Source organism: Caenimonas koreensis DSM 17982 (genome assembly GCF_009646335.1).
GTDB classification, from domain to species: Bacteria; Pseudomonadota; Gammaproteobacteria; order Burkholderiales; family Burkholderiaceae_C; genus Ramlibacter; species Ramlibacter koreensis.
Map to the genome: position 1 here is coordinate 169,363 of NZ_WJBU01000010.1, position 55,656 is coordinate 225,018.

Consider the following 55,656-nt stretch of genomic DNA (forward strand, 5'->3'; position numbering starts at 1 on the left):
AGAGCTGGAGCAGCGCATCGCAGCGCTGGAAACCGCAGGCAAGACCGTCGTGATGCTGGTAAGCGCAAAAGGGGTACATGGCTTATTCGCCGTGGCGGACACCATCAAGGACAGCAGCAAGAGAGCCATCGCCGAGCTGCATGCTCTGGGCATCAACACCGTGATGCTGACCGGCGATAACCCCCACACGGCACAGGCCATTGCCGCACAAGCCGGCATTGACCGTGCGCAAGGCAACCAACTGCCCGACGACAAACTGCGCGAAGTGGAGCAATTGTCCAGAAACGGCAAGGTTGGCATGGTCGGTGATGGGATCAACGACGCACCGGCCTTGGCGCGTGCGGACATTGGCTTTGCAATGGGAGCGGCGGGCACAGATACCGCCATTGAAACCGCCGACGTGGCCCTGATGGACGATGACCTGCGCAAGATTCCGACCTTCGTGCGCCTGTCGCGTGCGACAGCACAGGTGCTGATGCAAAACATTGTGCTGGCCCTTGGCATTAAGGCGGTATTTTTGGTGCTCACCTTCACGGGTCACGCGACCATGTGGATGGCTGTGTTCGCCGATATGGGTGCCAGCTTGCTTGTTGTCGGCAACGGCTTGAGGCTGTTGCGCCGATGAGCTGGAAACTCTTTCTCTATGACTGGGGTGGCCTGAACATCGCGTTGTTTCAAGCCATCAACACAGGCACGCCCGCCACGCTGGAACCACTGGCATGGTTCTTTAGCCTCGTGGGAAGTTACTGGACAGCGCCGCTGATGCTGTTGGGTCTATGGCGGTGGTCGAAATCGGCTACTAACCCGGAGCGTGGCACGGCCGTTCGGCATCGCCTTATTGGTTTTAGCGCGGCCTTCTTGCTGGCGTTATTGGTCGCCACCGCCTTGAAGCTATGGTTCGACTTTCCACGCCCGCCTGCCGTCCTTGGCGACCTGGCGCGCGTCATCGGGGACAAAGAGCTTCACTACAGCCTGCCCAGCGGGCATGCCACCTATGCCGCACTGGTGGTCGTTGCACTCTGGCCGTTGATGGGCCGCCATGGTCGCGTCGGCTTGGTGCTATATGCCACGTTGGTCGGCTGGTCGCGCATCGCTGCGGGAATGCACTTCCCGGCGGATGTGTTGGCGGGGTGGGCGCTGGGATGGAGCTGCACGGCACTCGCCGGGTGGCTGCTGCCGCTGGCCGCCTCTGTATGGCAATCGGCTCGTCGCACGTCGGCCTGGATCTGGTTCGCCGTGGCCGCCACTATTGTCATGACCGATCAGCTCACCAAGTTCGCCATCATTCGCACGTTTGCCTACGGTGAGCAAGTCGAAATCACTCCGTTTTTCAACCTGGTTCACGTCCTGAATCCGGGTGCGGCGTTCAGCTTTTTGGCGAACGCTGGCGGCTGGCAACGTTACTTTTTCATGGCGCTGGGTCTGGTCGTTTCTGCTTGGCTGGGACGCATGCTGTGCCAGCAGCGGCCACGCCTCGAAGCGGTGGGCTACAGCCTGATCCTTGGTGGTGCGCTCGGCAATGTCGCGGATCGTGTGCTGCGTGGATCGGTTGTCGATTTCCTCGACTTCCATTGGCAGCTTGTGCACTGGCCCGCCTTCAACCTCGCAGATGTGGCGATCACATCGGGTGCTGCTTTGCTCATCATGCAGATGCTGACCCAAGGCAAGGCGGTGGACACCGGCGCAAATGAGAATTATAATCATTCACAATGATATAATCCGAGAGTTTCCATGACTTGCCGAGCAACCTATCGCTGGCTGATGACTTTGCTGTTGGCGACTTGTGCGTTGATTGGCGGGCCAAACTACGCAGCCGAAACCACCGAACTCAAAGCCAAACAGATTTGGCAACTTCTGGACTACGTCGCCGTCGATTACGGCGGCGCGGTCGCCAACGGTGCCGTGCTGAAAGCGTCGGAGTACGCTGAAATGCAGGAATTTGCCGCTACAGCCGAGCGTCAACTGGGAGAACTGCCTGACCAGACCGACAAGGGTAGCTTATTGCAACAAGCGACCGCTTTGCGTGCTGCGGTAGCTGCCAAGGCCGATCCGGTCAGCGTGGCGAAACTGGCGCATGCGCTGTCCAGTGCGGTGCAAAAGACATATCCGTTTCCAGTCGCGCCGACTGCCATGCCGGTCTTGGCGAAGGGCGGACAGTTGTTTCAGGCGCAATGTGCGGCCTGTCACGGTCAGCAAGGGCGCGGTGACGGCCCTCTGGCGGCATCCCTGAACCCCAAGCCGACCGCGCTGGCCGATCACACGCGGGCGCGTGAGCGCAGCTTGTTCGCGCTGCACCAGATTATCAGCAACGGTGTCCAAGGCACCGCCATGCAGGGCTTTGGCGCGTTGTCGGATGAAGATCGTTGGGCACTGGCGTTCTTTGTCGGCACACTGCCCTATGCGCAAAGCGACAAGGACGAAGGGGCCAAGCTCTGGCAAGCCAATGCGCAGGTTCGCCAGACGGTCGCCAGTCTGGATGCGCTGACGCAAACCTCCGAGCATGTCTTGGCGGACAAGCTGGATGTGCCATCCGCCAAAGCCCTGACCGCCTATTTACGCACCAACCCGAACGCGCTGAACGTCAACAGCCCGAAGGGCACCGCGATTGCCAAGGCCAAACTCAGCGAGAGTGTGACGGCATTGCTGGCTGGCGACCGCGCAGGCGCGACCAAGCTGGCCTTGTCTGCTTATCTCGATGGCTTCGAGCCAGTCGAACCCGCGCTGGCCACCCGCAATCGGCCGCTGTTCGAGAAGATCGAAGCCGCGATGGTGTCCTACCGGGCATTGATAGCCAATGGTTCGCCTGCCGATGTGCAGACAGCGGAGCTGCATTTGCGCGGCTTGCTGGATGAAGCGGACAAGGTGCTTGCCCCCTCCGACGACGATGCCGTGGCGGCCTTCATCGGCGCGTTAACCATCTTGCTCCGTGAAGGATTGGAAGCCCTGCTGGTAGTCGTTGCCATGCTTGCGTTTCTCAAGAAAGCCGAACGGAAAGACGTATTGATCTACGTGCATGCAGGCTGGGCATCCGCGCTGGCCGCAGGCGGCATTACATGGGCAGTGGCAACTTACTTGGTCGGCGTCAGTGGGGCAAGCCGGGAGCTAACGGAAGGCTTTTCGTCACTCTTTGCCGCCGTGGTCTTGCTGGGTGTGGGCATGTGGATGCACCAGAAGAGCGTTGCCGGTCGCTGGCAGGTCTACCTCAAGGAAAAGCTGTCTTCGGCGCTCAACAAGCGCACGGCATGGTTCTTGTTCTCGCTGGCCTTCGTCGCCGTCTACCGCGAGGTGTTCGAGACCGTGCTGTTCTTTGCCGCGCTCTGGACAGAAGGAAATGGCTGGCCCCTGCTGGCGGGCTTGGGCACCGGCATGGGAATCCTGGCCCTGCTGGCAGTCGTACTGCTGCGCACCAGTGCGCGCCTGCCGATTGGCCAGTTCTTCGCTGCCAGCTCACTGCTGGTGGCCATACTTGCCGTGGTCTTGGCAGGCAAGGGCATCGCAGGTCTGCAAGAAGCAGGGTTATTGCAGACCAGCCCAATATCGATCCCACGCATTGATCTGCTGGGCATCTATCCGTCGTGGCAAACACTCTCAGCGCAATTCGCTGTGTTATTCATCGTTGTGGTGGCCTTTACAATCAATTTGCGGTCATCGCGTCAAATGGCAGTACAAAAAAGCTGATTTGACGGCGTGAATTGATGCCGCGACGAGCGCCATCATCCTCGAATCCGTGCTGACCATGTAAAGGCCAGTTTTTCTTTTACACCTTGGACAGCAGTCGTATTCCATCCGCGCGCAATTCCCCTTTGGGAGAAATATGCCGGTACAAGGTCTGTCGCGTGATGCCGAACTCTTGGCACAGGTCGCCGACCTTGGTTTCAGTCTGCCCCATTGCCGCCATCGCCAGCCGTAGCTTGGCGGCGGTCATCTTGAAAGGCCGACCGCCTTTCCTACCGCGCGCCCGCGCCGAGGCCAAGCCCGCTACTGTGCGCTCTGCGATCAGCTCGCGCTCGAATTCGGCCAGTGCGGCGAAGATGCCGAAAACCAGTTTGCCAGCAGCGGTCGTCGTGTCGATGGCGGCTCCGTGGCCGGTCAGAACCTTGAGGCCAACGCCGCGCCCGGTCAGATCGTGCACGGTATTGATCAGATGGCGCAGGTCGCGCCCGAGCCGGTCGAGCTTCCATACGACCAAGGTATCCCCTGAACGCAACGCCTTCAAACAGCTCGCCAAGCCGGGACGATCTTCGCGCTTGCCGGAAGCCTGGTCTTCGTAGAGCTGGGCCGGATCGACGCCGGCAGCGATCAGTGCATCACGCTGCAAGTCGGTGGCCTGTGAGCCGTCTGCTTTCGATACCCGCATGTAGCCAATCAGCATCTTGCACCTGTCACATATACGTTCGATTATGTGACAGTGTGGGCCAGAACGTGCCTGGCGTCAAAATTTGTCACTTAACCCGTCATTTTTACTAAGACATGCAAAGGGTGTGCATGGCTCGTAATGTGACAGAAATTCCAGAGGAATCCCCTCATTGGCGAAGGTGAGCCGCAGGCGTTCCTGCGATTCGGGGTCTCGCCGCCCGTAGGATGCCAGCGCGAACAGCGAGCGAGCCGTCTCCGGGTTGTGCCGCGCCTCAATGATTGCCTCGCCGATAGCCTGCGCCGCCCGCTGCCAGTGGTTGACGGGTTCCGACTTCGGCTTCTTCTCGGGCAGTCCGTTGGTGAAGCCCGTTGGCGGCTCGGTCAGGAACAGCGCGGTGTGTTCCCCGCGCGGGAGCAGCGCCCTCGACTCGATTAGCACGATGGCCGTGGCCGCCGCTTCCAGCATCTGCACCTGTACGGCCGGGGCCAGCACCTCGAACGGCCGCCACAGGCTCTGCCCGGCGCGCAGCGGATGGCCGCACTGCTCCCAGACTTGGCGGATGCAGCCCGCGCTGCTGCCACAGTGCGACAGCGGGGTGTTCAGCTCATCGAGCAGGGTGCGCAGCAACCGGAACCACAGGCCCGCATGGACACGTCGGCGCGACAGCTCCACAAAGCCGGTCGTCAGGGCCTGCCAAGTGCGCCGGTCCATGCTGGCAATCGCCGCATTGGCGGGACGCGGGACCGCCTCGGCGTTGTCCCACTGGAGATACCGGCCGGGCAAGCCACAATAGGACGCCAGCCAACAGCCGTGCAGCGGGCAGCTCAACATCAATGGAAGCTGCCAAACGAGCAGTACGGCTTGGTTGGCCGGGTCGTTCAGGCACAGCGGGCAGGCCCGGCGCATCGGCTGGCTCGGCAGCCAGGCGCGCCAGCGCGTGATGGATCGCGCCTTGCGCTTGGGCAGCAGCATCGAGCATTGGAATGCATAGGTTTCCAGGGCAGCAGGCACCGAATCGTCGAGGCTATCCAGCAGCCACGGCACCCAGCCGGCCAGGCTCATCACGCGCAAGCGCTCGACCTCAACGCCGCTGCGCTGGGCAAGCGCCGTCAACAGCGACGTGGGCGGCGCGGTGTCCAGGTCATCGAGTTGGCTGTGACCAATATCGTGTACCAGCAGCTCGTGCACGTCCATCTGGTAGCAAGCAGCGACCCGGTTGAGCCATGAGGACAGCGCCTCGCCTTCTTTCGGGGCCGGATGCAGCGGCCAGCGCGGCGCAGGCTTCACATCAGCTCTCGCTCGAACTGGCGTCGCCGCTCGCTGGGGCCGGTGTAGTCGGCCATGCTGAGCGTGCGATGGTTGATCGCTTCTTCACCGCTTTCCACGGCCGCGACCGCCGCCTCCATCAACAGGTGCGCCAGCTCGCCGATGGTGCCCTCGCTGCGCGTGAGCAGGTAGCGGGCCATGTCCAGCGTGGAAATCGACGAGGATCGCCGCAGCGGGAGCGAAGCCGCGAAGCTGGCCAGCAGTGAGCAGCAATCGTCGTTGGCCTCCCACACCGGCAGCATCATCGGCTCGAAGCGGTTTTCCAACTGATCGTCCGAGCGGATTGCAAGGTAGGCATCGCGCGTGCCGACCCCGACCAACGGGATGCGCAGCTCGTTACCGAGGAAGCGCAGCAGATTGAGGAATTCCCGGCGGTTGACGCTGTTGCCGGCCAGGACGTTGTGCAACTCGTCGATCACCAACATGCGCACGCCGACCTTGCGCAGCAGTGCCAGCGCCAGTTGCTCTATTTCCGGCAATCGGGGACGCGGGCGCAGTGGTGCGCCCATCGCGGCCAGCAGCGCGACATAGAAGCGGATCACCGATGGTTCGGACGGCATCTGCACCACCAGCACGGGGATGTGCTCCTGGTCGGTGTCGGTGCTGGCCGGGTGTGTCCGCCGGAACTTCTCAACGATCATCGACTTGCCGTTGTTGGTCGGGCCGATCAGCAGCAGGTTGGGCATGCGTTGCTTGTTTGGCCACGCATACAGGGCTTCCAGTCGGTTCAGCGCCTCGACTGCTCGCGGATAGCCGATCCAGCGGTCGGCGCGAAGGCGATGGATGCGTTCGTCCTCCGGGAGACGGGCCAAGCCCTGGGCCGGCGGCAGCAGGTGGGACAGGTCAATGATGGGATATTCTTCCACGGCTACCACTCCTCAATCTGGTCAAACGGTTTGGCAGGTGGCTGGTTGTCTGCCTGCGGGTCGGCCATGTCCGCGTCCGGTGGTGGCGTAGTTTTGACAGGCGGTGCCGTTGCCTTGAGATGCTGGCGTCGATCCGCGTCGCGCCGCGCCTTGCGCGTAGCTTTCTGCGCGGTGGTCACGATTTCGCGCATCTGGCCGATCATGCGGAACAGCGCCGACTCATCCACCTGTTCGCGCCCCTGCTGCCGCAATTTCGACAGCGCTTGTCGTTGTTCCCAGAGGGTGACAGCCGGGTGCGACAAGGTACGGTATGGAATTTCCAGATAGTGCTGCCCCTCCGGCTCCAGCACCCAAATGCGGCTGATGTCGCGCGGGTCGCGCCGGATCAGGAACGCAGGCAAGCGGTCGCGCCGAGCTATCCACGGCTTGAGCACATCGGCGTAGTAGTGAATGTGGTCGATGACGAAGCCGGTGCGGGTCAGCGTGCGGCGGATGATGGGCAGAAAATCGACCAGAAATGCGGTGGGCCGCGTGACCACCGGCGGCACGCCGATCCGCGCCACGGCCTCGGCCCAGCGCGCTGCGGGTGGCTGGAGCAGGCCGTTGTGCACCGAGGCGTGATAAGTGCCCACGGCCAGCGTGAGCCAGCGCTCTAGCTCGCGCAGGGTCAGTGCGGCCATCTTGTCGGCGTCGTACTCGCCGCGCTGGCCGGGGTTAGAGAAGGTCGTACCCGGCAGGTCATCGTGGATCATCTGCATCGCGGTGCCGATGATCCTTTCCACGATACCGCCGTAGTGCGGCTGCCCCGGTGGCCGGTAGTCCAGGCGGATGCCATGCTGCTCGCAGCCCCGGCGCAGCGCCTCGCTCTTGAACTCGGCCGCGTTGTCCAGGTAGAGCAGCCTGGGCTTGCCGCTCATCGGCCAGTCCATGTCCACATCCAGCCCTTCCAGCCAGGGACGCTTGTCGCAGGCGACATGCGCCAGGCACAGGCCGACCGAGACGGCGGACGGCGCTTCGAGCGTCACCACCATGCCGAGCACGCAGCGGGTGAAAACGTCGATGGCCAGCGTGAGATAGGGACGGCCAATCGGCTGCCGGTCGTGTGCATCCACCACGATCAGGTCGATGACCGTGTGGTCGATCTGCACCTGCTCCAGCGGTTCGGAGACGGCCGGCGGGATGCCGCCGACGCCTTGCAGCTCGCGGGAGGCATCTTGACCTTCCCGGCGGCGCACCGTTTTGAGCGGATCAAGGCTGCCGACACGCAACGCCACGGTGTTGCGTGTCGGCACCCGCAGCTTTTGCGCCTTGCAGGCTTGCGCGACTTCACGATGGAAGGCCGCCAGGCTGCGCTTCTGCTTGGTCAGGAAGCGTTTTTGCAGCAGCTCGCGGATGATGCGCTCGACCGGCTCCGGCAAGCGGCCCTTGCCTTTACCACCGCTTGACTGCCCTGGAGCGAAGTCAGTGACCAGCCCCGAACCTTGCCGGGCACGGCGGATCAGGACGTAGACCTGCCGCCGAGACAGACCCAGTGCATGGGCTGCCGCGTCGGCCGCTTCATGCCCGACCGTCTCCGACTGCGCCAACGGCCCAATGATCTCCGCGCGACGACGCGCACGCTCCCAAGCCTGCTCTGGCAGAGTTGCAACGCCTTGCTCGGCAATCAGTGGGGTATCGGTCGCCATGCTCACCTCGCTTTGGTGCACACGAGTATTGAGCATAGACGAGTTTCGTGCAGATGTGTCCTGACATTGGGTTGTCAGGAGCCGACTGCACAACAGCCTTCAAACCGTGTTGTCTGGTGCAGTCACCTTCTGAAAATGACACAGGTAATCCGCACCGTCCATCTGCACCGGCGGCTTGAGCACCATGTCGTTCGGCCTGCCAATGTCACCCGAAAACAGCACCGAGCGGCTGCCGTTGTCGACCTGCACAAAGGCAGAACCAGGCATGTGCCCCGAAGGCGACATCCGTACATTGAAAGCAGGGACGGGCCGGAACGCCTTGCCGTGCGGCACCGCGTGAAACTGCTTGAGGCACTGGATGGCATCGGCACGTGTGTAGAGCGGCAGTGCGGGCTTGTGCTTCGATGTGCTAAAGCGGTTGGCGTAGTTGGCTTCTTCTTCCTGCAGGTGCCCCGAGTCGGGCAGCAGGATGCGGCACAGGTCGAGCGTGGCGGGTGTGCACAGGATGCGGCCGCGAAAACCGTTGCGCACAAGCAGTGGCAGCCAGCCGCTGTGGTCGATGTGTGCGTGCGTGAGGATCACGGCGTCGATCGCGGCGGGCCGCACCGGCAGGGGCGACCAGTTGCGAAGGCGCAGCTGCTTGTAGCCCTGGAACAGGCCGCAATCCACCAGCACGGCAGACTCGTCCTGCCATAGCAGGTACTTGGAGCCGGTAACGGTGTCGGTCGCGCCGAGGAACTGCAGGTTCATGGGATGCGGCATGACGCAGCATATCGACAAGCGCACGTGCAGCAACTTGATACGCATCAAGGCAAATAGGGATTCACAGGAACGCCCCGTTCACTGCAAAATACGCCGATGGCAACTTATGACATACAGGCCTACAAGGGATACTTCATTGCGGGCCACGCTTACCTGCAACCCACCGGCACGTGGCAGGGCTGCGCCGAGATCTGTATCGAGCGGCCCGAAGACGGCGCCTATGCGCGCCCGCTTGAGCGGGTGATGAGCACCTCGTTCTACGACAACGAGCTGCGTGCCGTGCAGGCAGCGCACCACCAGGCGCGACAGGTGATCGACGGGCTGGGCATGAACTGGGCTCCTTTCACCGCACCAGGCGGCTTGCCCAGCCGCTGACGGCTGCGGCCCGCAGGCCGTCACAACTTCAGGCGTTTCGAGTAGCCCGTCATTTCCAGATAGCCGCGCCCCACGCGCTTGCCATTGCTGTCGAACAGTTCACTCAGGCCTTCCCAATAAATCGCGCCGGTGGACGCACGGCTGTCGAGTTCCTGGTTGTCGACCAGGGCCTTCACGGTGTAGAAGTCGGCCGGTGTGCGCACCATCCATTCCACCGGGTACGTCGCACCCGACGCAGGGCTTGTCCATTTGCGCTGCGGGCTGAACACCACCTCACCCTGGCTGAACACATAAGTGCTGCCCCCCCTGGCGCGAAACGAACCGCCGTCCCACAGCGTCGATCCGTCCTGCCTTCGAAGGCGAAACGCCGTGAGCGCACTGCCGTCGTCCAGGTTCATGCCGATCCAGTCCCAGCCCACGGCATCAGAGTGCAGCAGCTGGTCGCTCCACTCGTGGTCGAGCCAGGCCCGGCCCTCGATGCTCAATCGCTTGCCGCGCAGCACGATGCTGCCAGCAACGGCAAGCTGCGGCTCGCTGTAGTAGTAGCTGGCCTGCGATTCGAGCGGGCCTTTGCGCGAGAGCCCGGCTTTGCCTTGCAGCAGCAATGGCTGCGTGGGTGCGCAGCGCAGGTCGAGAGAGAAATCGCCCGAGGCGACCTTTGCCAGGTAAGCGTCGGCAGTGCGCACGAGCGACCAGTCGCGCAGGCGCACGCGGGCGTCGCCCTCGGCTGCGGTCGCAATGTCGAAGCCTTCACGCGCGATACGCTGGTCATGCAGGAGCGTGCGGCCCTGCACATCGGTGAGCGCGGCATGTGCGAACACGAGCTGTTTGGCTGCGAAGCGCGATGCCATCGTTTGCGCCGCTTCAACCCGTGTGCGAAAGAACGTCACCTGAAAGCCGAATTCACGCTCGCCCGATTTGGCGGAGCCCGTGATGTACCACCACTCGGTGCGCTGCGCCGGGTGCGAGCCGTGGTCGCGCGGGAAGGCGAGCTGGATAGCAGGCAGTGCAAAGCCGGGTACAGCCCATGCCAGCGCGGGCAGGGCCAGCGCGAATTCGCGGCGGCGCATCAATGGACCTTCATGCAAACAACTGCTCCTGCAGACGATGGCACTCATCATGGCCCAAGCGTGACTGGCTGAGCAAGCAAGGCGTCTTGGCGTCTTTACACTCGGCGTCACCCCGGCTGGGACTTGATCAAACCCGGTCAAGCCGCATATGAGGCCGGCACACAAACCACAAGGAATCAAAAATGAAAGCAGCGATTGTTAGAGCGTACGGAACCAAGGTTGAGGTGGCAGACATTGCGCAGCCCGCCTTGCTGGACGACAGCCTGATGATTGAAGTTCATGCCGCCAGCGTGAACCCGGTGGACAACCTGATTCGCGCCGGTTACCTCAAGGCCATGATGCCGTTGCCGCTGCCCTACGTTGTGGGCAACGACGTCTCCGGCGTGGTCACGGCGGTGGGCAAGGACGTGAGCGGCTTCAAGGTGGGCGACGCGGTGTTCGCGCGGCCCCAGGGCATGCAGTCAGGCACGTTTGCCGAGTTCGCGATGATCAAGGCGACTGACGCCGCACTCAAGCCTGCCAACCTGAGCCACGAGCAGGCGGCTTCGTTGCCCCTGGTGGCGCTCACGGCCTGGCAGGCACTGGTCACCAAGGGCCACCTGCAAAGCGGGCAGAAGGTGCTGATTCATGCGGGCTCTGGCGGTGTGGGCTCCATCGCCATTCAACTGGCCAAACACCTGGGCGCGACCGTTGCAACGACAACGAGCAGCGACAACGTTGCCATGGTTCGCGCACTGGGCGCTGACGTAGTGATCGACTACAAGAGCCAGAAGTTCGAAGACGTCGTGGCCGACTACGACCTGGTGTTCGACACATTGGGCGGTGCCACGCGCGAGCGCTCGTACGCCGTGCTGAAGAAGGGCGGCTCGCTCATCTCGATCATCCTGCCCGCAGACACGAGCGGCGCGGCAGAGAAGGCCGGCGTGAAGTCAGAGGCATTTTTCATGTGGCCGAGCGGCGAGCAGCTGGCACAGATTGCCAGGCTGGCCGAACAGGGCGCCATCAAACCGCAGATCGACAAGGTGTTCACGCTGGAGCAGTCGCAGGAAGCGTTCGACTACAGCCAGTCGGGCCGGGCCAAGGGCAAGATTGTGGTGAAGGTCAGGTAAGTAAGGTGGCTGGCATGGCGGCGCGAGGCTAAACACAGCGAACTCGACAGAGTCAGCGCACCAATGCGCTGACTCTGTCGAGTCGCCATACGCATCTTCCGGGCACAGGCGCAACGTTCGCAAGCTCGTGGTATGCACAGCAGGGCATCGCTGTGAAGTAGGACGTCAGCGCCGATGGAAGCGAGCCGATGAAGCATCCCAAGAGGTGTTCGATAGTTCCGCCATGGGCGACGATCACCAGCGTTCGCGAATCCTGTCGCCTTGGATTGATCACCTCATCAAAGAATTGGCTGACACGGGCTTTGTGATCGACGACACTTTCTGATGAATGAACTGACGACTCGGGTGCCATGTAGGCTTCAATCTGCTCGGCCCGCACCTGCGCCATGGTTCGCATCGGGACCATATTCAGACGCAGTTCGGCCAGTCGCGAATCGATACACGCGATTCGGCCTCTGTCTTTCGTCGCAATGAGAAAGGTGTCCTGTGCGCGTCGAATGGGGCTGCAGTGAAACTCGGCGCGGTCAAAGTCGCCAGCCTCCAGCATGCGGCCGAGCGCCTGACTTTGACGTTGTCCCTCGTCGCTGAGCGCATTCTCCTCATCGGAAGGTGCAAGCTCATGGTCGAGGCGGCCGGCGGATAGCGGTTCCGCGTGACGCACCAGGAGCACCCTCATTTCAGGTTCACCTGTGGAGCGATCAAATACGACAGCCGTTCAAGTGATGCGAGAAATTCCTGGAAAGAGCGTGAAGGAGCGCAAACCTCCTGTCTTGCATCAAAGTAGGCTTTGGTCATTTGTTCCGCGTCGTCATTGCGGCTCGGCAGCTGCAGAAGGGCGATCAGGTCAAGCTCACTCGGCTGACCCATCGCAAAGGTCTCCAAATCGCAGAAACGGATCCTTTGCCCGCTGTCCAGAATGTGGCCCGGGCCTAGGTCTCCGAGTGCCACGTGCTCGCTTGCCAGACGCGCGCTTTGTGCGAGATGCTGGTAGTACTGCGCCAGCTCCGGCGTGCTCCGCCACCAACGATGCGCTTCACCGAGTGTGATCTCGCGGCATGCAAGGTGTGACAGTCTCGATTCCCGAACACGTGCGGACGCTCTCCCGTGGACACGGCCAAGCGCCTGGAAAACGCGATAGCGTGATCCGGAATCATTGAACGCACAAGGGTCGTACTTGCTCAATACCATCACCTGCGCCGACTCGTCGATGTAGTGGACCCTTGGGATATGAATGCTACCCTCGAGCAAACGATACGCCAGCAGTTCGCTCGCGAACCCACGGCGCTGCGAGTGGCGCTTGACGATCAACGGCTTTGCCTTGTCATCTTGTGCAGAGAACACCTGACTCTTTTCGGTAGCGCGAAGTGCTTCGCCCATATGGAGCGAAAACCCGCCCTTGGCGACTTGAGCTGTGGTCGCAGCTCGAATAGCCTCGATGGTATCGTCGCACAGGCGCGCCACTACAACGTTTTCGGGGCGCGAATTAAGAGTCATGCGGCCGCCATGGTCTGCGCGCCAAGGAGTCGATCGATCTCCGCGTTAAAAAGAGCGGTGTGGAGTTCGGGGCGGACTTGTTCGCCGAGATCCCCCAGTAGCACGGCCTCGATGCCCTGGTACGAGTCCCCCAGATTCCAGCTGTAGGTGGACCTTCCAGCAATGTCCCACACTTGAATTTCTCCGCGCAGTATGGCGGCGAAGTCACGCAGGAACGCCTCGAAACCGCACGGGAACACTTGCGTCAGCCTCGCAGTAGGCGTCGTGTCGCGTTCAAATTTGGCTGTCACCACATTGAGGCCGTACTGCGCGACACGGCCGTCACCGACGAGGAATCGAACCACCACACGTCGATCGCCCAGATTCGGCCACTCACGCTCCGTTGCGGCGAGCACGTTGCGTCCCGGCGGCAACTGCAGGAGAAGACGCGCCAACTGAACCAGATAGCCCTCCACGATGTCGATGTCGCGCGCGACCTGCGCATCCTCGACGTAGGGCGCCACGACCCCAGTGAGTCGTCCCTGAACGGGCGATTTCAGGAAGGTCAGGAGCTTGTGCTTTTGCTCTTCATGGCGGCTGCCGTCATAGTCGATCCATGAGACCCGGTCATCGACGAACTTGTTACCTCCAAAAATCGAAATTCTTTCGCCTGGATACGGTCCGTGCACTACGGGCTGATAGCCCATGCCATTCGCCAGTTCGGCCAGTCTCTTGTTGTCTGAATGCAGAAACGGGCCAAAGTCCTGCACGTGGTCGATGTGACCGTCGCCGCAAATCGCAATGTGAGTGTGCGGGCCTGCAATCCGTCCGGCCGCTCCGACGAGATCGTCGAGTATCGACAGTCCTGTGCCGGGGCTCAGCAGGGAGGTCTTCCCTTTGGAAAACGGGCTTGCAGCGCGTGCACCCGGTGGCGTCACCATCGAATTGTTGGAGACGATGATCAAGTCGGGAACGGGCATACGGCCGGCAACGACGTCCTTCTCAAGCCGGTCCGATGTCAGCGCATCCACCGCAATGAAGCATGAGACCTCCCCGTGCGTGATGAAGTATTGGCTGACGCGCTTTTCCCAAAATACGGTACCTGCGGCCGGCGCGTGCATGGAGACGCGCGTGTCACCGAACTCTATCGGCTGTTCAAACGGCTGGACGCGCACTTCGAAGCCGAGCTTCCTTATCGCGTCCCGCACGCACATTGGCATGTTCTTGCCGACGATCACGGGCACTTGCCGTGAAAGCCTGTTCAGCGAAGAGAGATGGAAGTGATCGAGATGTTCGTGGCTCAGAAGAATGGCGTCGAGTTCCGGCATCCGCTCAATGTCGACAGACCGCGGGGGATAGATCTCGAAGTTGATGTGCTTGCTGTTGCCGAATGAGCGCTCCAGCACAGGGTCAAGCAAGATGTTCGCATCCGGGGATGAGAGCAGCCAAGTCTGATGACCGATGAACGTAAACGATAGCTGGGCGTTGGATGGTTTAGAGCGACTGTTCATATTCAATTTCGGTAGTTTCGACTGAGCGCGTGTCCGATACGATTTCGCCGTGCTCGATCCGAACCACCCGATCCGCGAGACTGATCGTTTCCTGGCGGTGCGCGACCGTCACGCGCGTAATGTTCATCGAACGAATGTTTTCCATGATGCGGCGCTCACTGGCTTGGTCCAGCTGACTTGTCGCTTCGTCGAGAATAAGAATCGAGGGTCCGTGGTAGAGGGCGCGGGCGATCAGGATGCGCTGCTTCTGGCCGCCCGAAAGTCCGCTTCCCACTGTGCCTGCGAACGTGAAGTAGCCCATCGGCATGCGACAGATGTCGTCGTGTATGGCCGCAGCTCTTGCGCATCTCTCGATTTCCTCCATGTCAGGGTCGAGGTCGAAGAAGCTGATGTTGTCGAGAATACTGCCCGCGAACAGATGATCTTCCTGCAACACTGATGCCACCTCGCGCCGGTACGCTTCCACGCCGTACGACTTGAGCGTTTTGCCGTCGACACGCATCGCGCCTTCCTGCGGTGTCGATAGGCCCACGAGCACTTTGACCAGCGTCGATTTGCCGGAACCCGACGGTCCTGTGAGCACGATGCTTTCACCGCGGTCGATCTGCAAAGACAGGCCCTTCAGGATCCATGGTTCGTCGAACCCGGCTCGCACGCTGATGTTTTCTAGGTGGATGGTCGGCGGTAATTCGGAGCGTGGCCTCGCTTCGGCCGCAATCTCGTCACGCGGCTCCCTCACTTCGTGGACTACATCCGCTATGCGTTCGAAGTGGACGCTCAAGAGCTTGTAGTCGAAGGCCCTTTCGATGGCGAGCAGGACCCGTTGGAAGAGTTGCTCGCGGTAGCTGATGTACGCGACCAGCATGCCGGCGGTGAACTTCCTGTCGACGACCGCCATACCAGCGAGTACGACCACGATCACGCGCTCGATCCCGCTCGAAAGAAAGATCAGAGTCTGCTGCAGCGTCAAAAGCCGAGCCGCTCGGGTTTCCGCATTGACCATGTCGACGAGCTTGTTTTCCCAAGCGATATGGCGCTGCGCTTCCCTGCCGAAAAGCTTGACACTTTGGATCCCGCGGGCAGTCTCGATAAGGTAGCTGCGTTGCTGAGATTCAGCAAGTAGCTGCTCGGCCCCCAATTCCCGCAGACGCCTCAGAAACGCGGCCTTGATGGCGATGCACAGGGCCACACCGGCGAGGCTGATCGCCGCCAGGGCGGGGCTGTAGAGAAACATAGTCGCCAGAATGACGACTGCGAAGACCCCGTCGAGGGCTGCGTCCGTGAATTGCTGCGACAAGATGCGCCTGACCGCCGAGATCGACTCGAAGCGCGCGACGATATCTGCGGGATTTCGCGTCTCGAAGTACGAGGTCGGCAGTCTGACAAGGTGCGCGAACGTGTTGCTCAACCATTGCATCATCAGCTGCATCGTGCTGTTGGTGCTCACCCAGCTTCGCGCGCAAAAGATTGCGGCGTGCAGCGCGACCAGCAGGGAGAAGCCGATGCCGATCGTGATCAGGAGATCGGAATTGGTAGTCGATACTGCTTCGTCGACGACCCATTGAATCATGATGGGGCCGGTGAGCGACAGCAGTTGCGCGACAAGGCCCACTCCCAGCAGAAGGGCGATGGCCGGTGCCGCACCGCGGACAGTACCAACCACATCGGTGAAGCCGATGGGCACTCTCTTTGACGGCAAGATCTCGGTGGGAAGGGGTGAAACTTCGAGGGCAATGCCCGTGAAGTGGCGAGATGCCTCGTCAAAGGAGATTTTCCTGCGACCCGCAGCGGGATCATGAACGACAAGGGTGTCGCCTCGCACAGACTTGAGGACTACGAAATGCTTCATGTCCCAGTGCAACACGCATGGCATGACTAGCTCAGCGAGCTTCGACATCGGCACTTTTAATGGCCGACTGGAGAAGCCCATTCGTGATGCCATCGCAATCATGCTGCGCAGTGTCAAACCGCGCGTGGAGATTGGAAAGCTGCGCCTCAGCTCGGCGATGTCGATGGGGCGCCCATGGAAGGAGGCGACCATTGCGAGGCAAGTGAGGCCGCATTCTGCGGTGGCTCCTTGCAGCAGTAGCGGTAGCTGCTTTCGCCCAAAGAACGAAAGGCTGCCCAAAAAATCTTGTGCGCGGTGGCTGAGTGTCATCGGGCGTGCGTCTACGAATTCGGGAACCAGCGCCGCACAGGGTCGATCAGCGTGAAGATGATTCGACGTTTCTCGAGCGGAACGACGACATCGATCGGCATGTCGCTGCGCAGGGGAAGTTTGCCGCCGTTGAATTCCACGAATTGGTTCTTCAGTCGCGCGGTCGCAAGGAATCGGACCTGGGCTGGCAGCGGTCGGGCGTCGGCTGGCGCCTTCGCATCAAAAGATGCGAGAGAGACATCCTTGATGATCGCTGGCTGCTGGCCGAATTTTCTGTACGGGTAAGCGGCGAATCGGATCATCACCTCGTCACCCGATTTCACGAAGCCAACGGCTTCTGGCGGTACCAACACCTCCGCCTCAAATTCCCCATTTGCCGGAATGATCTGCGCGACCTGGTCATTGGCGGCGACGCTTTGACCCGCGCGATAGGCGAGGCCAGTGGCAATGCCGTCCATGGGCGCGACCAGCACGTATTCGGTCTTCATGGCGGCATCGCGTCGTTCGTGGTCCAGCTGGGCAATAGAACGATCGGTATTGGACCTCTGTCTGCGTTCATCTGAAACAAGGGTCAGTCGCTCGGCGTGAAGGGCTTCTAGATCGCGCGTTTGTTGGAGGATGGCCCGGTCGAGCGTCGACAGTTTTTGTAGTTGTTCGACGCGGTCTGCCTCTTTTTCTTCAACGCGAGCCTCGCTGTAGAACCCCTCCTTGACCAGCCCCCGCGCTCGGGCAAGAGCTCTTTCGGCCAAGGCCACACGAGCCCCTTGCAGCTTTAGCTGCTCGTGAAGGTGGCCCAATTCGGCGTTCAGAATTGTTTGCCGGGCATCGAGCGACTTCAGGCGGTGCGCGGTTTCATTCTGAATCTGGGGCAGCTCCTCGACCATGCTCTTGCGGATCGAGCGGAACAGTTCGGGCGAGTCGGCTCCACCGTAAGAGCCTTGCGACGCTTGCGCTGCGACGCGAAGCGTGAATAGAACGTCTCCCTGCTTGACGCTCTGGCCCTCCGATACGTGCGACAGCGCAATAACTGCAGCAGTGGGTGCCACGATCCGGGATGAACCCAGTATCGGTCGCAGGCGCCCGATGGCCACCGTGTGTTGTTCATATTGAAAGGTCGCCGCGAAGACGACCAGCAACACTGCGATCAGTGCGACGACAAGGCCGAAGATGAAGTAGTGCTTCTCAAGGCGAATCTGCACTTCCCCAAAAAAAGTGTCGGTAGACGATCCGACCGCCTCAATTCGAAAGGGTGGTTGTCCGGAAGGGCGTGATTGCAAGCAGACCTCAAATCGTTGGTTGCCCACGCCTTTTTTTCCGCAGAGGAAGGCGTGGGCGTGAGTACGACTCCCCGTCAGTTCGGCCCTTGCTGGTAGTGGTAGGTCAGTCCACCACCAACGTTTTCCGCGGTCTCCAGCGACAGCTCCTCGATGCGATCGATCGCTGCTTTGTCGAGCGGCTTGACCGTATCAGCAAGCGGAGCGTCTTGGACCAGGTCTAGTTTCTTGTCGTTCATGTTTCCCTTTCGGCAATTGCCCAAAATCGGGCCATGCAATTCTATTGGACTAAATCGTGCTGTTTGTGCTTTCTTTATTACTACAAATGAGCTGCATTTTTTGCCGAGATGGGTGCATGCCCAATGCTTTCGCAGGAGGCCGGATCCAAGCAGTACCCGCTCGCACGGGTTCGACCAGTTCGACTTCGTGCCAGGCCCGCTTGAGCAGGGGGCAAATACGAAACCATTAGAGTAGAGGCGACACGCAGCCGTCGTGAATGACAGCTGCCATAGATGCACCACCAAGTTGACATCGCCGCCGCCCCCGGCGTTAGCACGCCTGTCAAAGTACTTGGGCCTATCGACCAGCCGTTACCAGTTCGCTCTGGCTCCTTGAACGTGAGCTCGCATCGTTCTTATGCTCTCGAACAAATTGAGGTCGCCTTACCAGTCTTCCTTCACCGCCAGCACGGCGTCCTTGCCGGCCGCAGCACGACCCGCGAGCCACGCGGTGATCGTGCCTGCCACGACCACCGCCGCGCACAGCGCCAGCAGGCGCAGCCACGGCACGAGCAGGTCCATCGTCCAGTGAAAGCTCTGCGGGTTGACCACATGCACGAGCACGACTGACACGGCCAGCCCGAGCGCGAGGCCCGCGAGTGATCCGATGAATGTCCACGCCGCGCCTTCCCCCGCCACCACGCCAAGAATCTGCGTGCGCGTGAGCCCCAGGTGCGCAAGCAGGCCGAACTCCTTGCGGCGCGCGAGCACTTGCGCGCTGAAGCTCGCCGCCACACCAAAGAGCCCGATGCCGATCGCCACGGCCTGCAGCCAGTAGGTCACGGCAAAGCTCCTGTCGAAGATGCGCAGCGAGATCGCGCGCAACTCGCGTGACGAAGCGAAGTCGATGGCGCCTGCTGCGCTGCCGTCGCGCTGCGCGATATCGCGAATGGCCTGCTCGACCTGCGCGGGTTGCGCTGCGGCATCCAGCCACAGCACGAACTCGTTCACGCGCCTGTCATTCGTCAGGCGAATGAATTCGATACGGTCGATGGCGATGGCGCCGCTTTGGCGAACGTAGTCGCGCCACACGCCTGCGACGAAGAACACGGGCGGATTATCGGGGAAGGCTTTGCTCAGCGGCGCGAAGGTGCCACCCAGGCGCGCGCCATAGAGATCGACCATTGCCTCGCTCACATAGATGGGCACCTGGCCAGCTGGCGCAGCGAGCGGCCCGCTGACGAGCGGCAACGAGTCCCCCTTGCCGACGTCGCGCGCGAGCAAGCCGACCGGTGGCAACGACGGATCGAGCAGCAGCGACCTTGATCGTTGCCCTGCCACCCGCTTGACGCCCGTCACACGCGCCACGCCGTCGATGAACTCGGGCGAGAACCATGCGGTGTCGGATGCTGATGTCGACGTGCGCACGTACAGATCGGCGGGCAGCACCACATCGAGCCAGTTCGACACCGAGTCGCGAAAACTCGCCACCATCACCGTGAGCGCGACGGCGAGGCTGAGCGATGCGACAACGCCGCTCACAGCCACCGCTGCACTTTCACGAACCCGGCGCGCGCGCTCGACAGCGAGCAAGGGCAGCACGCTGGCACTCACGAGTGGCGCGAGCCGGTCGTAGAGCAGCGCAATCGCCCACGGCAATGCGGTGATGCCGCCCACGAGCAGCAGCCCCACGGAGAAATAAGCGCCCAGCGGAAGGCCGAACACCGGCGGCAACATGGCCAACAGAACACTGGCGGCGATCATCGTCAGGCTCACGATGTGCCTGCGCGCTTTCGGCACGCCCGCGCCGAGCCCCTTGAGTGTTTGCGCCAGTGGCAACTGCTGCGCGGCGCGCGCCGGCAGCCAGCCGCCTGCGGCCGCTGCGACAACGCCCAACGCGCCGTACATCAGTGCAGCGGCAGAACTCCAGTGCAGTTGTGGCGCCACGCCGGAGAAGTAGCCGCCACCCAGGTCCCCGCCCAGCACTTGCAAGCCGATATCGGCAAGCACGGCGCCTGCTGCGATTCCTGCGACGCTGCCGATCACACCCAGCATCACTGATTCGAGCAGCACGAGCTGGCCGCACTGCGTGGTCGTGACGCCGAGCACACCGAGCAAGGCAAACTGCTGCGCCCGCCGCGCGACGCTCAAGGCGAGCACTGAATAGACAAGGAAGGCGCCCGTGAAGAGCGCCACGAGCGCCAGCACGGTGAGGTTGACGCGATACGCGCGCGAGAGGCTGTTCACGCGCTGCGCTGCGTCGCCCGGCTCGGCTGCCACCACGTTTGCTGGCAGCGCCAGCGACTTGATGAAAGCAGCGGTGTCGGTGCCTGGGCGCAGGCGCAGGTCGATGCGCGTGAGCTGGCCGCTGCGGCCGAAAAAGTCCTGCGCAGCGCCGATGTCCATCACAGCCATTGGCGTGCCGCCTGCGGCAATCGTGCCGGCGATGGTGGCTTCGCGCAGACGCAGGCCGTCGTGCAATTGCAGGGTCCTGGTGGCGGCGCCGAATGCCTGTTTCGCGGCCGGATTGAGAAAGACTTGCCCCGGCGCAAATAGCGCGAACTGGTCGGTGTCTTCCATCGGCAGAGGCATGAGCGAAGGCGCGACAGCCGCAACCACCAGCGCATCAACGGCAACGATTCGCACGGGCTTGCGCTCACCTGCAGCATTCAAGGCCAGTGTGGCGATCTCCAGCACGGGGCTTGCCATCGCCACCTGCGCATGCGCTGCGACGCGTGCGTAGAGCGACTCGTCAAATGAGCCCTGCACGGCGCGCAGCTCCAGGTCGGGCTGGCCACCCGTCGAGCGCACGGCGCTGGAAAATTCGCTCAGCGCCGACGCATTGATCAGATGCACAGAAAACGCGAGCGCCACGCCCAGCATGACGGCCACGATGGCGGCGGCGTTGCGCCACGGGTGGTGTCGCAGCTCTTGCCATGAGAAGGTGCGCAGCAGTGCGAGCATGAAGAGATTGTGCTTTCTTCTTTGCTACAGTGTTTCACATGCCCCAGCTACCCACATTCGACGATGTCGCTGCTGCTGCGCGCCGGCTCGCCGGCCACGCGCACCGCACACCCGTCATGCGATCGCACACTGCAGACACGGCGCTCGGCGCGCAACTATTTTTCAAGTGCGAGAACCTGCAGCGCATGGGCGCGTTCAAGTTTCGCGGTGGCTATAACGCCCTGTCGAAGTTCAGCGCCGAACAAAAGAAGAACGGCGTGCTCGCTTTTTCGTCCGGCAACCATGCGCAGGCCATTGCGTTGTCTGCGCGGCTGCATGGCATGCCGGCCGTGATCCTGATGCCGATTGACGCGCCGCAATCGAAGATCGAGGCCACACGCGGTTACGGCGCGGAAGTCATTTTGTTCGACCGGTACAAGCAGGATCGCGAGGCGCTCGCGACGGCGCTTGCGCAGGAGCGCGGCATGACGCTGATCCCGCCGTTCGACCATCCTGATGTGCTGTCGGGCCAGGGCACCGCGGCCATGGAGCTGATCGAAGAGGCCGGCGAGCTCGATGTGCTGTTTGTTCCGTTAGGCGGTGGCGGTTTGCTCAGCGGCTGCCTGCTGGCGGCCAAGGCGCTGTCGCCGCGCTGCCAGGTGTATGGCGTGGAGCCGGAGGCTGGCAACGACGGCCAGCAGTCGCTCGCCAAGGGCGAGATCGTGAACATCGCCACGCCCGTGACGCTGGCCGATGGCGCGCAGACGCAGCACCTGGGGCGTTACACCTTCGAGATCATCAGGCGCGACGTGGCCGGCATCGTCACGGCGAGCGACAGTGAACTTGTTGATGCGATGAAGTTCTTTGCGTCGCGCATGAAGATCTTCACGGAGCCCACCGGCTGCCTGGGTTTTGCTGCGGCACGCAACGGCAGTGTCGACATCAGGGGCAAGCGCGTCGGCGTGATCATCAGCGGCGGCAATGTGGACCTTGACCGCTTTGCTTCGCTGGTGGGGTCGCACTGATGCAGGCCAGGACCATGCCTTTCGAAGGCGCGCAGTTCCCGGTGATCTGTGCGCCGCTCGTGGCACGCACGAAGGCGGCGCTGGTTGAAGAGACGCGTATCGTCGCCGCGAAGAAGCCTGGCTTGCTGGAGTGGCGTGTTGATTTCTTTGATGACATTGCGAACACAGCGGCCGTTGTCGATACGCTCGCCGCAATCCGCGAGGCGTGTGGTGGCATCCCGGTTCTTTTCACGCGCCGCTCGTCAAACGAGGGTGGTGAGCCCATTGCCATCGACGAGCCGCGGGTGCTCGTGATGTACCGCGCGGTGTGCGAGAGCAAGCTCGCCGCGCTGGTCGACTACGAGATGAGCAACGCAGCCGCTGACGTGTCGCAAGTGCGTGACATGTCGGCCATGCATGGCGTCAAGCTCGTGTTGTCGTTCCATGATTTCATGAAGACACCGGGCGCGCCGTTTATCGCGAGCCGGTTTGCGCTGGCCCAGCAACTCGGCGCCGATGTAGCCAAGGTTGCCGTGATGCCCAGGAACATGGGCGATGTGCTGGTCTTGCTCGGCGCGACGCTGCAGGCGAATGAGTCGCTGCCGATTCCTGTGGTGAGTATGGCGATGGGTGGATTCGGCGCGCTCACGCGTGTGTGCGGCTGGACGTTCGGCTCAGCGATGACGTTCGCTGTGGGGCAGAGCAGTTCCGCGCCGGGCCAGATGCCGATCGAGGAGATCGAAGCGGGCGTTGCGATGTTGAGGCGTGCGTTGGGGCGGTAGGCGCTGGTTCGCTGGTTCGTTCGTTCGTTCGTTCGCAGCCTTACTCTCAACGGCGGGGCTGATTGCCCCCACACACCTACCGCAACGCAACCCCGCCACTGGTCAACGTCAACACCCGATCAGCCCTCGTCGCTGCAGCTTCCGAATGCGTCACGAGCACCAGCGATGCACCATGCTCGCGTGTCTGCGCGATGAGGATATCGAGCACTTTCGCAGCGGTGGCGGGGTCGAGATTGCCGGTGGGCTCGTCAGCGAGCAACAACGCCGGGTTGTGGATCAACGCACGCGCAATCGCCACACGCTGCAGCTGGCCGCCCGACAGCTGCTGCGGCAGCCGCGCACCCAAACCGTCCAGGCCGACGGCTGCGAGCATCCGCTCGACACGGCCCTCGTCGGGCTGCTTCAACAGCATCAACGGCAAGCCGATGTTCTGCGCGACATCGAGATGCGGCAGCACATGGAACGCCTGGAACACAAAGCCCGTGAGCTTGCGGCGAAGCAGGGCGCGCGCATCGCCGTCGAGCGGCCCCAAGTCCTGGCCGGCGAGCATGACGGTGCCTTCGTCCCAGCTGTCCAGGCCCGCCATGCAATTGAGCAATGTCGATTTGCCAACGCCGGATTCGCCGACGATGGCGACGAACTCGCCGGGTGCAACGTCAAGGTTGACGTGCTCGAAGACGGCCACATCGCCGTAGCGCTTGGCCAGGTTGCGAATGCTGACCGTCATAGTGCCTCCCGCACGAGTTGCAGCAACTGCTGCTGCGCATCCGGCGCATCGCATGCAATCACACGGCGCTGCGGCATGCTGCGCAGCCACGTGAGCTGGCGCTTGGCGAGCTGGCGCGTCGCAGCGATGCCGCGTTCGCGCAGCGTGTTCATTGCAAATGACGCACCCGTGCGCTCCTGTTCGTCCAGCAGCTCCCATGCCTGCCGGTAACCCACGCACCGCATGCTGGGCAGGTCGGCATTCAAGTCGCCACGCGCTCGAAGGGCGATCACTTCCTGCACGAAGCCCGCGGCCAGCATCGCATCAAAGCGTTGCGCGATGCGCTGGTGCAGCCACGCGCGATTCACCGGCTCCAGCGAGAACAACGGCATGGACTTGAACGGCATCTCGCGCGACGCGTTGCTCGTATGGAAAGCCGACAGCGGCTGCCCACTGATGCGATACACCTCCAGCGCCCGCTGCACGCGCTGCGAATCGTTGGGTGCGAGGCGCGCTGCCGTGACTGGATCGACCTCTTGCAGCATCGCGTGCATGGCGGGCCAGCCTTTCGTGGCTGCGAGCGCATCGAGCTCGCCGCGCACGGCAGTATCTGCAGGCGGCATTGCATCGAGCCCGCCGAACAGCGCCTTGAAATACAGCATGGTTCCGCCGGCTAGCAAGGCCAGCTTGCCGCGCGCGTTGATCTCGCCAATCAGGCGCGTGGCATCAGTGGCGAACTCTGCCGCGCTGTAGGCCTGCAGCGGGTCACGGATGTCGAGCAGGTGATGCGGTGCGATGGCGCGCTCGGCAGCAGTGGGCTTGGCGGTGCCGATGTCCATGCCGCGATAGACCAGCGCTGAATCAACGCTGATGATCTCTGCATCGTGCTGCGCTGCGATTGCGAGCGCGCAGGCGGTCTTGCCCGACGCCGTGGGGCCGGCCAGCGCAATGGCGCGGAACGTGCGCGATTCAGGCTTGCCGTGGATCGCCATAGCGCTGCACAAGAGTGAATGCGGTGACGGCGATGCAGGCGCTCCAGAACCACACGCCGTTGGCCAGCGGGAACACCGTGCCGTCCAGCCGCGTGCCCATCCACGCGCCAACGCCAAAAGCCGCGACCATCATGATGAAACCGTTCAACGCCGACGCTGCGCCCGCTGCCTGAGGGAAGGGCGCGACGGCGCCGCTTTGCCCGCACGGCTGGTGCACGCCGTGCGCAAACATATACAGCAGAAACGGCCCCAGCACTGACCACGTCGTGTGGATGCCGGCGAGCGCCAGCACACCCAGCAACGTGCCGCCAGTGAGCGTGAGCACTGCCGCTAACGCGACCGAGCGGCGCACGCCGAAGCGCGGCAGCAGCCGGCGGCACCAGAACGTGCCCAGGATGTAGATGAACGCGCTGGCAAACATCACCAGGCCGTACTGCGTGCGCGAGAGGCCCAGCATCTTGATGAAGATGAACGACGACGAAGACAGGAAGGTGAACAGGCCTGCGTACGACGCCGTCGAGAGGGCCGAGTACGTGATGAAGCCCGGATGCCGCACGATCATCAGCCAAGTGTTGACGAGTGTGGCAGCGCGCAAGGCATCGGGGTTCTTGCGCGGCACCGATTCCTTGAAGCGCAGCGCCACGAGCGTGAATGCGAACGCACCAAATGTGGCGGGCGCTGCCAGCGCGAAGCGCCAGCCGAATACATCGGAGATGAGGCCACCCATCGGCGCGCACGTGCAGGCAATGACGCCCAGGCCCGTGAGCCCTTTCGACATGGCGCGCGCACCAGCCTCGGGCGTGTACAGGTCGCGCACGATGGCGCGTGCACCCATCACGGCAGCGCCCATCGCAGCGCCTTGCACGATGCGCAGCGCGATCAGCACGGCGATGGAAGGCGCGAGCGCGCAGCCCAACGAGGCGACGGTGTAGGCGCCCAGGCCAATGAGCAGGATGGGCCTGCGCCCAAAGCGGTCTGACAGCGGCCCCCACACGAGCTGCGAGGTGCCGAAGGCCAGCAGCAGCGTCGTCAACGTGAGCTGGGCTTGCGCAACGCTCGCGCCAAAAGCGTCCGTCAGTGCAGGCAGCGCAGGCAGGTAGAGGTCAGTCGTGACGGGCTGGATGCCCAGCAGCAATGCCAGCACCAGCACCACCAGTGTGGCCGGCATGCTGTTGGTAGCGGCAGAAGGAGCAGCGCCTGCGGCGGGCGCCACGGCAGGTTGCGGGATGGGCATCGCGTCGAGGTTAGCATTTACCGCATGGACAAACCGGCCGCACCCTGGATGACCGTTGCCTTTGCCGAGCGGGGCGTGCGCACCTTCGCGCCCGGCCAGAGCAACCCCCGCGTGACGGAGTATCACGCGCTCACCAATATTCGCGGCTACGACGACAAGGCGTCCTGGTGCTCGTCATTCGTCAACTGGTCGCTGGCGCAGGTCGGCATCGCGGGCACGAACTCGGCACTTGCGCGCTCATGGCTGGAATGGGGCACGCCGTTGAGCGAGCCGGTGCACGGCTGCATTGCCGTGCTCACGCGCGACGACCCTGCCAGCTGGAAGGGGCACGTGGGCTTTTTCCTGCGCGCTGACCAAGAGCGGGTGTACCTGTGGGGCGGCAACCAGCTCGATGAAGTGCGCGAGCATTCGTATCCGGTCAGCACCGTGTTGGGGTACCGATGGCCGTAACGATCATGCCGATCACGCTCGCCGATGTGGAGTCGTTTCGCGAGTGCCTGGACTCGGTCGCTCGTGAGGCGCGCTTTCTTGCGTTGCTCGAAGCACCGCCGCTGGCGAACATGCAGCAGTTTGTCGCGGAGAACATCGCGAAGGGCGTCGCGCAACTGGTTGCGAAAGACGGCGATGGGGTCGTCGGCTGGTGCGACATCATGCCCGGCTGGCATCACACCTTGCAGCATTGCGGCTCGCTCGGCATGGGCCTGCTGCCTGCTTATCGCGGCCAGGGGCTCGGCGCGCGAATGCTCGACCAGTGCATCGAGCAGGCCATGCGCGCGGGCATCACAAGGGTCGAGCTGGAAGTGCGCGCGGACAACCACGCCGCACGCCGGCTGTATGGTCGCTTCGGGTTTGAGGAAGAGGGCACCAAGCGCCGCGGCATGCGGGTGAATGGCGAGTATTTTGATACGGTTGCGATGGCGTTGTTGACGTGAAGCGGCCCGTGATCCGCTCGATAGGACGCCTGGCGGTCCTGATCGTCGTCATCGTGCCGGTGGTTGCGTGGTTCATCGTCAAGCCGGTGCGCGTGATTGCACCGCAGTGGGTCCATGTGACCTGCAATGCGAGCCGGACGCTTTGCGTGGACGATGCGTTGAAGTTGGCGGAAGCACTTGCGCTACGTGACGAGGCCATCGCGTTTGTTTCTGCCAAGGTCGGAACTATCGAGGGTCAACCGCGGGTTGTGTTCTGTGCGAGCCAGGCGTGTGCCGATTCTTTCGGCCTTGGCGCTCGGTCCGCAGTCACACTGGGCCAGTTCGGCACAGTGATTGGGCCGCGCGCCTGGAAGCCGTATTACGTGCGGCATGAACTGATTCACTACCTGCAGTCGGAGCGAGTCGGCGTACTGCCCCTGTTGTTCAAGCCGCAATGGTGGGTCGAGGGCATGGCCTATGCGCTGAGCGAAGATCCCAGGGAAAAGCTGGTTGAGCCTTGGGAGGGTGACAGGGCTGTGTTCAGGAAGTGGCTTGCGCAGGTGGGGTTGGCAAAGATCTGGCTGCGCTAAAACAGCTCACTATGCGAACCGGTGCGAATGAGCTTGAGGCTGCCGCCTTCGAGCGGGCCGTCCTTGTCGTAAATGAGGAGCCAATCTCCCTCGATATGGGATTCGCGTACACCTGCGTACTCGCCAGATAGTTCGTGGTCTCGATACTTTGCGGGCAGAACTCGGTCGTTCATCAATTCCTTGACGACCGTGCGCATCTTCTCCCAGTCGTAGCGACCGGATCCCTTGATTCGCTTCTTGTCTCGCTTGAACTGCCCGGTCTCTTCAAGATGTCGCGGCACGCTCAGAAGTCCGCGAGCGTCGTACGGCTTGTCTTGCCTGCCTTGGCGTCGCGGATGGCCGCTAGCGTGGTCGGGTTGGGGCGGGGCATGGTCATCGGCATGCCGCCGGTATCCACGACGCTGCGCAAGAACAGGCGTATGGCGGTGCTCACATCCAGCCCCGAGGCCTTGAGAATGGCGGTCGCCTCTTCTTTCAGCTCAGGTTCGACACGGCAGCGAACGTCAACAGTCAACATGATGGGCACCTTCAGGGTTTGACACGCATAGTGTAGCTACGTTGTAGCCCTTATGTGTCGCAGGGCTATGACGCGCCAATGACGCCAAGCGTCACTCCTTGGTCTGCAATTTGCGCACTGGCACGGTGGGCTTGGTGGCAGCCGCTTTCGTCTTCGACTTCGCAGAAAAGGGACGCAACACCGATTTCTTTGCGCCTCGCCGTAGCTGGAGACTGTCAATGTCCACCTCGACTGCCTTGGACTTGTCGGCCATGCGTCGCAGGACTTTGCGGTACAGCTCCTGGTCGGACAGCTCTTGCATGAGCGCCTCGAACAAAGGTGGCTCGACCATGTAGAACGCGGCCCGGTTGTGATTCAGCACAGCGACAGGCCGGTGATTTGCCTCGCGCAGCACAGCCGCCGGATTTCTTTTGAACTCGGACATGCTGACTGAGAGGTCCGCAAAAATGGCTTCCATATTGGCTCCGTAATTGGCGCTGAATATAGCTACAAATACCGTGCCCGTCCATCGTGGAGCACTTAAGTTGGCAGGTAATCTGGTCGTACCCACTTGGCACAATAGCTGTATGCTTGTACAGTGCATGCTGCAGTCACCCTCCTCTATATCGAAGGCCGTAAGGCGCAGCGGCGGCGCTCTCCGTTGGTCGGGCAGGTCGTCACGCGATGGCACCGCGAGGTGCACACGCTGGTGCTGTGGCCGATGGAGTGGACGGCCAGTGCAGGGGTGGCGCGCGCGCCTTTGGCCACGCTCTATCGCCCGGCGCTGGTTCGCATGGGGCATGACGATTTGATGATTCGCGGGATGGAGCGGTGCCACGACCGCTGGTGCGCGCAAAGCTGGCTGGTCGATGTGCTCGACCGCGCGCGGGCCGAGGCGCTGTTGCTGCCCGACAGGCGCGTCGGTGTCGTCATGCCGAGCCGCTAGACTTTTTGTTTTTGTCTTTGTTTTGTTCTGTCGTTCTTGTTTTGTCCAACCGGAGCTTCCTCATGGTCTTTGATCACATCGGCTTCAATGTTTCCGACTTCGCGCAGACCAAAGCGTTTCTGGTCGCGTCGCTTGCGCCACTGAACATCGGCATCACCATGGAAGGCGAGGGCTGGGCGATGGTGGGCCGTCAGGGCGAGGGCAACTTCTGGTTCGGCTCGTTCGGCAGCAGCCCCGGCCCCATCCACATGGCATTTGCGGCCACCAACCGTGAGCAAGTGCGGCAGTTCTACGCGGCAGCGCTGGCGGCAGGCGGCAAAGACAATGGCGCGCCCGGCCTGCGTCCGCAGTACCACCCCAATTACTACGGCGCTTTCGTCATCGGCCCGGACGGGCACAACTTTGAAGCCGTGTGCCACGCCCCAGAGGCAAGCTAAGGAGCAATGACATGGCAACAGTTCGCCAGGGCAGCCAGCCCGTGATGGTGGTGGTTGATGTGCAAGTCGGCGTTGTCGACGGCGCGTGGGAAGCGCCACGCGTGGTGGGCAATGTTGCGCTGGCGGTGCAGCGGGCACGCGAGCAGGGCGTGCCGGTCATCTGGGTGCAGCACAACGACAATGAACTCGTTCGCGACAGCAATGAGTGGCAGTGGGTGCCCGAGCTGGTTCCCGCTGAGGGCGATGTGCGCATCCACAAAAATTTCAATTCGTCGTTCGAAGCGACGGGCCTTGACGCCGAGCTGGCGCGCCTCGGTGCCACGCACATCACGCTGGCCGGCTGCGCGACCAACTGGTGCATTCGCGCGACGGCCTATGGCGCGCTCGAGCGCGGCTACGACCTGACGCTCGTGAACGATGCACACACCACCAAGTCGATGAACCTGGGCAACGGCAACACGCTGGAAGCCGCGCGCGTGATCGACGACCTGAATATCGCCATGACGTGGCTGGAATATCCGGGGCGCATCACCGGCACGGCGAAGGCGAGCGAGCTCGATTTCTCGAAGCCGGTGAATGCGCGGTAGCCCGCAGACACGCCAATTTGCGCCCTGCACACATGACGACATCGACCATGACGCAAACCCTCGACCCTGAACAAACCTACGTGCATCTCACCGCTGAAGGTGAGGCTGCCATTGTGCCGGGCGGCGCGGCTTTCTGGCAGCAGGGCGAGGAGGCGGTTGATGCATTCGGCCGCGGCTGGCTCATCACCGAATCGGGGGGCGCGAGCGACTGGCCGCATTGGGAGATGCACCCCGAAGCCGATGAATTCGTGTACCTGCTGTCTGGCGCGGCGGACTTTGTGTTGCAACTGCCCGAAGGCGTGAAGACGCTGCATTTGCGAGACCGCGCCGCTGTGGTCGTTCCACGCGGCGTGTGGCACACAGCGAAGTTGCACGGCCCCACGCGCCTGTTTTTCGTGACCATGGGCGCTGGCACACAACACCGGCCCATTGAACAAAACGAATGACCATTGCCTTCCACCAGATCGAGCTTCAGACCGATCGCCTGCTGCTGCGGCCCCACCGCGAGAGCGATGCGCCAGCGCTCTTTGCCCTGTACACCGACGCGGATGTGTGCCGCTACCTCTCGCATGGCCCGTGGACGGACATCGCCCAGGCGCATCAGTTCGTCGCGCGCAACGTAGCCGGCACCACTGCCAATGAGCACATCTCGCTGGCGATCGTGCGCAAGTCAGACGACGTGTACATCGGCGGCTGCAGCCTGTTCAACTTCATGCCGCAGTGCAAGCGTGCGGAGCTGGGCTATGTGCAGGCGCGATTTGCGTGGGGCCATGGTTACATCAGTGAAGCGCTGCAGGCCGTTGTTGCGTTCGCATTCAACGAGCTCGACCTGATGCGCCTGGAGGCCGATATCGACCCGCGCAACACGGCGTCTGCACGCAGCCTCGAGCGGCTGGGCTTCGTCAAGGAGGGCCACTTGCGCGAGCGCTGGATCGTCAACGGCGAAGTGTCGGACTCCGGCCTTTACGGATTGCTGCGCGCCGACTTCAAGTCGAACAAGTCCGCGAGCGCCTGCTGATACTGCGAAAAGCCCATGGCCATCGTGCTGTGGTGCGAGCCGCCTTCGACCAGCAGGAACTTCTTGCTGCCCTGTGCCGCGTCGTAGAGTTTGCGGCCCAGCTCGCTGGAGATGAGGTTGTCGTTGCTGCCATGTACCACGAGCAGCGGGGAGCGGATATTCGCCACTTTCTGCGCTGAATCAAACCGCTGCGTGATGAGCGGCCCGACGGGAAGCCAGCCGAATTTCATCGTGCTGGCCACATCGGGAATTGAGGTGAACGTTGCTTCGACGATGGTGCCGCGCTCGTCATCGACGTTCGAAGCCAGGTCGATCGCAACCGCGCCGCCGAGCGAGTGCCCGAAGATGTAGCGGGGCCGGTCCGGGTACTTCTTCGCGAGCCAGTCCCACGCGGCGCGCGCGTCTTCATAAGCCATCGTCTCTGAGGGCAGGCCGGGCGAGCTTTTGCCAAAGCCGCGGTAGTCGATGGCCAGTACTGAAAACCCGAGGTCTCTCATCCGGTCGATGCGTGGTGACGAGCCCTCGACGTTCCAGCGTGCGCCGTGCAGGTAGAGCAGCACCGGGCCTTTGTCTGCGCTTTTCTCCGCGGCAGCCCACAGGCCGTGCAGCCGCACGGGTTGCGATGTGATGCGCGAATCAAAGTCGATCCACACGCTGTCCATCGTTTTTGCCAGCTCGGCGCTGCCACCCCAGCTGCGGTCGCTCGGCTGGAAGATCCATGCGCGCTGTTTCTCGTCGAGGGTGGCGCACCCCATCGTCGTGAGGATCGCAGCGCCCAGCACCACCAGGCTTGTCCAGAGTTTCCAGCGTTTCATGATCTGTGTACTGAGCTGTTGTGCGTTGAAAAGTTCATTCAACGACCCCGCAAAAACAACCCGTCGAGTTCCTTGATGGTGAGCTGGCGCCACGTAGGGCGTCCGTGATTGCACTGGTCGGAACGCTCGGTTTCTTCCATCTGCCGCAGCAGCGCATTCATCTCGTCGAGCGTGAGCTTGCGGTTGGCGCGCACAGCGCCATGGCAGGCCATGGTGCCAAGAATCTCGTTTTGCGCACGCTCGATCACCGTGCTGGCATCGTGCTGCGACAACTCGGCCAACACACTGCGAGCCAACTCGACCGCATCACCCTGCGCAAGACTCGTGGGCACGGCGCGCACGGCAAGCGTCTTGGGCGAGAACGGCGTGATCTCCAGGCCCAGCGTCATCAAGGCATCGGCACATGACTCGGCCGTTGCCACCTCCTGCGGTGACGCAGCAAACGTCGCAGGGATCAGCAGCGGCTGGCTCGACAAGCGCGTGACGCCGCCTTCGGCCTGGCTCGCATCGAGCTGGCGCTTCAGCCGCTCGTACACGATGCGCTCGTGAGCGGCATGCATGTCGACGATCACCAGGCCCTGATTGTTTTCGGCCAGGATGTAAACGCCTTGCAGTTGCGCAATTGCGCGGCCCAACGGCCAGTCGCCAGGCGGCAGGGGGGATGCGTCCGATGTCGCAGTTGCTCTCGCATCGACACTCGCATCAACACGCGCATCCGAGGGCGCACCCGCAGTCCCCGCAGCAGTCGAACCGCCAGACTCGGCGCGGCCGACCAGCGCATTCGTCGGCGGCCACAACACCGACAAGTCCGACACACGATGGCCGCCCTGCGCGAACTCCATCGAGGGTTGTGCCCACACTGGCGTTGTGCGGGCCGCCGAAGAATCGACCAACGGCATCAACGGCGTTGCAACGACACCGGCACGCGGCGCGGCCAGTGCGTACTCCACCGCATGACGCACCGCCTGGTGCACCTCGCGCCCATCGCGAAAGCGCACTTCAATCTTCGTCGGGTGCACGTTCACGTCGACGCGCGCCGGATCGATTTCCACATACAGCGCATACACTGGCTGCCGCTGGCCATGCAACACGTCTTCATAGGCGCTGCGCGCAGCGTGGGTGATGACTTTGTCGCGCACGTAGCGGCCATTGACGTACGCAAACTGCTGGTCAGCACGTGAGCGCGCTGAATCAGGAATGCCAGCGCGGCCTGTCACGCGGATCGCGCCCGCGCTGTAGTCGACAGCCACACTTTGCTCCAGCAGTTCCGCGCCCAGCACGTCGGCCAGGCGCTGGTCGCGCGAGGCGATGCGCCACTGTTCCACCAGCTTGCCGTCGTGCCAGATGGCAAAACCGGCATCTGGCCGTGCGAGCGCATGGCGGCGCACGGCTTCGATGCAGTGCGCCAGTTCGGTTGCGTCGGTTTTCAGGAACTTGCGTCGCGCCGGCGTGCTGAAGAACAGTTCCTTGACTTCAACCGTAGTGCCCACAGCGCGAGCGGCCGGGCGCAGTTCACCGCTCAAACCATGCAGGGCGAACGCGCTCGCTTGCGCTGCCGTGCGCGAGAGCAGCGTCAATTCAGACACAGAGCCGATAGCGGCCAGCGCCTCGCCGCGAAAGCCCATCGTGCCGACCGATTCCAGGTCCGAGAGAGATGCGATCTTGCTCGTCGCATGGCGCTTCAGGGCCATGGCGAGTTCATCGCGCGCAATGCCGATGCCGTCGTCTTCCACCGAGATCAGGCGCACGCCGCCTGCGAGCAGGCGAACCGTGACCTGCGTCGCGCCGGCATCGAGCGCGTTGTCGACCAGTTCCCGCACCACCGAGGCGGGCCGCTCCACCACTTCGCCTGCGGCGATCTGGCTGACCAGTTCATCGGGCAGTTCGCGAATGGGGCGGCTTGCAGGGGCAGACAGGACGGCGTTCATTTTTCCATTGTAGGGACGCTCGCACAGAAGGCTCGCCCATAATCCCCGCCATGGAATTGATATCGCTGCTGTTCGACTTTCTGCTCCACGTGGACAAGTACCTGGAGGCTTTCATCCACAACTACGGCGCGTGGGTGTATGCGCTGCTTTTCCTGATCATCTTCGTGGAGACGGGCGTGGTGGTCATGCCCTTTCTGCCGGGTGATTCGCTCCTGTTCGTGGTGGGCGCGATGTGCGGTGTGGGGCTGATGAGCTATCCGCTGTCTGTCGGCATCCTGTTTGCGGCGGCGGTGGCTGGCAACCAGAGCAACTACGCCATTGGCCGGCACTTCGGCCCCAAGGTCTTCCAGTGGGAAGACTCGAAGTTTTTCAACAAGCGCGCCTTCAACCAGGCGCATGCCTTCTACGAGAAGTACGGCGGCGTCACCATCGTGGCCGCGCGCTTCATGCCCTTCCTGCGCACCTTCGCGCCCTTCGTCGCCGGCGTTGCGCAGATGACGCGCAGCAAGTTCACGCTGTTCGACGTGACGGGCGGCGCGCTGTGGGTGGGCAGCATCGTCACGGTGGGCTACCTGTTCGGCAACATTCCGTGGGTGCAGCACAACCTCGAGAAAATCATCTGGGCCATGATCCTGATTCCGGGCCTGGTCATCATGTTCGGCGCGTGGAAGAGCAGCCGCAAGGCCGCCCAGGCATGACAGGAGGGCCTCGCCAATGAAGAACCTTGCTCCCCTTCGCGTTGAAACCGAACGCCTCGTGCTGCGCCAGTTCACGCTGGCCGACCACGAGCAGTACGCGCGCATCTGCGCCGACCCTGATGTGATGCGCTATGTCGGCATGGGCACGCCCAATACGCCGGAAGTCACCTGGCGCGTCATGGCCGGCATGCTGGGCCACTGGCAGATGCTCGGCTACGGCCTGTATGCGCTCACGCTGAAAGACGGCACTGTCATTGGCCACTTCGGCTTCATCGACGTGATGGGCTGGCCCTCATTCGAGCTGGCCTATGTGCTGGGCCGCGACTACTGGGGCCATGGCTACGCGCGAGAAGCAGGCGTTGCCGCCTTGAAGGTCGCGCGGGAAGACTTGAAGAAGAGCCGCATCATCAGCCTGATCCGCCCGCCCAATGCGCCGTCGATCAAGCTGGCGAAGTCGCTGGGTGCCACGCTGGAGGGCACCGTTGACTTGATGGGCAGCCCGGCGGAACTTTACGTCTATCCAAGGTAGGGGGCACACCGATGCAGATTGACTGGAATGCTTTCACCCCATGGGCATCGCTGGCTGGCGGCTTGCTGATAGGTATTGCAGCTGCCATGTTTATCTGGCTGAACGGGCGTATCGCCGGGGTGAGTGGTGTGTTGAGCGGCTTGCTGTGGCCCGCGCGTGGCGATGTTGTCTGGCGAGTGGCATTCCTTGGCGGGCTCGTGGCAGCGCCGTTGCTGTACCACTTTGCCGGCCAACTGCCCGCCATCGACATACAGGCCGGGGATGCAGCGCTGGTCGCTTCCGGCTTGCTGGTAGGCATAGGCACGAGCTTGTCCGGCGGTTGCACGAGCGGCCATGGGGTCTGCGGAATCTCGCGGATGTCAGGCCGGTCCATCGTTGCGACGCTGGCTTTCATGGCTGCAGGTTTCGTGACGGTCTTGCTGTCGCGTCACCTGCTGGGCATCTGAGGTATGACAATGAGACTGCTCGCCGCGTTCCTCTCTGGCCTGGTCTTTGGTATCGGCCTTGTCGTATCCGGCATGTCGAATCCGGCCAAGGTGCTCGGATTTCTCGATCTTGCTGGCGCCTGGGATCCATCGCTGGCGTTTGTGATGGCCGGTGCCATTGCAGTGGGCGGTGTCGCCTTCGCGTTCGCACGCAAGACGACGGTGGCACTTCTCGGCGAGCCGATGCGGCTGCCGGACGCCCGCGCGATCGACGGCAGGCTGGTCGGCGGCGCCATGGTCTTCGGCATCGGCTGGGGCATTGCCGGCTTTTGCCCCGGCCCCGCCGTGGTCGCGCTCGGGCTTGGCCAGGGCAAAGCGTTGATCTTCGTCGCTGCCATGCTCGCAGGCATGGGCGTCGTGGCGTGGATCGAGCGGACGCGCGCCTAACCAATCGTCATCAGCGAAGCATTGCCGCCCGCAGCGGCGGTGTTGATGCTCACGGCACGCTCGATCACCAGTCGCTCGAGCGGCACATCCACTTCACCCGGGCTCATCCGCTCGACGGACACGATGGGGCCAGTGCGTGCGGCGAGCGCTTCGCGCACTTGCTGCAATTCACCGGCTTCACCGTGCAGCAGCACGGCGTCGAACTGCACGGCGGCTGCCTTCCAGTCGCTCGCTATCGAGATGCAGGCCTGCACGTCGGGCGGCAGGCTTTGCAGCAGGGCCTGCGAGGTTGCCGGCCACACGGCGCGGCTGCCCACGGCCAGGATCGCTGCCAGCTGCACGAGCCTGTCGCGGTCGGCTTGCGCGAGCGAGAGCACGGCTTGGCGCGGCACCAGGCTGTACACGTTGCGCTCACCCGTGGGGCCGGGCAGCACTTGCGATGCGCCGCTGCGCGATGCCTCGCCAAAGCGCTCGCATGACTGCTCCAGCGTTTTGTAGCCCGCCGCCTTGGCCCACGCTGCGAGCGAATCGACAGGGCGCAGCCCGTTGCGCTGCGCAGTCGGTGCTGCGTCGGCGGTCGACATCACACGCGCCATCACATCGGCAGGCCGGCGCGACAGCAGCCGGTGCAGGTACAGCGGCCCGCCCGCCTTAGGCCCTGTGCCTGAGAGGCCTTCACCACCAAAGGGCTGCACGCCCACGACAGCGCCGACCATGTTGCGGTTGACGTAGATGTTGCCCGCATGCCCTTCACCCAGCACGCGCGCAATCGTCTCGTCGATGCGCGTGTGCAGGCCCATCGTGAGGCCGTAGCCGGTGCCATTGATCTGCCCGAGCAGGCCGTCCAGCTCTTCGCGTTGGTAACGCACAAAGTGCAGCACCGGCCCGAACACTTCGCGCTGCAGCTGCGAGATGCTGCCCAGCTCGATCAGCGTCGGCACAACGAAGGTGCCCGCTGCCAGCGAAGCAGCCAGTGAATCAGCATCCTGCCCCTTCACTTCATGCACGCGCAGCCCGCCCGCGCGCATGCGCTCGACGTGGCTGGCAATGTTGGCGCGCGCCTCCTCATCAGTCACCGGCCCGACATCAACCGCCAGCCGCCCCGGGTTGCCCACACGCAGCTGCGCCATCGCGCCCAGCAGCATCTCAAGCACGCGGTCTGCGGCTTCTTCCTGCACACACAACACGCGCAGTGCTGAGCAGCGCTGGCCCGCGCTGTCAAAAGCCGAAGCGAGCACGTCGATCACGACTTGCTCTGCCAGCGCCGACGAGTCCACGATCATCGCGTTCTGCCCGCCTGTCTCGGCCACCAGCGGAATCGGCTTGCCTGATGCATCGACACGGCCGGTAAGCGCGCGTTGCAGGATGCGCGCGACGTCGGTCGAGCCGGTGAACAGCACGCCTTGCACACGCTCGTCGTTCACCAGCCGCGCGCCCACCGTCTCGCCGCGCCCGGGCAGCAGCTGCACGGCGCTGCGTGGCGCGCCCGCGGCCCAGAGCGCACGCACCGCCTCGGTAGCAATCAAAGGCGTCTGCTCCGCAGGCTTGGCGAGCACAGTGTTACCCGCGGCGAGTGCCGCAGACACCTGGCCGATAAAAATCGCCAGCGGAAAATTCCACGGGCTGATGCACACCACCGGCCCGAGCGGGCGGTGCGACTCGTTGTCGAACCCGTCGCTCGCCTGCCGCGCGTAATACCGCAGGAAGTCCACCGCCTCGCGCACTTCGGCAATCGCGTTGGAGGCGGTCTTGCCAGCCTCGCGAATCAGCAGCGACATCAGGCGCGGCATGTCGGCCTCAAGCGCGTCGGCAGCGGTTTGCAGGATGTGCGCGCGTTGTGCTGGCGCGGTCGCGGCCCATGATGCGGCGCCATCCTGCGCGTGGTGCAGCGCAAGATCGACTTCTTCAGGCGTGGCGTCCCGCGTGTGGCCAACCACATCGTCACGCTGCGCCGGGTTGCGTACCGCTTGCGTCTGGCCAGCGGGGACATCCACCGCCAGCAACGGCGCGGCCAGCCATGGCTGCGAGGCTGAAGCAGCGAAGGCCTGCGCCAATTGAGTGAGCGTGTTCTCGTTGGCGAGATCGAGGCCCTTCGAATTCATGCGTGCATCGCCGTAAAGCGCACGCGGCGCCGCAATCTGCGGATGCGGCAAGCCCAGCCCACCCTCGACAGCAGCGAGTTCTTCGACCTGCACCGACGGGTCGCGGATCAGCTCGTCGATGGAGATGGTCTGGTCGGCGATGCGATTGACGAACGACGTGTTCGCGCCGTTCTCAAGCAGTCGCCGCACCAGGTAAGCCAGCAGCGTTTCGTGCGTGCCCACGGGCGCGTAGATGCGGCAAGGTCGCGCGAGCTTGCCATCAGCCACCGGCCCCACCACTTGCTCATACAGCGGCTCGCCCATGCCGTGCAGGCATTGGAATTCATACTGGCCCGGCGTGTACGCCACAGGATCGGCCAGGTGGTAGATGGCGGCGAGTGTGTGCGCGTTGTGCGTGGCGAACTGGGGGAATATCTGCGCGGGCGCCGCGAGCAACTTGCGGGCACACGCGATGTACGAGAGATCGGTGTAGTGCTTGCGCGTGAACACCGGGTAGCCGTCTTGCCCGTCAAGCTGCGCGCGCTTGATCTCCGAATCCCAATACGCGCCCTTGACCAGGCGGATCATCAGCCGGCGCTCGCTGCGCGCGGCGAGGTCAATCACGTAGTCGATCACGAAGGGGCAGCGCTTCTGGTAAGCCTGGATCACAAAGCCCAGCCCGCTCCAGCCTTTGAGAGCGGGCTCAAAGCAAAGCCGCTCCAGCAAGTCGAGGCTGATCTCCAGCCGGTCTGCTTCTTCTGCGTCGATGTTCAGGCCGATGTCGTATTGCCTGGCGAGCACGCACAGGCCCAGCAACACGGGGTACAGCTCGGCCATCACGCGTTCGTGCTGCGCGCGGCTGTAGCGCGGATGCAGGGCCGACAGCTTGATCGAGATGCCCGGGCCTTCGTAAATGCCGCGGCCGGCCGATGCCTTGCCGATGGCGTGAATCGCCGATTCGTAGTCACGCAGATAGCGTTGCGCGTCGTGCGCTGTCAGCGCCGCTTCACCGAGCATGTCGAATGAATAGCGAAAGCCTTCCGCCTCACGCACGGCAGCGTTCTTCAGCGCTTCGCCAATCGTCTCGCCGGTGACGAACTGCTCGCCCATCATGCGCATCGCCATGTCCACACCCTTGCGGATCAGCGGCTCGCCACCCAGGCTCACCAGGCGGCCGATCGACGACGACAGGCCGGACTCGCTGTGCGTGGACACGAGCTTGCCGGTGATCAGCAGGCCCCACGTGGCGGCATTGACGAACAGCGACGGGCTTTTGCCCAGATGCGTCTGCCACTGGCCCTGCGCGATCTTGTCGCGGATGAGGGCGTCGCGCGTGGCGCTGTCGGGTATGCGCAGCAGCGCCTCGGCCAGGCACATGAGCGCAATGCCTTCCTGCGACGACAGCGCGTATTCCTGCAACAGGTTCTGCACGATGCCTGCGCGGCCTGCCGATGCTTTGCGTGTGCGAAGTGTTTGCGCAATGTCGCTGGCCACCAGCTGCGTGTGCGCGGCGATGCCCGCGGGCAGGCGGCCCAGCGGCATCAGCGCAGCGACGGCCTGCGGCTCGGGTATGCGCCATGCGCTGGTGATGGCTGCGCGCAGCGCAGACGGGGCCGGGCGAGGGCTAATGAACGAAGGCGAGGGGAAGGGTGAAAGATGGGGCACGGTGTCGCTCGGGCGAATGGGGGTGTGGATCTTCAGGTGCTGATCTTGACGCACGAGCGCCCCGGCACCAAACCCCCGTCGTGCGAATACCCGCCGGATTAGCCGTTTGCGCAGCCCATTAAGCGCAGCGCATCAAGACCCGCACATCAAGACCGGCGCGGGTGTTCCAGGAAGAACCTGAGCATCTCGGCCGTGGCGTCGGGCCCACTGGCGTCGGTGTACGAGCCGGCCGGGCTGCCGCCCGACCATGCGTGGCCGCTGCTGTGAACAACCCAATGCTCTGCCACGACGCGCCCGTCGCTGGCCTTGTGCACGGCGCGGGTGTAGCGGCGGCCCCCGGTGCTGCGGCCCGTGGACGACTCGGTGCGCGCAGATGGCCCGGTGGTGGCCGCTATGACCTGCTCGCCATTGCGCGGATGGACGGTGGTGTCGGCATCGCCATGAAAGACGATCGTGGGCCGCGCCGTCGCTTTGTGCGCCACCGGTGTGCCGCCCTTTTGCATGGCACCCAGTGCCGACGAGAGGTCTTGCGCCGAGCCAGCGGCCAGCCCGGAATGAACGCCGGCAGCGGCATAGATGTCCGGGTAAGCGTCGGCCAGGATCGCCGCCATCGCGCCGCCGGCGGACAGGCCCGCTACATACACGCGCGCGGGGTCGATGGGATAGCGCTCGATGATCTCCAGCGTCATGTTGGCAAGCATCGCCGCCTCGCCGCGTCCACGCGCCTGGTGGGTGTGCTTGAACCAGTTCCAGCAGCGTTGCGGGTTGGCTTTGGACGACTGCGCGGGGTACAGCACGAAGCAGCCTTGCTCGCGCGCAGCGTCGTTCATGCGCGTGCCGGCTGCAAAGTCGCCGGGGCTTTGCGTGCAGCCGTGCAGCATGACCACCAGCGCGAGCTTCTGGCCGGCGCGGTGTGGCGGAATGTAGAGCTGCCAGTCGCGGCCCTGCGAGTGGCCGCTCGTGACGGTGTCGCCCTCCAGCACGGCAGGTGCATCTGCTGGCCTGGCATCCAGTGCGATCGCCCGGGTGGCTGCTGTGTGCGCCTCGGCATGGACTTCATGTGCATCCACATCAACCACGATGTCGTCGCGGCCGGTGTGCTGCTGGACGGGCGATTTCTGCAGGCCCGCCGACTGCAGTGCTGCCTGGATCACGGCGGTGGCGCCCATGAGATCGCGTGAGCGTGTCAGGCGCGTGGCCTCTTGCATCAGGCGCTGGAAGTTGGAGTTCAAAAGCGGCTTTCGTGAATGGGGTGTCAGTGAATGCGTGTGCGAAGTGCGGCGCGCACGGCAGGGCTTGCCTGCAGCGAGCCGAGTACGGTGATGGATTCGATGGTGGCCAGCGCCAGCTCGGGCGTGACGTCGGGATCGATCACCGCCAGGCCCAGCACGCGAATGTTCAGCTTGTCTCGCGCTGCCTTGAGCGACAGAAGATCAGCTTTGGTGAAGTAGTGGATGCCCAGCGTGAGCGTCTTGCGCGCGACGACTTGTTTGACGGCCTCGCCGTGTGCGGCCAGCTGGTTGCGCACGGCTGTGCGGATGAGATCGGTGCGGTTGGCGTAGAAGCCCTCTTGCACCAGCAAGTCGATCTGGCCGAGATCGACGCAACCTAGGTTGATGGTGATCTTTTCGTCGGCAGGTTTGGCTGACGAGGTGAGGGAGCGTGTGCTGGCTTTCGGCATGAAAACCATCTTAGCACCATCCAAGTGGATGGTGGAACCAAATGGCCGACAGCAGCCGCAGGCGCGGCCTTACAGCGCGTGCCGTTCGCGCTCCATGTCGAACGTGAGCTCAACCTTCAACCCGGCCGGGTCGGTGAAGAAGACTTGCATCATGTTCCAGCCTGGCACCAGCCGCGCGTCAAAGGCAATGCCACGCGCAGCCAGCTTGGCCTTCGCGCTTTCAAGACCCGTGGCCTTGAGCGCGATGTGGTCGAACTGGCCCGTGGGCTTGTCGGGCGAGATCGGCGGCGCTGACTCAGGCAGCGTCGCGGCAAGGTGGAGGATGGCCGCTTCCGAGCCGCCGTAGAGCCAGTAGCCCGGGAAGGGAAAGCGCGGCCGCGCGCCTTCGGTCAGGCCGAGCACGTCCACATAGAAGTCGCGCACGGCAGCAAGGTCAGACGGGCGCGTGCGGATGTTGTAGTGATCGATGTGCGTGATGCGCATGAGCGGCTCCTTCATGAACGGGCCTGCGCGAGGTTGTCCAGCCCCTCGCGCAGTGAAGCGAATTGGAAACGATAACCGGCAGCCTGCGCTGCGGCGGGCACGACCCACTGGCCGTCCACCAGCAATTCCGACATCTCGCCCATGCCCAGGCGCAATGCCCAGCGCGGCACGCGCAGCAGCGCGCGGCGATGCAGTGACTGCGCCATTTCTTTGGCGAACTCAGACTGCTTCCTGAGATCAGGCGCAACGGCATTGACGGGGCCGCGCAGCTGCTCGTTGGTGATGGCGAAGTCGATCAGGCCCACTGCATCTTGCAGGTGAATCCAGGGCACAGGCTGGTTGCCATCGCCCAGCTGCGCGCCCAGGCCGAAACGGCTCGCAGTGGCCAGGCCCGGATAAGCGCCGCCGCCTGTACCCAGCACGATGCCAAAGCGCGTGCACACCACGCGCACGCCCAGCGCTTCTGCGCGCTGCGCTTCACGCTCGATGGCCACGCACAAGTCCGACTGGAAGCGTCCCGGCTCGGGTGCTGCCCGTTCATCGAGCGGCGCATTGCCAGCTGGCACGCCGTAGAACCCGACAGCGGACGCAGCCACGAGCACGCGGGGGCGCTGCTGCAGGCGTTGCATCAGCGCGATAAGTTCCTGCGTGATGCTGGTGCGGCTGCGCACGAGCAGTTCACGCCGCGCGTGTGTCCATGGCTGGCCCAGCACCGTCGCACCTGCGAGGTGAACCACTGCGTCGATGTGGGTGCCTGCGGGGATGTCGCCAAGCTGCTGCGTCACCCACACACCCGCGCCCAGCGCGCTCCTGGCACGGTGCGCGTTGCGGCTATAGGCAATGACGCTCTTGCCCTCTTGCACCAGCTGCTTGACGAGCGCGGAGCCGATGAAGCCTGTTGCACCTGTGACGAGCACGGCAGGCTGCGTCGGCCATAACGCACTGTGGGTCGCTGAGTTCATGGCCCATGCTACCCGGCGCGGGGCAAGCTCGTGCAGCGCAGGCGCGAGTGACCGGTCAGGTCACAGGGGCAGGATTGAAAAGCACGAGTGAGTTGTGCAGCTTCCACTTCTCGGCCCACGTCTGCTGGCGGCCGCTGGCCACGTCGAGCATCAGCTTGAAGAGCTGCCAGCCGACATCTTCTATCGAGGCGGTTCCGTCTGCGATGGTGCCTGCATTGAGGTCCATCAAGTCATGCCAGCGCGTCGCGAGCTCCGTGCGCGTGGCGACCTTGATCACGGGCACCTGCGCCAGTCCATACGGCGTGCCGCGGCCGGTGGTGAACACATGCAGGTTCATGCCCGCAGCGAGCTGCAGCGTGCCGCAGATGAAGTCGCTGGCTGGTGTCGCTGCAAAGGTCAGGCCCTTGGTCTTGAGCTTTTCGCCCGGTGAGAGCACGCCCGAGATGGGCGCGGTGCCGGACTTGACGATAGAGCCCATCGCCTTCTCGACGATGTTCGAGAGGCCACCCTTCTTGTTGCCCGGCGTGGTGTTCGCACTGCGGTCTGCGCCGCCGCGCTTCAAATACGCGTCATACCAGGCCATCTCGTGGATCATCGCTTCGGCAAGTTCCGGCGTGCTCGCGCGCGACGTGAGCTGGTCGATGGCGTCTCGCACTTCCGTTGTTTCGGAGAACATCACGCTGGCACCGGCGCGCACGAGCAGGTCGGTGCAAAAGCCGACGGCCGGGTTCGCCGTGACGCCCGAAAATGCATCGCTGCCGCCGCACTGCACGCCTACGACCAGCTCGCTCGCGGGCACCGTTTCGCGGCGGCGTGCGTTCAGGCGTTGAAGGTGTTGCTCAGCCTGCCGCATGATGGACTCGACCATCGCCATGAAGCCGACATGTGCGTCGTCTTGCAGGCACACGACATCGAGTGCGGCATCGCTTCGCGCGTCGACGATGGAAAAGCTGCCGGGCGGCAGCAGGCGTTCAGGCTGCAGCTTCTCGCAGCCCAGGCTCACCACCATCACTTCACCGCCGAAGTTGGGGTTGAGGCTGATGTTGCGCAGCGTGCGGATCGGCACGATGGCATCGGGCGCGTCGATGGCAACGCCGCAGCCGTAGCCATGCTCCAGCGCCACAAGATCATCGACATGCGGGTACTTCGGCAGCAGTTCCGCCTTGATGCGCTGGACGGCAAAGTCAGTCACGCCCGCAACGCATTGCACCGTCTGCGTGATCGCAAGGATGTTGCGCGTGCCCACCGAGCCATCCGCGTTGCGATAGCCCTCGAAGGTGTAGCCCGCCAGCGGCGGCAGCGGCTCGCGCTTTGCAGTGGAGATAGGCAGGTTGTCGAGGCCGCGCGCATCGGGCATTTCCAGCAGCCGCTCGTGCACCCAGCTGCCCGCAGCAATGTCCTTGAGCGCGCGGCCAATCGTCACGTTATAGCGGCGCACAGCGCTGCCTGCAGGCAAGTCGACCAGCGCCACCTTGTGGCCCTGCGGCACCGTCTCTTTCAGCATGAGGCCCGATGCGAACACGGCGCCCGCCCGCAAGCCGCCCTGGTTGGCAACGATGCCCACGTTGTCGTGCGGGTGCATCGTGATGTACAGGGGCGCTGAGGTGGTTGGCGTGGTTGATGTGGCGTCGGACATGCTGGCAACCTATTTCCTGCGTGCGGCAGACGCACCCGTTGAATCGCGCTCGACGATTCGAAAACCGACATCGATGATGGGTTCCTTCACTGCGCGGCCCGCGCAGCGGTCGATGATGAGTTGCGCCGCGCGGCGGCCAATTGCGGCACCGTCAACTTGCACGGTGGTCAGCGATGGCATCAGGTGCGCCGCAAAATCCGCATCGCCGAACCCGCAGATGGCGATGTCGCCGGGCACGCGCAGGCCGCGCGCTTGCGCTTCGATGATCGCGCCCAGCGCGAATTCGTCGGAGCTGCAGTACACAGCCTCGAGCTTCGGGTCTTGCGCCAGCAGTTGCGCCATGGCGCGCCGGCCCATCTCCAGGTTGCTGGGCGCGGGCACGATGGCCGTGGGCACTTCACGGCCGATCACGGCGCAAAAGCCTTCACGCCGCGTCATCGCGCGGTGGTCATCACCTGTTGCAACACCCACGCGGCGCCAGCCTTTGTTGAGGAAGAAGCCGCCGATGGCGCTGCCCACTTTCAGATGCGAGAAGCCGACGATCATGTCCAGCGGGTGCGCGCTCAGGTCCCACATCTCGACCACGGGAATGCCCAGGCGCTTGAGTTGGTCGCGCGATGTTTGCGACCCCACCAGCCCCGTGATGACGACGCCATCGGGCCGGCGGCTGATCATGGTGCTGAGCAACTTTTCTTCACGCGAATTCGCGTAGCCGGTCTGGCCGAGGATCAGCTGGTAGCCCTGTGCATCGAGCGTTTCCGTCAACGCGCGGATGGTCGGCAGGAACTGCGGCACGGAGATCACGGGCACCAGCCCCGCCACGGTCATGCTGCGCTTGGACTTCAAGCTGCCTGCGAGCAGGTTGGGTGTGTAGCCCGTCTTCATCACCGCGTCGCGCACGCGCTCTATCGTGCCTTCGGACACAACACCCGGATTGCTGAGCGCACGTGAAGCGGTGATCAGCGACACGCCGGCCACACGTGCAACATCGTGCAATGTGGCGGGTTTCGGCGTGGGCGTGGGCTTTCTCATGGGGTAGCAGGCAGGCGGCGACCGGCGGTGTTGACAGCGGCTGAATGACAACGTTACCATACTCCCGCTTTCATTGCCAATCCACCCCTCAGGCATGCGCGAAATGACAACGTTATCACGCAGCCGATCCAGGAGACATTTCTCATGAAAAAAGCACTCACTGCCATTCTTCTTGGTGTGGCCGCGCTCGCCGCGCAAGCGCAGGCCTGGCCGATGGGCAAGCCGATCACGCTGGTCGTGCCGTTCCCGCCGGGCGGCTCGACAGACCTGATCGCGCGCACGCTGTCGAACCAGTTGCCCGCCAAGCTCGGCGGCGCGAACGTCATCGTTGACAACCGGGCAGGCGCGACGGGCACGATTGGCGCGGCGCAAGTGGTTCGCGCACCAGCCGACGGCTACACGTTGTTCGTGTCGTCCCTCGGGCCGTTCGTCATCGCACCGCACTTGATCAAGGTGCCCTACGACGCACTGAAGGATTTCGACACCATCTCCATCGCCGTGCAGGCACCCAACGTGCTCGTCGTGCCGGCGGCGTCGGCCCACAAGTCGCTGGCGGATGTGATCACGTTCCTCAAAGCCAACCCGAACAAGATGTCGTTCGCCTCGTCGGGCAACGGCAGCAGCGACCACCTCACCGCTGAACTGTTCTGGCTGCAGACCAGCACCACTGGCATCCACGTGCCGTACAAGGGCGGCGGCCCGGTGATGACGGACTTGCTGGGTAACCAGGTCGATTCGTCGTTCATGAACATCAATACGGCCATGCCGCAGATCCTGGCCGGCAAGCTGCGCGCACTGGCCATCACGAGCGAGAAGCGTTCGCCGCTGCTGCCGAACGTGCCAACGCTCGACGAGAGCGGCGTGAAGGGGGCGAACGTCTATTCATGGCAAGCCGTCGCAGCGCCCAAGGGCCTGCCCGCTGACGTGAAGAAGAAGGTCCATGACGCCATCGTTGCTTCGCTGAACGATCCGGCCGTCAAGCCAAAGCTGCTGGAGCTGGGCTTTGAAATCGTTGCTAACACGCCCGAGCAGTTTGCTGCTTATCAGGCGTCGGAATACGCGCGCTGGGGCAAGCTGATCACCAGCCGCAACATCAAGGCCGACTGAGTTGGCATTGATGATCGATTCGACGCCACGCATCACCGACTTGCGCGTGATCCCCGTCGCGGGCCGCGACAGCATGCTGCTGAACCTGAGCGGTGCGCACGGCCCGTTCTTCACGCGCAACCTGCTGCTGCTCACGGATAGCAGCGGGCGTGTGGGTGTGGGCGAGGTGCCCGGCGGCGAGAAGATCCGCCAGACACTGGAAGATGCGACAGAGCTGGTGGTGGGCAAGTCGATCGGCAATCACCAGGCGGTGTTGCAGGAGATGCATCGCCTCTTTGCCGATCGCGATGCAGGCGGGCGCGGGTTGCAGACGTTCGACCTGCGCACGACGATTCATGCGGTGACGGCTGTTGAATGTGCCTTTCTTGATCTGCTGGGGCAGTTTCTGGATGTGCCTCTTGCTGCACTGCTTGGCGAAGGCCAGCAGCGCGATTCAGTCGAGATGCTCGGCTACCTGTTCTACGTGGGCGACAAGCACAAGACCGACTTGCCGTATGCGAGCGAGCCGGATGCAAGGGCGGACTGGTTCCGCCTTCGCCACGACAAGGCGTTGACGCCCGAGGCTATCGTGCGGCTCGCGCAGGCCGCGTACGAGCACTACGGCTTCAACGACTTCAAGCTCAAGGGCGGCGCGCTGCGCGCAGAAGAAGAAATCGAGGCGGTGAAAGCGCTGCATGAGCGCTTTCCGAAGGCGCGCGTCACACTCGACCCCAACGGCGGCTGGCTATTGAAGGACGCGATTCGCCTCATGCGCGATATGCGTGGCGTGGTCGCGTATGCCGAAGACCCGTGCGGCGCTGAAGACGGCTTCTCGGGCCGCGAAGTGATGGCGGAGTTTCGCCGCGCCACCGGCTTGCCGACGGCGACGAACATGGTGGCGACCGACTGGCGGCAGCTCACTCATGCGTTGTCATTGCAGTCCGTGGACATACCGCTGGCCGATCCGCATTTCTGGACGATGGCCGGTTCGGTGCGCGTGGCGCAGACCTGCCGCGACTGGGGCCTGACGTGGGGCTCGCACTCGAACAATCACTTCGACGTATCGCTCGCTATGTTCACGCATGTCGCCGCCGCTGCGCCGGGCCGCGTGACCGCCATCGACACGCACTGGATCTGGCAGGACGGCCAGCGCCTGACGCGCGAGCCGCTGCAAATTGTGGGCGGCATGGTCGAGGTGCCGAAGAAGCCGGGCCTGGGCGTGGAGCTCGACATGCAGGAAGTGCAGAAGGCGCACGAGCTGTACAAGCAGCATGGCCTGGGCTCGCGCGACGACGCCATCGCCATGCAATACCTCATCCCCGGATGGAAATTCAACCCGAAGCGCCCCGCGCTCGACCGCTGAAAGCAAAACCCATGAGAGCAAACAAACTGCGCGAGATCTGGAAGGCAGGCGGCGCCGCCGTGAACGGCTGGCTCGCCATCCCGAACAGCTTTGCCGCCGAGACGATGGCGCACCAGGGCTGGGACACGCTCACTGTCGATATGCAGCACGGCGTGGCCGACTACCAGGCGATGGTGACGATGCTGCAGGCCGTGTCCACGACAGGCACCGTGCCTGTGGTGCGTGTGCCGTGGCTGGAACCGGGTGTGCTGATGCGCACGCTGGATGCAGGCGCGTACGCCGTGATCTGCCCGATGGTGAACACGCGTGAAGACGCACAAAAGCTCGTCTCGTGGACGCACTACGCACCGCAAGGCACGCGCAGCTTTGGGCCCGTGCGCGCGTTGCTGTACAGCGGTGCTGACTATCCCGACCACGCCAACAACACCATCGTGACGTTCGCGATGATCGAGACGGCGCAGGCGCTCGACAACCTGGACAACATTCTCTCGGTTGAAGGGCTCGACGCGGTGTACATCGGCCCTTCGGACTTGTCGCTCTCATTGGGCTGCAAGCCGTCGATGGACGACCTGGAGCCGAAAGTCGCGCAGGCGGTAGAGTACATCCTGGCGCGCGCGAAGGCGCACGGCGTGGTCGCTGGCATTCACAACACATCGCCAGAGACGGCGCTGGCACGCATCGGCAAGGGCTTCCAGTTCGTGACCGTGAGTTCCGATGCGCGCCTGATGGCCGCGGGTGCGCAAGCCGTCATGGCGAAGATGAACGCGGGCAGGGCAGGGGGCAAGGCATGAAGGTCGGTTTCATCGGGCTGGGCATCATGGGCGCGCCGATGGCGCAGCACCTGCTGGCCGCTGGGCATGAGTTGTTCGTACGCACGCGCAGCAAGGTGCCCGAAGCGCTGAGCGCAGCAACGGTGTGCCCGACCAACACGGCAGTGGCCCAGGCCGCAGACGTCGTCTTCCTGATGCTGCCCGACACGCCGGATGTTGAGCTGGTGCTGTTTGGCAAGGATGGTATTGCTGCGGGCCTGTCGAAAGGCAAGACCGTGGTGGACATGAGCTCGATCTCGCCCATGGAGACCAAGCGATTCGCGCAAGCCGTCAACGAGTTGGGTTGCGACTATCTCGATGCGCCTGTGTCGGGTGGCGAAGTGGGCGCGAAGGCCGCGAGCCTCACCATCATGGTCGGTGGCGACGAAGCGGTGTTCGAGCGCGTCAGGCCGTTGCTGCAGCTCATGGGCAAGAACATCACGCTGGTGGGTGGCAACGGTGACGGGCAGACGACGAAGGTCGCCAATCAGATCATCGTGGCGCTGAATATTGCAGCCGTAGGGGAGGCGCTGCTGTTTGCTTCGAAGGCAGGCGCCGATCCGGCGAAGGTGAGGCAGGCGTTGATGGGCGGCTTTGCAGCGTCGCGCATTCTTGAAGTGCATGGCGAGCGGATGATCAAGCGCACGTTCAATCCGGGGTTTCGGATTGCGCTGCACCAAAAGGATCTGGGGCTTGCGCTTGCGGGCGCCAAGACGCTGGGTGTCGCGTTGCCGCAGACTGCGTCAGCGGCGCAGTTGATGCAGGTGTGTGCTGCGCATGGGTGGGATCAGCTTGATCACTCGGCACTGGTCAAGGGGCTGGAGACTATGGCTGCGCATGAGGTGGCGCAGGGGGAGTAGGTTTTGCGGCGTGCCCCCACCCCGGCCCTCCCCCAGAGGGGGAGGGAGGAAGTCAATGTTGCGGCACGACCATCAAACGATATCCAACGGCAGTCTCCGTCAATAGATGTCGCGGCTGCGCCGGATCGTCTTCGAGCTTTTGCCGCAGATGCCCCATGTAGATGCGCAGGTAGTGGCTTTGCTCGGCATGAGACGGGCCCCACACCTCGCGCAGGAGTTGGCGGTGCGTGAGCACACGGCCGGCATTGGCGACGAGCACGGCCAACAACCTGTACTCGATGGGTGTGAGGTGCACTTCCACACCGGCACGCCGCACGAGCCGTGCCTGCCGGTCGATTTCAACCGCACCGAAGCGAAACACCGTCGTGTCTTCATTCGCGTCATCACCACCAGCCGCCCGTGGCCTGCGCAAGTTCGCACGCACGCGTGCGAGTAGCTCGCCCACGCCGAAGGGCTTGGTGAGGTAGTCGTCAGCGCCCGCATCGAGCGCTGCGATCTTGTCGGCCTCGTCGGTGCGCGCCGACAGGATGATGATCGGCACCGCAGACCAGCCGCGCACTTCGCGGATCAAATCGAGCCCGTCGCCGTCAGGCAGCCCCAGGTCGAGCACGAGCAAGTCGGGCTTGCGTGTGCCCGTCTCGACGATGCCGCGTGCCAGCGTGCTGGCTTCGTGCACCTGCCAGCCTTCGCCTTCCAGCGCAGCGCGCACGAAACGCCGGATCTGCGGTTCGTCTTCGATGATGACGGCGGTGGGGCGGGACATGGCTATTCGGTCAACAGGGGAGCAGGCTTGCGCGGCAGGGTCACCGTGAATTCCGCGCCGCCGGTCGATGCGTTGCGCGCGCGAATCTCACCACGATGTGCGTCGACCACGGCCTTGCAGATGGCAAGGCCAAGGCCGACACCGGTTGTGGCTGATTCAGCATGGCCACGCGTGAATTTCTCGAACAACAGGTGCTCGCGGCTTTGCAGCGAAGGCGGCAGACCCGGGCCGTGATCACGCACAGACAAAACCATGCTGCCTTCCTGCGCGTGCGCTGACACTTCAATCGGCGGCGCGCCGTACTTCGCAGCGTTCTCCAGCAGGTTGACCAGTACGCGTTCGATCAGCGTTGCATCGAATTCCACCAGCGGCAAGTCGGCAGGCACATGCACTCGCACCTCTTTGCCCGCGAGCACCGAGCGAACGCTGCGCAGGGCCGAGCCAACGACTTCTTCCACCGACTGCCACTCCAGCCGCAGGCTCACATTGCCGCTTTGCAGGCGCGCCATGTCGAGCAGGTTGTTGGTCAGCGTGGCGAGTTCGCGGGCTTGCTCGGCGATGGCGGCTGCGTTCTCTGCCTGCGCAGGCGTCAGCGCTGGTTGTGAATGCCGCAGCGTCTCAGCCAGACCGACCAGCGCCGTGAGTGGCGTGCGCACGTCATGCGAGATCGCGGCAAGCAGTGCATTGCGCAGGCGTTCCGACTCGATGTCGATCAGCGCCTGGTGCGAGACCTCAACGTAGTGCACGCGCTCAAGTGCAATGGCGATCTGGCGGGCAAACGTGTCGAGCTGCTGGTGCTGCTCGCTCGCCATCGGCCACCGCGGTTGCGCGGGCTGTAGCGCGAGCACGCCGCGCACGCGCATCGGCGCAACCAGCGGTACGTAGTGCCATGCGGGCGCTGCAACGTCGGCAGTCGTTGGGCCTAGTGCCTGATCGGTGCGATAAGCCGCATTCGCCATGCTGGCCTCGAACCCGGCGGGCATGGGTTCAGGAAGTGCGAGTGACTCATGCGGATCGCGCGAATCAGGCAGCAGCACCAGCGCGCTGCCGCCAAAGTGCCGCTGCACGGCCGATTCACCGATCTGCACCACCTGCGATGCGAGCAGCGCAGACGAAAGCTCGCGCGACAGTTCGAAGAGCGACTGCGCACGCCGCTCGCGGCTGGCCGCAATGTTCGCCTGGAAGCGCAGGCCCGCCGTCAACTGGCCGGTGAGCAAGCCGACAGCAAGCATCACGGCAAACGTGACGATGTATTGCACGTCGTTCACCGCAAATGAAAAGCGCGGCGACACGAAGAAGAAGTCGAACGCAACCACGTTGAGCATTGACGCGAGCGCGGAAGGCCCGCGGCCCCATCGCAATGCGATGCCTACCGTGCCCAGCAAGTACAGCATCACCACATTGGCCGGGTCCAGCAGGTTGGCCAGCGGCGTCATCAGCAACGTCAGGGCAACGCAGCACAGCGCCGCATAGGCATACGAGCGCCGTGCGGAGGACGGCGCGGCTTGCGTGTCGCTGTGCGGTTCAGTGGCGCTGGCCATCGCCGCAGGTTATCACTGGCCTTGCGGCCTGCGGCCGAATTCCACCACCCGGTTGGGCGGCAGGTGGAAGTAGTCGGACGAGCGGCTGGAGTTGCGGTGCATCCACGCGAAGAGCGCTTGCCGGGCCAGCGTCATGCGCTTGAGGTGGCCTGTGGCAACCGTCTCGCGGGAGACGAAGTAGGTGGTCGTCATCGTCTCCAGCGGTATGCCGCGCTGGTACGACAGCACCTTCATCATCTCGGGCACGTCGGGCGTTTCCATGAAGCCGTGGCGCAGGGTGACTTGCCAGAAGTCGGCGCCCAGGTCAGCCACGTCGAATCGGTGCGCTGAATCGACGCGCGGCGAGTCCACGCCGACAACCTGCAGCACGATGTTGCGCTGGTGCATGACCTGGTTATGCTTGAGGTTGTGCAGCAGCGCATGCGGCACGAACTCAGGTTCGGCCGTGAGGAACACGGCAGTGCCTTTGACGCGATGCGGCGCATCAGCCAGCAGCGACTGCACGAATGGACGCATCTCGATGCGGCCTGCCATCGCAAGCTCGTGCACAAGGCTTCGGCCGCGCGCCCAGGTGGTGAACAAGACCAGCACCACTGCCGCGACTGCCAGCGGCAGCCATCCGCCTTCGGCGATCTTCAGGCTGTTGGCCGCCAGGAACAGCGTGTCGATGCCCAGCAGCACTGCGGCACCCATGATCACGAGCACGGCGTTCCAGCGCCACACACGCAGCGCGACGAGGGCCGCAAGCACCGTGGTGGTCACCATCGTCACCGACACGGCAATGCCGTAAGCCGCAGACAAGGCGCTGGAGTTCTTGAACGACAGCACGAGCGCCACCACGCCAATGGCCAGCAGCCAGTTCACCGCCGGCATGTAGATTTGCCCCATGGCCTGCCCGGAGGTCTGCACGATGCGAAGGCGCGGCAAGTAGCCCATTCGCATCGCCTGCGCCGTGAGCGAATACGCGCCAGAGATCACCGCCTGCGAAGCAATCACGGTTGCGAGCGCCGACAGGATGACCATGGGTATCACGCCCCAGGCGGGCACCATGCGAAAGAACGGGTTGTCGATAGCAGTTGGGTCGCTCAGCACCAGCGCGCCCTGGCCAAAGTAGTTCAGCACCAGCGCTGGCAAGGCCACGAAGAACCACGCCTGCCGGATCGCGCGTGCGCCGAAGTGGCCCATGTCCGCATAGAGCGCTTCACCGCCCGTCACGGCAAGAAATACAGAGCCGAGCACTGCGAGCGACTGAGCCGGATGCGACGCGAGGAACTGCGCTGCCCACAGCGGGTTGAGCGCTTGCAGCACGCGCGGGTCGTCTGCGATGTGTTGCACGCCGAGCCAGGCGAGCGTGGCGAACCACAGCAGCATGATGGGCCCGAACACCTTGCCCACGGCCCCGGTGCCCAGGCGCTGCGCGGCAAATAGCGCAACCAGAATGACGAGCGTCAGCGGCAGCACGTACGCGTTGAAAAGCGGCGTTGCAACGTTCAGCCCTTCAACGGCCGACAAAACGGAGATCGCTGGTGTGATCAGGCTGTCGCCATAAAACATGGCTGCACCCGTCAGCCCCATGCCTGCAATGAGCCGCAGCATCCACGGATGCGACGCCTGCCCGGCAATGCCCTGGCGTGCGAGCGCCTGCAAGGCCATGATGCCGCCTTCGCCATCGTGATCGGCGCGCAGCACGAACACGATGTACTTCACCGTGACCACCAGCGTCAGCGCCCAGAAGATCAAGGACAACAAGCCCAGCACAGCATCGGGCGTGAGCGGCACGCCGTGCTCGGGGTTGAGGCATTCGCGCAGTGCGTAGAGCGGCGACGTGCCGATGTCGCCATAGACAACGCCGAGCGCCGCCAGTGCGATGGCACCTCGCCAGCCGTGGGCCGACGCTTCGTTGTGGGATGCAGTGAGTATCACGGTGAGTGGGGCGAACCCGAGTGAAGAGGCGCCGATTCTCATGCGGGCACGCCGCAGTTTTTCATTGCGCGCGCCGCCGGGGCCAAGTCTTTACGCATTTTTTATGGCGCGGCTGGCGAAATAATGTCGGCTGCTCCACGTCGAACCTTCAACAGACAAGATCGGGCCGGCATCGTGCAAGAAATCCATTCCGCTGCAAGAGGCGCACTTTGCCTACGAGCACACGGGCTCGCCGCAGGAAGTGATCATTGACCGGTTCATGAGCGTGAGCTTCATCGCCGCCGCATCGCATGCCGATCGCGAAGACATTCGCGCGTCGCTGGCGGAATTGATCGCAACGCATCCGGCGTTGAAAGGAAAGGATCGCGTCAGCTTTCCGTATCGCACAGTGGCATATCACTGCGCGCGCATCTGAGCTCATTGCAAGAGCGAGCGCCAAGACCTTCGGTTTGGCAGTGGAACGATATGCGGCGCAGGGTCACAAAGCCGCGTAGTCCACTTCCATCGAAATGTAGTTAATGCCCCGATTTTTCTCCTGGCCCTGCGGCGCGAACGTGCAGGCACCGCACACGACCGACACCACCAATCCTGTTCCTGCCGCATCGGATACCTCGCGCCACGAACGACCTTTGGCGATTGAGCCGCCGGCGCCGCGCTTCTATGCCGAGAATCTGGTGATCCTGACGCCGGCCGACAAAGGTTGCCTGAGCGTGTCCGCAAGCGTGGGCTACGCACTATTGACTGCCCCGGAAAGCCCGTTCTGGGAGCAGGCCAAGGCAACGAATGCAGCGTTAATTTGCCAGTTGGGCGCGCTAAGCCGGGCGATCGAGGCGGCCCGTCAGTCCGGATCGCCAGAGCTGGATGAACTTGAACAGCGTGCAGCGGGTATTGAGATTGAGATTGACCGGCTGAATGCGGATATCGTGAGTCTTCCACAGCGTGGCCCCGTTGACACGGCGAACGTGGCCCGTGATCGACTGATGATCCTCAATGCGATGGCATGGGGAAAAAAAGATAAGGCCCAAACTGCTGCGGAGTATGCAGAGCAGCAGTGGGCGAGGCTGAATGATGTGCGCGCGCAAGCGCAACCGAACCCACCGTTGGCGCGTGGAGCCGGTATGCAGTGGAGCAGCTATGTCACCAGGCGCAGTGAGCTTGTCGGCGAATTGACTGTAGTTGCCGACGAGCTGAAAAGGCGGATGGCAGGGGGGCGGCCTTCGGGCAAGCGTGAGTTGCTGTCGATCAGTATTTACTACGACCTGTTCAACGAGCTTGCCGGGGAAGTGCGCTCGCTCGACGCCGATGTTGCATCTGCGCATGCAGACTACCTCAAGGCTGACTCGGACCGGACGACCGACATAGCGTTAGCGGAGATGGAGTACTACCAAACCAAATTCGAATCGTCGCCTCAGGTGCCGACTCCTGGCGCGGTTGCGGCGGTCATACTGTACGTGGAACCCGAGCTTCGCGGGTCGGTAACGGCCGACGAACAACCCCGTCACGCCGCGTCCGCAACACGCCAGTCCGCAAGCGACTCTGCGGAACTTTCTGACCAAAAGCGGCATTCGAAGCCGGCGCTCATCGAAGACTAGCCGCCGGCTCCCATTCAATTGTTGAATCCCGGCATGTCCTGATTCGATTGGACGGCCGGCGCGCGGCTGTGCACACTGGGGAGGTGACTGATACCACCTCTCTTCCCACCTCCGTTCCGACACCCCGGCAGCATGACGTGGTGCTTGCCACGCCTGATGAACTGCGCGATCGCATCCGCCAGCTTGGCAAGTCGGCAGCGCAACAGAACGAGCCGCACTTCGTGGCCGTGCGCGAGATCGTCTCGCGCCTGGCCGCGCAAGAGGGCGCGCTGCTGCCCATCCTGCATGAAGTGCAGCACGCGCTTGGCTTCATTCCCAAGGAAGTCGTGGGCGTGATTGCCGACGGCTTGAACCTCTCGCGCGCCGAAGTGCACGGCGTGATCACCTACTACCACCACTTCCGCAGCGAGCCCGCAGGCCGCCACGTGCTGGAGGTGTGCCGTGCCGAGTCGTGCCAGGCCATGGGCAGCGAAGCGATGTGGCAGCACGCCTGTTACGCACTGGGCC

54 protein-coding genes and 3 pseudogenes (2 of these 57 cut by a window edge) are annotated in these 55,656 nt (G+C 63.4%); 26 read left to right on the plus strand and 31 right to left on the minus strand.

All coding sequences use genetic code 11. From position 1 onward, the window contains the following. The 3 genes in view from GHT07_RS11845 to GHT07_RS11855 are tightly spaced (at most 48 nt apart) and all read left to right on the plus strand, a layout consistent with a single transcriptional unit that may run on beyond the window. Positions 1-625: the end of a heavy metal translocating P-type ATPase gene (locus GHT07_RS11845; protein ID WP_153585289.1), read on the plus strand. The gene continues 1,781 nt to the left of window position 1, outside the view; the window shows 625 of its 2,406 coding nt (coding positions 1,782-2,406); its start codon lies beyond the left edge, outside the window; its stop codon occupies positions 623-625. Next, the gene (lspA, locus tag GHT07_RS11850; protein WP_153585290.1) at positions 622-1,713 is read left to right on the plus strand and encodes a signal peptidase II; all 1,092 of its coding nucleotides are present in this window, start codon (positions 622-624) and stop codon (positions 1,711-1,713) included. The genes GHT07_RS11845 and lspA overlap by 4 nt, the downstream gene beginning before the upstream one ends. Positions 1,714-1,761: 48 nt before the next feature. Next, complete coding sequence (locus GHT07_RS11855; protein ID WP_207374958.1) at positions 1,762-3,678, plus strand: cytochrome c/FTR1 family iron permease; 1,917 nt, start codon at positions 1,762-1,764, stop codon at positions 3,676-3,678. Between the two features lie 79 nt (positions 3,679-3,757). Here the strand turns inward: GHT07_RS11855 and GHT07_RS11860 are convergent, their stop codons facing one another. The 5 genes and pseudogenes from GHT07_RS11860 to GHT07_RS11880 all read right to left on the minus strand — a co-directional run. Next, the gene (locus GHT07_RS11860; protein WP_142085883.1) at positions 3,758-4,372 is read right to left on the minus strand and encodes a recombinase family protein; all 615 of its coding nucleotides are present in this window, start codon (positions 4,370-4,372) and stop codon (positions 3,758-3,760) included. A gap of 60 nt (positions 4,373-4,432) precedes the next feature. After that, the gene (locus tag GHT07_RS11865; protein WP_323740902.1) at positions 4,433-5,644 is read right to left on the minus strand and encodes a TniQ family protein; all 1,212 of its coding nucleotides are present in this window, start codon (positions 5,642-5,644) and stop codon (positions 4,433-4,435) included. Continuing rightward, entirely contained in the window at positions 5,641-6,549 is a 909-nt protein-coding gene (locus GHT07_RS11870) for a TniB family NTP-binding protein (RefSeq protein ID WP_323740903.1), read from the minus strand. The genes GHT07_RS11865 and GHT07_RS11870 overlap by 4 nt, the downstream gene beginning before the upstream one ends. Positions 6,550-6,551: 2 nt before the next feature. Continuing rightward, positions 6,552-8,270: a Mu transposase C-terminal domain-containing protein gene (locus tag GHT07_RS11875; RefSeq protein WP_153585291.1), complete on the minus strand. Its 1,719-nt coding sequence runs from the start codon at positions 8,268-8,270 to the stop codon at positions 6,552-6,554. A 105-nt stretch (positions 8,271-8,375) separates the two neighbouring features. After that, positions 8,376-8,984, minus strand: a pseudogene (locus GHT07_RS11880) (MBL fold metallo-hydrolase); the annotation flags it as partial. Between the two features lie 108 nt (positions 8,985-9,092). Here GHT07_RS11880 and GHT07_RS11885 point away from each other — a divergent pair. Then, entirely contained in the window at positions 9,093-9,371 is a 279-nt protein-coding gene (locus tag GHT07_RS11885) for a hypothetical protein (RefSeq protein ID WP_153585292.1), read from the plus strand. Between the two features lie 20 nt (positions 9,372-9,391). Here GHT07_RS11885 and GHT07_RS11890 read toward each other — a convergent pair whose 3' ends face one another. After that, positions 9,392-10,441 (minus strand): lipocalin-like domain-containing protein, encoded by a 1,050-nt coding sequence (locus tag GHT07_RS11890; RefSeq protein WP_153585393.1) that lies wholly within the window; start codon positions 10,439-10,441, stop codon positions 9,392-9,394. A 182-nt stretch (positions 10,442-10,623) separates the two neighbouring features. Between GHT07_RS11890 and GHT07_RS11895 the strand changes: the two genes are divergently transcribed. Next, the gene (locus tag GHT07_RS11895) at positions 10,624-11,550 is read left to right on the plus strand and encodes an NADP-dependent oxidoreductase (protein ID WP_153585293.1); all 927 of its coding nucleotides are present in this window, start codon (positions 10,624-10,626) and stop codon (positions 11,548-11,550) included. Positions 11,551-11,602: 52 nt separating this feature from the next. Here GHT07_RS11895 and GHT07_RS11900 read toward each other — a convergent pair whose 3' ends face one another. From GHT07_RS11900 to GHT07_RS11930, 7 genes are all read right to left on the minus strand, one after another. After that, positions 11,603-12,226: a histidine phosphatase family protein gene (locus GHT07_RS11900; RefSeq protein WP_153585294.1), complete on the minus strand. Its 624-nt coding sequence runs from the start codon at positions 12,224-12,226 to the stop codon at positions 11,603-11,605. Further along, positions 12,223-13,044, minus strand: coding sequence for a hypothetical protein (locus GHT07_RS11905; RefSeq protein ID WP_153585295.1), 822 nt, complete (start codon positions 13,042-13,044; stop codon positions 12,223-12,225). The genes GHT07_RS11900 and GHT07_RS11905 overlap by 4 nt, the downstream gene beginning before the upstream one ends. Then, positions 13,041-14,534: an MBL fold metallo-hydrolase gene (locus GHT07_RS11910; RefSeq protein WP_153585296.1), complete on the minus strand. Its 1,494-nt coding sequence runs from the start codon at positions 14,532-14,534 to the stop codon at positions 13,041-13,043. Before GHT07_RS11910 ends, GHT07_RS11905 begins: the two co-directional genes overlap by 4 nt. Next, a complete protein-coding gene (locus GHT07_RS11915) occupies positions 14,518-16,692 on the minus strand; it encodes a peptidase domain-containing ABC transporter (protein WP_153585297.1) in 2,175 nt (724 codons plus the stop codon). Before GHT07_RS11915 ends, GHT07_RS11910 begins: the two co-directional genes overlap by 17 nt. Positions 16,693-16,703: 11 nt before the next feature. After that, positions 16,704-17,891 (minus strand): HlyD family secretion protein, encoded by a 1,188-nt coding sequence (locus GHT07_RS21745; RefSeq protein ID WP_153585298.1) that lies wholly within the window; start codon positions 17,889-17,891, stop codon positions 16,704-16,706. Positions 17,892-18,043: 152 nt separating this feature from the next. After that, a complete protein-coding gene (locus tag GHT07_RS11925; protein WP_153585299.1) occupies positions 18,044-18,205 on the minus strand; it encodes a hypothetical protein in 162 nt (53 codons plus the stop codon). 423 nt (positions 18,206-18,628) lie between these two features. Further along, positions 18,629-21,148 (minus strand): FtsX-like permease family protein, encoded by a 2,520-nt coding sequence (locus GHT07_RS11930; protein ID WP_153585300.1) that lies wholly within the window; start codon positions 21,146-21,148, stop codon positions 18,629-18,631. Positions 21,149-21,186: 38 nt separating this feature from the next. On the opposite strand from GHT07_RS11930, the gene GHT07_RS11935 reads away from it, so the two are divergent. Both GHT07_RS11935 and aroD read left to right on the plus strand, forming a co-directional pair. Next, on the plus strand, positions 21,187-22,152 hold the full coding sequence (locus tag GHT07_RS11935) for a threo-3-hydroxy-L-aspartate ammonia-lyase (RefSeq protein ID WP_153585301.1): 966 nt from the start codon (positions 21,187-21,189) through the stop codon (positions 22,150-22,152). Between the two features lie 14 nt (positions 22,153-22,166). After that, the gene (aroD, locus tag GHT07_RS11940; RefSeq protein ID WP_228488310.1) at positions 22,167-22,913 is read left to right on the plus strand and encodes a type I 3-dehydroquinate dehydratase; all 747 of its coding nucleotides are present in this window, start codon (positions 22,167-22,169) and stop codon (positions 22,911-22,913) included. Positions 22,914-22,989: 76 nt separating this feature from the next. Here the strand turns inward: aroD and GHT07_RS11945 are convergent, their stop codons facing one another. Genes GHT07_RS11945 through GHT07_RS11955 form a run of 3 tightly spaced genes read right to left on the minus strand, consistent with a single transcriptional unit; the run spans position 22,990 to position 25,845 of the window. Further along, positions 22,990-23,640 (minus strand): ABC transporter ATP-binding protein, encoded by a 651-nt coding sequence (locus tag GHT07_RS11945; protein ID WP_153585303.1) that lies wholly within the window; start codon positions 23,638-23,640, stop codon positions 22,990-22,992. After that, on the minus strand, positions 23,637-24,611 hold the full coding sequence (gene miaA / locus GHT07_RS11950) for a tRNA (adenosine(37)-N6)-dimethylallyltransferase MiaA (protein ID WP_153585304.1): 975 nt from the start codon (positions 24,609-24,611) through the stop codon (positions 23,637-23,639). The genes GHT07_RS11945 and miaA overlap by 4 nt, the downstream gene beginning before the upstream one ends. After that, a complete protein-coding gene (locus tag GHT07_RS11955; protein WP_153585305.1) occupies positions 24,589-25,845 on the minus strand; it encodes a multidrug effflux MFS transporter in 1,257 nt (418 codons plus the stop codon). Before GHT07_RS11955 ends, miaA begins: the two co-directional genes overlap by 23 nt. Positions 25,846-25,869: 24 nt before the next feature. Between GHT07_RS11955 and GHT07_RS11960 the strand changes: the two genes are divergently transcribed. The 3 genes from GHT07_RS11960 to GHT07_RS11970 are packed head-to-tail and all read left to right on the plus strand — an operon-like array spanning position 25,870 to position 27,346. Continuing rightward, positions 25,870-26,295: a TIGR02594 family protein gene (locus GHT07_RS11960; RefSeq protein ID WP_228488311.1), complete on the plus strand. Its 426-nt coding sequence runs from the start codon at positions 25,870-25,872 to the stop codon at positions 26,293-26,295. Continuing rightward, positions 26,286-26,777, plus strand: coding sequence for a GNAT family N-acetyltransferase (locus GHT07_RS11965; RefSeq protein ID WP_153585306.1), 492 nt, complete (start codon positions 26,286-26,288; stop codon positions 26,775-26,777). The genes GHT07_RS11960 and GHT07_RS11965 overlap by 10 nt, the downstream gene beginning before the upstream one ends. Continuing rightward, a complete protein-coding gene (locus GHT07_RS11970; protein ID WP_323740904.1) occupies positions 26,774-27,346 on the plus strand; it encodes a hypothetical protein in 573 nt (190 codons plus the stop codon). The genes GHT07_RS11965 and GHT07_RS11970 overlap by 4 nt, the downstream gene beginning before the upstream one ends. Positions 27,347-27,405: 59 nt before the next feature. Here the strand turns inward: GHT07_RS11970 and GHT07_RS11975 are convergent. From GHT07_RS11975 to GHT07_RS11985, 3 genes and pseudogenes are all read right to left on the minus strand, one after another. Continuing rightward, positions 27,406-27,627 (minus strand): annotated as a pseudogene (locus GHT07_RS11975) (type II toxin-antitoxin system YafQ family toxin); the annotation flags it as partial. A gap of 2 nt (positions 27,628-27,629) precedes the next feature. Further along, positions 27,630-27,863 carry a type II toxin-antitoxin system RelB/DinJ family antitoxin gene (locus GHT07_RS11980; protein ID WP_153585308.1) on the minus strand — a complete coding sequence of 78 codons (234 nt, stop codon included), beginning with the start codon at positions 27,861-27,863 and terminating at the stop codon, positions 27,630-27,632. Positions 27,864-27,954: 91 nt separating this feature from the next. Then, positions 27,955-28,320, minus strand: coding sequence for a type II toxin-antitoxin system Phd/YefM family antitoxin (locus GHT07_RS11985; RefSeq protein ID WP_153585309.1), 366 nt, complete (start codon positions 28,318-28,320; stop codon positions 27,955-27,957). Positions 28,321-28,440: 120 nt separating this feature from the next. On the opposite strand from GHT07_RS11985, the gene GHT07_RS11990 reads away from it, so the two are divergent. From GHT07_RS11990 to GHT07_RS12010, 5 genes are all read left to right on the plus strand, one after another. Further along, the gene (locus GHT07_RS11990; RefSeq protein WP_153585310.1) at positions 28,441-28,788 is read left to right on the plus strand and encodes a hypothetical protein; all 348 of its coding nucleotides are present in this window, start codon (positions 28,441-28,443) and stop codon (positions 28,786-28,788) included. A gap of 62 nt (positions 28,789-28,850) precedes the next feature. Further along, a complete protein-coding gene (locus GHT07_RS11995; protein ID WP_153585311.1) occupies positions 28,851-29,225 on the plus strand; it encodes a VOC family protein in 375 nt (124 codons plus the stop codon). A gap of 11 nt (positions 29,226-29,236) precedes the next feature. Further along, positions 29,237-29,812 (plus strand): cysteine hydrolase family protein, encoded by a 576-nt coding sequence (locus GHT07_RS12000; protein ID WP_153585312.1) that lies wholly within the window; start codon positions 29,237-29,239, stop codon positions 29,810-29,812. 32 nt (positions 29,813-29,844) lie between these two features. Further along, on the plus strand, positions 29,845-30,258 hold the full coding sequence (locus GHT07_RS12005) for a cupin domain-containing protein (protein ID WP_228488312.1): 414 nt from the start codon (positions 29,845-29,847) through the stop codon (positions 30,256-30,258). Continuing rightward, a complete protein-coding gene (locus tag GHT07_RS12010; RefSeq protein WP_153585313.1) occupies positions 30,255-30,830 on the plus strand; it encodes a GNAT family N-acetyltransferase in 576 nt (191 codons plus the stop codon). The genes GHT07_RS12005 and GHT07_RS12010 overlap by 4 nt, the downstream gene beginning before the upstream one ends. Here the strand turns inward: GHT07_RS12010 and GHT07_RS12015 are convergent. Continuing rightward, positions 30,776-31,645, minus strand: a complete 870-nt coding sequence (locus GHT07_RS12015; protein ID WP_153585314.1) for an alpha/beta hydrolase — start codon at positions 31,643-31,645, stop codon at positions 30,776-30,778. The genes GHT07_RS12010 and GHT07_RS12015 overlap by 55 nt on opposite strands. A gap of 38 nt (positions 31,646-31,683) precedes the next feature. Then, positions 31,684-33,573: a DNA mismatch repair endonuclease MutL gene (gene mutL / locus GHT07_RS12020; protein WP_153585315.1), complete on the minus strand. Its 1,890-nt coding sequence runs from the start codon at positions 33,571-33,573 to the stop codon at positions 31,684-31,686. 50 nt (positions 33,574-33,623) lie between these two features. On the opposite strand from mutL, the gene GHT07_RS12025 reads away from it, so the two are divergent. Genes GHT07_RS12025 through GHT07_RS12040 form a run of 4 tightly spaced genes read left to right on the plus strand, consistent with a single transcriptional unit; the run spans position 33,624 to position 35,672 of the window. Then, positions 33,624-34,271, plus strand: coding sequence for a VTT domain-containing protein (locus GHT07_RS12025; RefSeq protein WP_153585316.1), 648 nt, complete (start codon positions 33,624-33,626; stop codon positions 34,269-34,271). Between the two features lie 16 nt (positions 34,272-34,287). After that, positions 34,288-34,800 (plus strand): GNAT family N-acetyltransferase, encoded by a 513-nt coding sequence (locus GHT07_RS12030; protein WP_153585317.1) that lies wholly within the window; start codon positions 34,288-34,290, stop codon positions 34,798-34,800. An 11-nt stretch (positions 34,801-34,811) separates the two neighbouring features. Further along, positions 34,812-35,246 carry a YeeE/YedE family protein gene (locus GHT07_RS12035; protein ID WP_153585318.1) on the plus strand — a complete coding sequence of 145 codons (435 nt, stop codon included), beginning with the start codon at positions 34,812-34,814 and terminating at the stop codon, positions 35,244-35,246. 9 nt (positions 35,247-35,255) lie between these two features. After that, positions 35,256-35,672 carry a DUF6691 family protein gene (locus GHT07_RS12040; RefSeq protein WP_153585319.1) on the plus strand — a complete coding sequence of 139 codons (417 nt, stop codon included), beginning with the start codon at positions 35,256-35,258 and terminating at the stop codon, positions 35,670-35,672. On the opposite strand, the gene putA is transcribed toward GHT07_RS12040, so the two are convergent. The 7 genes from putA to GHT07_RS12075 form a co-directional block, all read right to left on the minus strand. After that, complete coding sequence (putA, locus tag GHT07_RS12045; RefSeq protein ID WP_323740909.1) at positions 35,669-39,418, minus strand: trifunctional transcriptional regulator/proline dehydrogenase/L-glutamate gamma-semialdehyde dehydrogenase; 3,750 nt, start codon at positions 39,416-39,418, stop codon at positions 35,669-35,671. The genes GHT07_RS12040 and putA overlap by 4 nt on opposite strands. A 146-nt stretch (positions 39,419-39,564) precedes the next feature. Next, positions 39,565-40,650 carry an extracellular catalytic domain type 1 short-chain-length polyhydroxyalkanoate depolymerase gene (locus tag GHT07_RS12050; protein WP_228488313.1) on the minus strand — a complete coding sequence of 362 codons (1,086 nt, stop codon included), beginning with the start codon at positions 40,648-40,650 and terminating at the stop codon, positions 39,565-39,567. A gap of 23 nt (positions 40,651-40,673) precedes the next feature. Further along, positions 40,674-41,099, minus strand: coding sequence for a CopG family transcriptional regulator (locus tag GHT07_RS12055; RefSeq protein WP_153585321.1), 426 nt, complete (start codon positions 41,097-41,099; stop codon positions 40,674-40,676). 69 nt (positions 41,100-41,168) lie between these two features. Next, the gene (locus GHT07_RS12060; RefSeq protein ID WP_194792917.1) at positions 41,169-41,582 is read right to left on the minus strand and encodes a VOC family protein; all 414 of its coding nucleotides are present in this window, start codon (positions 41,580-41,582) and stop codon (positions 41,169-41,171) included. Positions 41,583-41,593: 11 nt separating this feature from the next. Next, positions 41,594-42,544 (minus strand): TIGR01777 family oxidoreductase, encoded by a 951-nt coding sequence (locus GHT07_RS12065; RefSeq protein WP_153585323.1) that lies wholly within the window; start codon positions 42,542-42,544, stop codon positions 41,594-41,596. A gap of 55 nt (positions 42,545-42,599) precedes the next feature. Continuing rightward, on the minus strand, positions 42,600-44,180 hold the full coding sequence (gene garD / locus GHT07_RS12070; protein WP_153585324.1) for a galactarate dehydratase: 1,581 nt from the start codon (positions 44,178-44,180) through the stop codon (positions 42,600-42,602). Positions 44,181-44,189: 9 nt separating this feature from the next. Then, complete coding sequence (locus GHT07_RS12075; protein ID WP_153585325.1) at positions 44,190-45,212, minus strand: LacI family DNA-binding transcriptional regulator; 1,023 nt, start codon at positions 45,210-45,212, stop codon at positions 44,190-44,192. Positions 45,213-45,356: 144 nt separating this feature from the next. Here GHT07_RS12075 and GHT07_RS12080 point away from each other — a divergent pair, with 144 nt between their 5' ends. The 4 genes from GHT07_RS12080 to GHT07_RS12095 are packed head-to-tail and all read left to right on the plus strand — an operon-like array spanning position 45,357 to position 49,330. After that, the gene (locus GHT07_RS12080; protein ID WP_153585326.1) at positions 45,357-46,319 is read left to right on the plus strand and encodes a Bug family tripartite tricarboxylate transporter substrate binding protein; all 963 of its coding nucleotides are present in this window, start codon (positions 45,357-45,359) and stop codon (positions 46,317-46,319) included. A gap of 10 nt (positions 46,320-46,329) precedes the next feature. Further along, complete coding sequence (gudD, locus tag GHT07_RS12085; RefSeq protein WP_153585327.1) at positions 46,330-47,661, plus strand: glucarate dehydratase; 1,332 nt, start codon at positions 46,330-46,332, stop codon at positions 47,659-47,661. Positions 47,662-47,672: 11 nt separating this feature from the next. Continuing rightward, positions 47,673-48,452, plus strand: a complete 780-nt coding sequence (locus GHT07_RS12090) for an HpcH/HpaI aldolase family protein (protein ID WP_153585328.1) — start codon at positions 47,673-47,675, stop codon at positions 48,450-48,452. Next, on the plus strand, positions 48,449-49,330 hold the full coding sequence (locus GHT07_RS12095; RefSeq protein WP_153585329.1) for a 2-hydroxy-3-oxopropionate reductase: 882 nt from the start codon (positions 48,449-48,451) through the stop codon (positions 49,328-49,330). The genes GHT07_RS12090 and GHT07_RS12095 overlap by 4 nt, the downstream gene beginning before the upstream one ends. 52 nt (positions 49,331-49,382) lie before the next feature. Here GHT07_RS12095 and kdpE read toward each other — a convergent pair whose 3' ends face one another. The 3 genes and pseudogenes from kdpE to GHT07_RS12110 all read right to left on the minus strand — a co-directional run bounded on the left by kdpE (position 49,383) and on the right by GHT07_RS12110 (position 53,599). Further along, entirely contained in the window at positions 49,383-50,093 is a 711-nt protein-coding gene (kdpE, locus tag GHT07_RS12100; protein ID WP_153585330.1) for a two-component system response regulator KdpE, read from the minus strand. A 2-nt stretch (positions 50,094-50,095) separates the two neighbouring features. Next, positions 50,096-51,571, minus strand: a pseudogene (locus GHT07_RS12105) (DUF4118 domain-containing protein); the annotation flags it as partial. A gap of 75 nt (positions 51,572-51,646) precedes the next feature. Beyond that, a complete protein-coding gene (locus GHT07_RS12110) occupies positions 51,647-53,599 on the minus strand; it encodes a potassium transporter Kup (RefSeq protein WP_153585332.1) in 1,953 nt (650 codons plus the stop codon). A gap of 217 nt (positions 53,600-53,816) precedes the next feature. Here GHT07_RS12110 and GHT07_RS12115 point away from each other — a divergent pair, with 217 nt between their 5' ends. The 3 genes from GHT07_RS12115 to GHT07_RS12125 form a co-directional block, all read left to right on the plus strand. After that, positions 53,817-53,972 (plus strand): hypothetical protein, encoded by a 156-nt coding sequence (locus tag GHT07_RS12115; RefSeq protein ID WP_153585333.1) that lies wholly within the window; start codon positions 53,817-53,819, stop codon positions 53,970-53,972. Positions 53,973-54,075: 103 nt separating this feature from the next. After that, positions 54,076-55,149, plus strand: coding sequence for a histidine phosphatase family protein (locus GHT07_RS12120; RefSeq protein WP_153585334.1), 1,074 nt, complete (start codon positions 54,076-54,078; stop codon positions 55,147-55,149). An 83-nt stretch (positions 55,150-55,232) separates the two neighbouring features. After that, a protein-coding gene (locus tag GHT07_RS12125) for a formate dehydrogenase subunit gamma (protein ID WP_323740906.1) crosses the window boundary here: on the plus strand, positions 55,233-55,656 show its 5' portion. 167 nt of this gene lie beyond the right edge of the window; only the first 424 of its 591 coding nucleotides appear in the window; its start codon is at positions 55,233-55,235; its stop codon lies beyond the right edge, outside the window.

What these genes read in the sequence shown, in the direction of transcription:
- GHT07_RS11915 (WP_153585297.1), bottom strand. Translation starts at nt 16,692, where the DNA reads ATGACACTCAGCCACCGCGCACAAGATTTTTTGGGCAGCCTTTCGTTC.
- GHT07_RS11855 (WP_207374958.1), top strand. Translation starts at nt 1,762, where the DNA reads ATGACTTTGCTGTTGGCGACTTGTGCGTTGATTGGCGGGCCAAACTAC.
- GHT07_RS11935 (WP_153585301.1), top strand. Translation starts at nt 21,187, where the DNA reads ATGCCCCAGCTACCCACATTCGACGATGTCGCTGCTGCTGCGCGCCGG.
- GHT07_RS12025 (WP_153585316.1), top strand. Translation starts at nt 33,624, where the DNA reads ATGGAATTGATATCGCTGCTGTTCGACTTTCTGCTCCACGTGGACAAG.
- GHT07_RS12090 (WP_153585328.1), top strand. Translation starts at nt 47,673, where the DNA reads ATGAGAGCAAACAAACTGCGCGAGATCTGGAAGGCAGGCGGCGCCGCC.
- GHT07_RS12065 (WP_153585323.1), bottom strand. Translation starts at nt 42,544, where the DNA reads ATGAACTCAGCGACCCACAGTGCGTTATGGCCGACGCAGCCTGCCGTG.
- GHT07_RS11895 (WP_153585293.1), top strand. Translation starts at nt 10,624, where the DNA reads ATGAAAGCAGCGATTGTTAGAGCGTACGGAACCAAGGTTGAGGTGGCA.
- GHT07_RS12080 (WP_153585326.1), top strand. Translation starts at nt 45,357, where the DNA reads ATGAAAAAAGCACTCACTGCCATTCTTCTTGGTGTGGCCGCGCTCGCC.
- GHT07_RS12030 (WP_153585317.1), top strand. Translation starts at nt 34,288, where the DNA reads ATGAAGAACCTTGCTCCCCTTCGCGTTGAAACCGAACGCCTCGTGCTG.
- GHT07_RS12110 (WP_153585332.1), bottom strand. Translation starts at nt 53,599, where the DNA reads ATGAGAATCGGCGCCTCTTCACTCGGGTTCGCCCCACTCACCGTGATA.
- garD (WP_153585324.1), bottom strand. Translation starts at nt 44,180, where the DNA reads ATGTCCGACGCCACATCAACCACGCCAACCACCTCAGCGCCCCTGTAC.
- kdpE (WP_153585330.1), bottom strand. Translation starts at nt 50,093, where the DNA reads ATGTCCCGCCCCACCGCCGTCATCATCGAAGACGAACCGCAGATCCGG.
- GHT07_RS11960 (WP_228488311.1), top strand. Translation starts at nt 25,870, where the DNA reads ATGGACAAACCGGCCGCACCCTGGATGACCGTTGCCTTTGCCGAGCGG.
- GHT07_RS12005 (WP_228488312.1), top strand. Translation starts at nt 29,845, where the DNA reads ATGACGACATCGACCATGACGCAAACCCTCGACCCTGAACAAACCTAC.
- GHT07_RS11930 (WP_153585300.1), bottom strand. Translation starts at nt 21,148, where the DNA reads ATGCTCGCACTGCTGCGCACCTTCTCATGGCAAGAGCTGCGACACCAC.
- GHT07_RS12120 (WP_153585334.1), top strand. Translation starts at nt 54,076, where the DNA reads ATGCCCCGATTTTTCTCCTGGCCCTGCGGCGCGAACGTGCAGGCACCG.
- miaA (WP_153585304.1), bottom strand. Translation starts at nt 24,611, where the DNA reads ATGGCGATCCACGGCAAGCCTGAATCGCGCACGTTCCGCGCCATTGCG.
- GHT07_RS12015 (WP_153585314.1), bottom strand. Translation starts at nt 31,645, where the DNA reads ATGAAACGCTGGAAACTCTGGACAAGCCTGGTGGTGCTGGGCGCTGCG.
- GHT07_RS11890 (WP_153585393.1), bottom strand. Translation starts at nt 10,441, where the DNA reads ATGCGCCGCCGCGAATTCGCGCTGGCCCTGCCCGCGCTGGCATGGGCT.
- GHT07_RS11875 (WP_153585291.1), bottom strand. Translation starts at nt 8,270, where the DNA reads ATGCTCAATACTCGTGTGCACCAAAGCGAGGTGAGCATGGCGACCGAT.
- GHT07_RS11925 (WP_153585299.1), bottom strand. Translation starts at nt 18,205, where the DNA reads ATGAACGACAAGAAACTAGACCTGGTCCAAGACGCTCCGCTTGCTGAT.
- GHT07_RS12115 (WP_153585333.1), top strand. Translation starts at nt 53,817, where the DNA reads ATGAGCGTGAGCTTCATCGCCGCCGCATCGCATGCCGATCGCGAAGAC.
- GHT07_RS12055 (WP_153585321.1), bottom strand. Translation starts at nt 41,099, where the DNA reads ATGCCGAAAGCCAGCACACGCTCCCTCACCTCGTCAGCCAAACCTGCC.
- GHT07_RS12010 (WP_153585313.1), top strand. Translation starts at nt 30,255, where the DNA reads ATGACCATTGCCTTCCACCAGATCGAGCTTCAGACCGATCGCCTGCTG.
- GHT07_RS11945 (WP_153585303.1), bottom strand. Translation starts at nt 23,640, where the DNA reads ATGACGGTCAGCATTCGCAACCTGGCCAAGCGCTACGGCGATGTGGCC.
- GHT07_RS11955 (WP_153585305.1), bottom strand. Translation starts at nt 25,845, where the DNA reads ATGCCCATCCCGCAACCTGCCGTGGCGCCCGCCGCAGGCGCTGCTCCT.
- GHT07_RS11965 (WP_153585306.1), top strand. Translation starts at nt 26,286, where the DNA reads ATGGCCGTAACGATCATGCCGATCACGCTCGCCGATGTGGAGTCGTTT.
- GHT07_RS11885 (WP_153585292.1), top strand. Translation starts at nt 9,093, where the DNA reads ATGGCAACTTATGACATACAGGCCTACAAGGGATACTTCATTGCGGGC.
- GHT07_RS12060 (WP_194792917.1), bottom strand. Translation starts at nt 41,582, where the DNA reads ATGCGCATCACGCACATCGATCACTACAACATCCGCACGCGCCCGTCT.
- GHT07_RS12000 (WP_153585312.1), top strand. Translation starts at nt 29,237, where the DNA reads ATGGCAACAGTTCGCCAGGGCAGCCAGCCCGTGATGGTGGTGGTTGAT.
- GHT07_RS11995 (WP_153585311.1), top strand. Translation starts at nt 28,851, where the DNA reads ATGGTCTTTGATCACATCGGCTTCAATGTTTCCGACTTCGCGCAGACC.
- lspA (WP_153585290.1), top strand. Translation starts at nt 622, where the DNA reads ATGAGCTGGAAACTCTTTCTCTATGACTGGGGTGGCCTGAACATCGCG.
- GHT07_RS12040 (WP_153585319.1), top strand. Translation starts at nt 35,256, where the DNA reads ATGAGACTGCTCGCCGCGTTCCTCTCTGGCCTGGTCTTTGGTATCGGC.
- GHT07_RS11985 (WP_153585309.1), bottom strand. Translation starts at nt 28,320, where the DNA reads ATGGAAGCCATTTTTGCGGACCTCTCAGTCAGCATGTCCGAGTTCAAA.
- GHT07_RS11980 (WP_153585308.1), bottom strand. Translation starts at nt 27,863, where the DNA reads ATGTTGACTGTTGACGTTCGCTGCCGTGTCGAACCTGAGCTGAAAGAA.
- GHT07_RS11900 (WP_153585294.1), bottom strand. Translation starts at nt 12,226, where the DNA reads ATGAGGGTGCTCCTGGTGCGTCACGCGGAACCGCTATCCGCCGGCCGC.
- GHT07_RS12095 (WP_153585329.1), top strand. Translation starts at nt 48,449, where the DNA reads ATGAAGGTCGGTTTCATCGGGCTGGGCATCATGGGCGCGCCGATGGCG.
- GHT07_RS12035 (WP_153585318.1), top strand. Translation starts at nt 34,812, where the DNA reads ATGCAGATTGACTGGAATGCTTTCACCCCATGGGCATCGCTGGCTGGC.
- gudD (WP_153585327.1), top strand. Translation starts at nt 46,330, where the DNA reads ATGATCGATTCGACGCCACGCATCACCGACTTGCGCGTGATCCCCGTC.
- GHT07_RS11860 (WP_142085883.1), bottom strand. Translation starts at nt 4,372, where the DNA reads ATGCTGATTGGCTACATGCGGGTATCGAAAGCAGACGGCTCACAGGCC.
- GHT07_RS11905 (WP_153585295.1), bottom strand. Translation starts at nt 13,044, where the DNA reads ATGACTCTTAATTCGCGCCCCGAAAACGTTGTAGTGGCGCGCCTGTGC.
- mutL (WP_153585315.1), bottom strand. Translation starts at nt 33,573, where the DNA reads ATGAACGCCGTCCTGTCTGCCCCTGCAAGCCGCCCCATTCGCGAACTG.
- GHT07_RS12075 (WP_153585325.1), bottom strand. Translation starts at nt 45,212, where the DNA reads ATGAGAAAGCCCACGCCCACGCCGAAACCCGCCACATTGCACGATGTT.
- GHT07_RS11910 (WP_153585296.1), bottom strand. Translation starts at nt 14,534, where the DNA reads ATGAACAGTCGCTCTAAACCATCCAACGCCCAGCTATCGTTTACGTTC.
- aroD (WP_228488310.1), top strand. Translation starts at nt 22,167, where the DNA reads ATGCCTTTCGAAGGCGCGCAGTTCCCGGTGATCTGTGCGCCGCTCGTG.